Raw genomic sequence first — 54,748 nt, 5'->3', positions numbered from 1 at the left:
TGTCTGGGTACAGGTGAAGCCCGGTCCCACGAATGGGGACCGGGCTTCAACCCTTAAATTGTGTCCGGCGGCGACCTACTCTCCCACACACTCCAGTGTGCAGTACCATCGGCGCAGTGGGCCTTAGCTTCCGGGTTCGGGATGGGACCGGGCGTTTCCCCCACGCTATGACCGCCGTAACTCTAGAACAACACCGCATCCCACACCACCACACACACCACTACTGGTGCTTACTGTGGTGGGGTACCACGATGTCGTAAACCTAAACTCACAACAACACTCTTCACTTATACACACCCCAACAATCACTTGCCGGGGGGTGTGGTCTGACCTGACCCACACCACCCACGGGCTCATCAAAGAGCCCCCAGGTGTTATGGGGTTGTTGGCAGAGAACCGCCTAGTGGACGCGAACACGCAGTGTTCCAATGAAACTTCACCGAGCACCACAAATTGATGTGTGGTGTAAGTGATCGGCTTATTAGTACCAGTCAGCTTCACGCATTGCTGCGCTTCCACATCTGGCCTATCAACCCAGTAGTCTAGCTGGGAGCCTTCACACCCGAAGGTGACGGAGATCTTATCTTGAAGCCGGCTTCCCACTTAGATGCTTTCAGCGGTTATCCATCCCGAACGTAGCTAATCAGCGGTGCACTTGGCAGTACAACTGACACACCAGAGGTTCGTCCGTCCCGGTCCTCTCGTACTAAGGACAGACCTTCTCAAATCTCCTGCGCGCGCAGCGGATAGGGACCGAACTGTCTCACGACGTTCTAAACCCAGCTCGCGTACCGCTTTAATGGGCGAACAGCCCAACCCTTGGGACCAACTCCAGCCCCAGGATGCGACGAGCCGACATCGAGGTGCCAAACCATGCCGTCGATATGGACTCTTGGGCAGGATCAGCCTGTTATCCCCGAGGTACCTTTTATCCGTTGAGCGACGGCCCTTCCACACGGTGCCGCCGGATCACTAGTCCCAACTTTCGTTCCTGCTTGAGCTGCCGCTCTCACAGTCAAGCTCCCTTGTGCACTTACACTCGACACCTGATTGCCAACCAGGCTGAGGGAACCTTTGGGCGCCTCCGTTACTCTTTAGGAGGCAACCGCCCCAGTTAAACTACCCACCAGGCACTGTCCCTGGACCCGATCAGGGCCCGAAGTTAGATGCCTAACAACACCAGAGTGGTATTTCAACGATGACTCCACAACCACTAGCGTGGCCGCTTCACAGTCTCCCACCTATCCTACACAAGTGATGTCAAACACCAATACCAAGCTATAGTAAAGGTCTCGGGGTCTTTCCGTCCTGCTGCGCGTAACGAGCATCTTTACTCGTAGTGCAATTTCGCCGAGTCCACGGTTGAGACAGCGGGGAAGTCGTTACTCCATTCGTGCAGGTCGGAACTTACCCGACAAGGAATTTCGCTACCTTAGGATGGTTATAGTTACCACCGCCGTTTACTGGGGCTTAAATTCAGAGCTTCGCCACAAGTGGCTAACCCTTCCTCTTAACCTTCCAGCACCGGGCAGGAGTCAGTCCGTATACATCGTCTTACGACTTCGCACGGACCTGTGTTTTTAGTAAACAGTCGCTTCCCCCTGGTCTCTGCGACCACCACCAGCTCACCAAAGCAAGCCTGGATCACCAGGGTGGTCCCCCTTCTCCCGAAGTTACGGGGGTATTTTGCCGAGTTCCTTAACCGTGGTTCTCTCGATCGCCTTAGTATTCTCTACCTGACCACCTGTGTCGGTTATGGGTACGGGCGGTACAAGCCCTCGCGCCGATGCTTTTCTTGGCAGCATAGGATCACTGAATCCCCCACCAAAGTGGGGGCCCATCAAGTCTCACCCATATAACAAGTCCCGGATTTACCTAGGACTCGGGCTACATTCTTAGACCCAGACAACCATCGCTGGGCTCAGCTACCTTCCTGCGTCACACCTGTTAATACGCTTGGCTCCCCGGTTCAGGTCCTGCGCTCCTCGTACACGTCAGATCCTCGAAAGGACCTGCTCTAGCACGATTCGGGCAGTTAGTATCACCAGATCACCATGGGCGGTCTTATACCGGTACGGGAATATCAACCCGTTGTCCATCGACTACGCCTGTCGGCCTCGCCTTAGGTCCCGACTAACCCAGGGCAGATTAGCTTGACCCTGGAACCCTTAGTCATTCGGCGGACACGTTTCTCACGTGTCTTTCGCTACTCATGCCTGCATTCTCACTCGAACACACTCCACAGACGAGCTTACGCTGCTGCTTCACCGCAGTGTTCGACGCTCCCCTACCCATCCAGTCCGCAAGGGACTAAATGCCACAGTTTCGGTGGTGTGCTTGAGCCCCGCTACATTGTCGGCGCGGAATCACTTGACCAGTGAGCTATTACGCACTCTTTCAAGGGTGGCTGCTTCTAAGCCAACCTCCTGGTTGTCTAAGCAACTCCACATCCTTTCCCACTTAGCACACGCTTAGGGACCTTAACTGGTGGTCTGGGCTGTTTCCCTCTCGACCATGAAGCTTATCCCCCACAGTCTCACTGCTGCGCTCTGACTTGACCGGCATTCGGAGTTTAGCTGACGTCAGTAACCTTGTAGGGCCCATCGGCCATCCAGTAGCTCTACCTCCGGCAAGAAACACGCAACGCTGCACCTAAATGCATTTCGGGGAGAACCAGCTATCACGGAGTTTGATTGGCCTTTCACCCCTACCCACAGCTCATCCCCCCAGTTTTCAACCTAGGTGGGTTCGGTCCTCCACGCGCTCTTACACGCGCTTCAACCTGGCCATGGGTAGATCACTCCGCTTCGGGTCTAGACCCAGCGACTCAAACGCCCTATTCAGACTCGCTTTCGCTACGGCTTCCCCACACGGGTTAACCTCGCCACTGAGCACTAACTCGCAGGCTCATTCTTCAAAAGGCACGCCATCACACCCCTAAAGGATGCTTTGACGGATTGTAGGCACATGGTTTCAGGTACTATTTCACTCCCCTCCCGGGGTACTTTTCACCATTCCCTCACGGTACTGATTCACTATCGGTTAGTAGGTAGTATTTAGGCTTACCAGGTGGTCCTGGCTGATTCACACAAGATTCCTCGAGCCTCGTGCTACTCGGGATACATCTACAGGCCGGCGGAACGCATTACGACTACGGACTCACACCCTCTACGGCGAAGGACTCAACCTTCTTCGTCTATACGCCCGCACCTCAACCCTGAGGACTGGTAGATCCTCAACGAAATGTCCCACAACCCCGATCACGCAACCCCTACCAGGTATCACACGCAACCGGTTTAGCCCCATCCGCTTTCGCTCGCCACTACTCACAGAATCACTACATTGTTTTCTCTTCCTGTCGGTACTGAGATGTTTCACTTCCCGACGTTCCCTCCAACCGGTCTATACATTCAACCGGTGGTCACACACCATCACAGCATGCGGGGTTTCCCCATTCGGAAATCCTGGTATCAACGCTCGGTTATCAACTCCACCAGGCTTATCGCAGATTCCCACGTCCTTCATCGGCTCCTACTACCAAGGCATTCACCATGCGCCCTAAAACACTTACGACCGCCATCACAGTAGCTGCGATGACACTCAAAATTAAGCGCTCGACTAAAAATTGACACAAAAAACACTGACCACACCAAAGGCGTGACCAGCATGATTCGAGTATTTTGTTCAAAAGAACAAAGATGCTCGCGTCCACTATGCAGTTCCCAAACAACAACCCCCACCACCATCACCAACCCCGAAAACGGGGCCGGCTACCTGAAGCCGAGGGCCAGATCATGAAACAACCATTGTTGTCTCAGGACCCAACAGTGTGCCAAGCACCATACACAAAAGCACCAGCTCTCTTCCCGACCCGTGAAACCACAACACTCAAAAGAGCGCTGAAGACGGGCGTACCGGAGAAACCAGTGCCAAGTACATGATGACGATTCGTTGATATTCCACCCTTGAGCAAACCACCAGTCACACGAACGGCGACATGAAGTGGCGGACCCGACTCGGGTCCAGCTCCTTAGAAAGGAGGTGATCCAGCCGCACCTTCCGGTACGGCTACCTTGTTACGACTTAGTCCCAATCGCGAGTCCCACCTTCGACGGCTCCCCCCACAAGGGTTAGGCCACCGGCTTCGGGTGTTACCCACTTTCGTGACTTGACGGGCGGTGTGTACAAGGCCCGGGAACGTATTCACCGCAGCGTTGCTGATCTGCGATTACTAGCGACTCCAACTTCACGAAGTCGAGTTGCAGACTTCGATCCGAACTGAGACCGGCTTTTAGGGATTAGCTCCACCTCACAGTATCGCAACCCATTGTACCGGCCATTGTAGCATGCGTGAAGCCCAAGACATAAGGGGCATGATGATTTGACGTCGTCCCCACCTTCCTCCGAGTTGACCCCGGCAGTCTCCCATGAGTCCCCACCATAACGTGCTGGCAACATAGGATAGGGGTTGCGCTCGTTGCGGGACTTAACCCAACATCTCACGACACGAGCTGACGACAACCATGCACCACCTGTGAACCGACCCCGAAGGGAAACTGCATCTCTGCAGCGGTCCGGTCCATGTCAAGCCTTGGTAAGGTTCTTCGCGTTGCATCGAATTAATCCGCATGCTCCGCCGCTTGTGCGGGCCCCCGTCAATTCCTTTGAGTTTTAGCCTTGCGGCCGTACTCCCCAGGCGGGGCACTTAATGCGTTAGCTACGGCGCGGAAAACGTGGAATGTTCCCCACACCTAGTGCCCAACGTTTACGGCATGGACTACCAGGGTATCTAATCCTGTTCGCTCCCCATGCTTTCGCTCCTCAGCGTCAGTAACAGCCCAGAGACCTGCCTTCGCCATCGGTGTTCCTCCTGATATCTGCGCATTTCACCGCTACACCAGGAATTCCAGTCTCCCCTACTGCACTCTAGTCTGCCCGTACCCACTGCACACCCGGGGTTGAGCCCCGGGCTTTCACAGCAGACGTGACAAACCGCCTACGAGCTCTTTACGCCCAATAATTCCGGATAACGCTCGCGCCCTACGTATTACCGCGGCTGCTGGCACGTAGTTAGCCGGCGCTTCTTCTGCAGGTACCGTCACTTGCGCTTCTTCCCTGCTGAAAGCGGTTTACAACCCGAAGGCCGTCATCCCGCACGCGGCGTCGCTGCATCAGGCTTTCGCCCATTGTGCAATATTCCCCACTGCTGCCTCCCGTAGGAGTCTGGGCCGTGTCTCAGTCCCAGTGTGGCCGGTCACCCTCTCAGGCCGGCTACCCGTCATCGCCTTGGTGAGCCTTTACCTCACCAACAAGCTGATAGGCCGCGAGTCCATCCAAAACCGATAAATCTTTCCACCAGCACCCCATGCGAGGACTGGTCGTATCCGGTATTAGACCCAGTTTCCCGGGCTTATCCCAGAGTTAAGGGAAGGTTACTCACGTGATACTCACCCGTTCGCCACTAATCCAACCGTGCAAGCACGGTCTTCATCGTTCGACTTGCATGTGTTAAGCACGCCGCCAGCGTTCATCCTGAGCCAGGATCAAACTCTCCATTAAAAAATTAATAAGAGATCAGCATCCACACCCAACAATAAGAAGAACCAGACCTTGCCAGAAAAACAAGGCCCTCACGATTCCACCATCATTGATCACAGACACCGGAATGAATCCTTGGCTAAATTTGCGATCATCACCACGGGGGTGGTAATGTCGCTGTTATAACCAAATAAATAATTTGGTATCAACAAACTTGGCACACTATTGAGTTCTCAAACAACAACCGCTACCGGCACCATCAAGAAGTTTATGTTTTCTTGAATCGCTCCGAAGCAACTTTTCAAGCTTACCAACAAGCTTTCGCTTCGTCAATTCGATGTTTCCATCGAGTTTCTCGATGAACGCATCAGAATCTTTGACGCCAGACCGTTCCTTGATCTTCGTTCCTGCAAGAGCTGCTGGAGCGAAGCCGAACTTGTCGTCTGCGCGGTTCTCAACTCTACGTCCTGGTGTCTGACTGAGTCAACTCGAGGCTGACCCAGGTTCAACACCGGATTCACCGGAGTTTCGAACCCTTCCCCGAACGAATCGGTGAAGGAAAGCTATGTGGTTTTCAATATCTGCTCGGCCGCTGCGGTCCGCTTCACGCTTTTCCGCTGCGCCCTTGAGCACGAGATGAGACTCTACCAGCACTTTTTCGGCTTTGTAAACTCCACCTCAAAATCCGCCTGAGGAGGGGGTTCAGGTCTCGCTCTGCAGGAGCATCGAGGGCCGGAAGACCCAGCGTCCCTCCCAGCGATGGAACAGCTCCAGCGCTTCGGTCAGCATCGCCACATGGAAGAAGACCGAATCGATTCCAGCGCCCTCCGCATCGCTGTTCCGGTAGCCCTGCAGCAGGGACTTCGTCACCTGCTCGTACCAGAGGCCGAAGTCCACGGGATCGAGACTCCCCCCATCAGGGCCCTCGGTGCCCGGGGCGGCGTGAGCCGTCTCCATCACCAGATCGGCCAGGGACATCAGCAGAGTGACGACATCGCGCATCGGCAGCGCATGATCCACCATCCCGCCATCTTCATCGACGATCCATCCTCGCTCAGACCCTCCCTTGCGGAGTCGCTCGGTGCTGAGGTCTCCATGGATCTTCTGCAGGGTCATGACCTGGTCGGCGTCGCGCAGCTGCCGCTTGAGCAGGTCCACCACCTCGGCCAGATCGGTGGCCTCGGATTCATCGAGGTCCGCCCGCACCTGGGCCCACTGGTCCTGCAGCGCCTTCGCGGCGCCATCCACCATGGCGTTGAGCTGGCCAGAAGTCTGCGGATAGGCGCCGAAGGTGGCGGCGAGGTCGGCATGGAAGTCTCCGAGGATCTCGCCGAGTTCAGCGGCCTCTTCGGTGAAATCAGACCCGGTGCTCAAGGCCCTTCGGGTCAGCGCTGCGGCATCGGGGGCGCCGAGGGCGGCTTCGCGGATGATTCCCAGGTCGCCTGAGACCCACCGCAGGTCCCCCGCGGCGCCGGTCGGCTCCGGCCAGCTGCCGGTCACCACTCCCAGGACTCTCGCCACCGTGGTGCTGCCCGTGCGAGCCATCCGCATCACCGTGTCGAGCGTCGCGGCACGCTGATGCGCGGGTCGGCGAATGAAGTCGACCACCGTCTCCCGGGCCACATCCTCATCGGACTCCGCAGCGATGACCGCGGTTCTCGTCGCGCCCGGGCCCTTCGTCTCCACCGGGGTGCGCTGCAGCTTCGCCGTGAAGGCCGGCCAGGTGTCAAAGTCCCCGAAGGCCTCTCCACGGGATCTACCGTTGCGACTGCCCTGCTGACGGCGCGCCATCTCATGCCACGCGGCGAGGAATGCCCGGTCCCGGGCACCGTCATAGACCCACAGCTCACCCGCGGGACTGCCGAGTCGGCCGATCAGCGCCGTCTTGCCTGCCAGTGCCGAAGGTCGGCTGCGCAGCGCCATCGGCACTGCCACCCGTTCCACACCGCCGGTGTGCGCGACGTCGAAGAGGTGCATCTCCAGATGCAGACCCTGGTCGGCGTCGCCGCTGGGAGCCGGAAGGCGCAGGCCTCCCACACGGGTGATGGCACGCCGGGCCGGGGCGACCGGGAACCACTCCTGCTGGGAGAGCCAGGTCCCCACAAGATCCCGGAACCCCGGCTGCTCCTCTCCTCGAAAACGCGTCATCTACTGACGCGCTCCCTGACGGCGCATGGCGATCTCGTAGAGGCTGATGCCCACCGCCATCGAGGCGTTCAACGATTCTGTCGCCGAGGTGATCGGGATCGACACGATCTGGTCGCAGGTCTCGCGCACCAGGCGGGAGAGCCCCTTGCCCTCCGAGCCGACCACGATGATCACCGGCTCCGTCGCGAGCTCGATGTTCTGCAGCGAGATATCTCCCCCACCATCGAGCCCGAGCACGAAGAATCCCAGCTGTTTCGCCTCTTTCAGCGCCTGTGTGAGGTTCTTGGCCCGAGCCACCGGGATGCGCGCGGCAGCTCCGGCGGAGGTCTTCCATGTGGTGGCCGTGACCCCAGCGCTGCGGCGTTCCGGGATCAGGACCCCATGAGCCCCGAAGGCAGAGGCGGCGCGCAGCATCGCGCCGAGATTGCGCGGGTCCGTGATGGAATCGCAGGCGAGAAACAGCGGCTGGTCCGGGATATGACCCTTGGCCGCGCGCTCCAGCTCGTCCTCGGCGAGATCAATGACATCTGCGTAGTCATAGGGTTCCAGCAGCAGCGCCAGTCCCTGATGCACTGCCCCACCGGTGGAGTTGTCCAGCTGCCGGCGATTGACCTCTCTGACGCGAATGCCCTGTTCGGCGGCATACTGCAGCGCTTCACGCACGCGGCCATCGGATTCCACGTCGGTCGCGACGTGCAGCTCACGGGCGGGCACGCGTTCCCGCAGCGCCTCCACCACGGAGTTGCGGCCAGCAACCATGTCCTCGGCCCCGAACCCTGAACCGCGCTGGCGTGTTCGGTTCTCGCTGGTCTTGGATGCCGCACGCTCGGAGAGCATCTTCTGTCGGTGCGCCTTGTGGTACACCCGGTCCTCTGCCTTGGGCGTCGGACCTTTTCCGCGCAGGGCACGGCGGCCCTGTCCACCGGAGCCTGTCTGCGGACCCTTCTTCTCTCTGCGGATCGCAGCCGATTTCGGCCGTGAGTCTTTCGCCATGTTCAGCCTTTCCTCGCCCCTGTGGCGGGGCTGGTGGTTGAACTCGCACGGGCCAAGGCCCAGCGAGTCCCTTCTCTAGAGTCTTCGAGTGCGACGCCGGCTGCAGTGAGTCGGTCACGCACGGCATCGGCGCGGGCGTAGTCCTTGGCAGACTTCGCCTCCACCCGCTCGCGCAGCAGGGCCTCGACGAGTTCGGCCAGGGCCGATTCGGAGGCGGCATCCCCCGACTGGTGACTTTCCGGGACGTCGGTGAGTCCCAGCACAGCCACCATGGTGGTCACGGCTGCGGCGCGCTGCGCCACGGTCTGGGAGTCCCCTGCATCGAGGGCGATGTTGCCGGACCGGACAGTCTCGTGCAGCACCGCCAGCGCCTGCGGCACATTGAGATCGTCGTTCATCGCTGCGGCGAACGCGTCGGGCACCGGCTGGTCGGCTCCGGGTGTTCCCGCGGAGTGATCCTGGGCAGCTCGCTCCAGGAAGGTCTCGATGCGCTCAACGGCGGCGGCGGCCTCGGTCAACGACGTCGGCCGGTAGTCCAGCTGGGAGCGGTAGTGCGCCTGTCCCAGGAAATAGCGGACTGCACGGGGCCTGCCTGCGCGGAGCATCTCCTCGGGCGAGATGGTGTTTCCCACCGACTTGGACATCTTCTCCCCGGCATAGGTGACCATGCCGTTGTGCAGCCAGAACCGGGCGAAGCCGTCACCGGCAGCTGCCGACTGGGCGAGCTCGTTCTCGTGATGCGGGAAGCGGAGGTCCAATCCGCCGCCGTGGATGTCGAAGGTGCTCCCCAGATACTTGGTGGCCATGGCGGAGCACTCCACGTGCCAGCCTGGACGACCGGGACCCCAGGGGGCGTCCCACCGGGCGGTGGCGGGATCCGTGTCCTTCTGGCCCTTCCACAGCGCGAAGTCTCGCGGGTCACGCTTCCCGCGCGGGTCCGCATCACCGGCGTCCTGCATATCCTCGGCGCGCTGGCGAGTGAGTTCGCCGTAGGAGGGCCAGGAGCGGACGTCGAAGTAGACGTCGCCGGACCCATCCTCGGCGGGATAGGCATGTCCGGCGTCGATGAGCCGTTGGATGAGGGTGAACATCTCGGTCATATGACCGGTGGCACGCGGTTCGTAGCGTGGCCGCCGAACACCGAGCGCGTCGTAGGCGGCGTGGAATGCCTGTTCAAAGCGATAGGCCAGCGCGAACCAGGGCTCGTTCGCCGGGTAGTCCGACGTCGCGACGTGGTCCTGCTGGGAGGAGGCCGCTGACTTCTCCAGGATCTTGTCGTCGATGTCGGTGACGTTGCGGACGCTGAGCACGTCGAGGCCGGTGTGCTCCAACCAGCGGATGAGGATGTCGAACGCGACGGCGGAGCGCACGTGACCCACGTGCGGGCGACCCTGGACGGTCGCTCCGCAGTAATAGAGCGACACTCGGCCGGGCTCCAGGGGCTCGAAATCTCGAACTGTCGCCGTCTTGGTGTCGTAAAGTCGCAGTGCCACCTCGCCAGCTTATCTGCTCAGTGGTTCACAACTGGTAGACGACCGCCGTGGCCGTGGCCAGGATGCCCTCGCCGCGTCCGGTGAAGCCCAGCCCGTCCGAGGTGGTGGCGCTGATCGCGACCGGCGCTCCGACGGCGCCGCTGAGCACCTTTTCGGCCTCCGCGCGGCGCGGCCCGAACTTCGGGCGCCGGCCGATGAACTGGACTGCGAGCGACCCGATGCCGAATCCCTCGGCGCGCACGATGCGCGCGGCCTCGGCGAGAAGCTGCGCCCCGGAGGCTCCACGAAGCTCGGGTCGCGCCGTCCCGATGGTGTCGGCGCCGAAGTGGACGCCGAGGTCGCCGACGCCGGCGGCGCTGAAGAGGGCATCGCAGCAGGCGTGCGCCACCGCATCACCGTCGGAATGTCCGGTCAGTCCCTGCAGGTCCGGCCAGAACAGGCCGGCAAGCCAGAGCTCGCGCGGCTCCTCCGCGGGGGCGAAAGCATGCACATCATGGCCGATCCCGACGCGGGGCAGGACGACCTGCGGCATGGACGGCTGCTCCGGGGACGCGTGAGCCAGGTGCGCCTCGGCCGAGATGAGGTCAGACGGTGTGGTGATCTTCACCGCCAGGTCGGAACCCGCGACGATGCTGACCTCCACGCCCATGTCCTCGGCGATCATCGCTTCATCTGTCAGCGCCTCGGCGTCGTCCTCGGCCATCCCTCTGGTGTGTTCGAACGCTCGCTGCAACAGCTCCCAGGTGAACCCCTGCGGAGTCTGCACTGCCCGCAGTGCAGCCCGCGGGACGGTCTCCACCACGCGCTCGGTCTGGGCATGCTGCGGTGCATCGGGATGCACCCGTTTGATCGTGTCCGTGACGGGTCTTGCCGGGACGACGGCGGGGGCTCCTGACTCCACGGCGGAGATGACCTGCGCGTAGACCTCCTGCGGGGTCAGCGCGCGCGCCGCATCGTGGATCAGCACGGTGGTCGCAGCGGGGCTCCAGTCTGCGTGGGCGACGGCGCGCTCCAGCTCATCGAGGCCGGCGCGCACGGAGCCGGACCTGCTGTCTCCACCTGGTGTGGAGTGCACCGGTACTCCGGTATCAGCACTGAAGCCCCGTCCCAGTGCGTCGAGCTCGGCGAAGCTGGCATCGTCTCGAGGAAGCACCAGGATCACCGCGTCGAAGGGAACCGTGAGCTCTCCCAGCCGATCAAAGACATGCGCCAGGATCGGTCGACCTGCCAGGTGCACCCGGGCCTTGGGCATTCCGCGGCCGAGGCGCTCTCCACTGCCAGCGGCCACAACGATGAGCGCCCGGCGCGCTGGGACAGGAGATCCTGTCCCGGCGCCCGGGCGACTCATCGACGATGCTTCTTGGTAAGCCACCGTGACAGTGGGCGCGGCCTGGGGGCCCACCCGTGACGTGCTTATTCTGCGACCTTCTCAGGCTCTGCCGGGGTCGGAGCCTCATCGAGGACCTTGTCCAGCAGCTTGGCCGCCTCTTCTTCATCGAGCTTCTTGGCAAGTGCCAGCTCGGAGACCAGAATCTGCCGGGCCTTGGCGAGCATGCGCTTCTCTCCAGCGGAGAGACCACGATCATTCTCCCGACGCCACAGATCACGGACGACCTCGGCCACCTTGTTCACATCGCCTGAGGCGAGCTTCTCCAGATTGGCCTTGTACCGGCGTGACCAGTTGGTGGGCTCCTCGGTGTATTCGGCGCGGAGCACGTCAAAGACATGCTCCAGGCCTTCCTGCCCGACGACATCGCGCACACCGACCAGGTCGACATTGTCTGCAGGAACCTCAATGGTGAGGTCTCCCTGGGACACCCGGAGCTTGAGGTACATCTTCTCTTCGCCGCGGACAGTGCGGGTCTTGACTTCTTCAATCGTGGCCGCACCGTGGTGCGGGTAAACGACAGTCTCGCCGACCTCAAAATTCATGTAATTATTCCCCTTTCCCGAACCTCAGTTTATCACGCGTCACAATCCTCGCCGCGTGTCGCTCCGGTTTCCTTCTGCGTCACCGCCTAAGCTTCGCCGACATCTGATTTCGACATCCTGTAGAATTGGCGGAAGACCAAAACCATCGCGTGAGCTGAGATTCCTCCGCTGACGTGGACGTCATCTGCGTGGCAGTCGAGGTCCGGGACGACGAACGCTCTCCTGGACCGGCCTGCATCGCACCAAGATCGTGAGGAGACTCGCCACGTGAAGTTCTCAGCTGAGACAGCCCGCCGCACCGCAGCGGCATCCCTGGCGGCCGCCGCCCTCCTGGGACTGACGGGCTGCAGCTTCTCCAACCTGCAGGCCACGACCATCGAGTACTCGGCCTCGGACGGCTCCAGCGCGGAGTTCAACGATGTGAAGTTCCGCCACATGGCCTTCGTCACCCGCGGTGAGGACAACCCGGCACGAGTCATCGGCACACTGAGCAACACCGGCCTCGAGGACGCCGAGGTGGAGATCGCCTCGGACTCGGAGACCATCATGGTCACCGTGCCCGCGCGTGAGATCGTCTCCCTGGAACATGACGAGGAGATCGTCGTCGAGTCCTTCGAAGGTGCCCCCGGGTCCATGCACGACGTCACGGTGAGCGTGGACGGTGAGTCCGCCGAGCTGGAGACCGCAGTCTTCGACGGCGTGCTTCCCGAGTACCGCGACCTGGTTCCCGGCGGCTATGACGAGACCGTGACGGATCACCTCGAGCACGGTCCCGACACCTATGGCAGCGGAACCTCGCACCACGACCCCAACGAATCCGGCCACTGAGCCGGGGACCGCTCCGGCCCGCCGTCGAGCCGAGCAGGTCCACGCAGTTTCAGCAGAGGAGGGGCCCGGTCACCGTGACCGGGCCCCTCTTCTCATGCGCAGAGCAAGGAAGCTCGAATCAGCCGGCGCTGGTGGCCTCGCGGAGCAGCCGGCGCAGGCGCTGCGGATCGATCTTCCAGAAGTCCTTGACCTGCCCATTGACGCGCAGCACCGGAATCTCCTCTGAGTAGGCGTCCAGCAGACTCTGGTCCTCGGTGATGTCGAGCTCATCGGGCTCGAGCCCGAATTCCGCGCAGACCTCGCGTGCGGTGCGCATCGCGTCTTCGCACAGATGGCATCCCTGCCTGGTGAGAACTTCAACCTGAACCGGTGCTGGCACAGCATCTCCCTGCTCCGAGGATCGGCGTCCTTGGTCTGTTTCTTCTAGAACCTGAATCTATCTGGTGTCCCGGCTGCTGGGACTGTCTCCTGGTCAGAGACGAAGGAACCCCGGCCGCCTGATGGCTGCCGGGGTTCCTTCACGCTTCCAAGAAGACTATTTCTTGTTGCGGCGCTGGTGGCGAGTCTTCCGCAGGCGTTTGCGGTGCTTCTTCTTCGCCATGCGCTTGCGGCGCTTCTTGATCACTGAGCCCATGGGGTGCAGTCCTTGTCTGTAGGTAAACAACGAGAAAAAGGTCTCGGAACAGTGTAGCGGCTACGTGGTGCAGGCACAGAATCGTCGACTGGCGCCCCGCGCGGGCGGGGATCAGTCGAACCAGGGGTCCAGTCCGTAGAGCGGGAAGATCTCCTTGCGCGTCTGCATGACCGCACGATCCACGGCGTCGGACGGGTCGTATCCCAGTTCCCAGGAGCGCCACCACAGCTGGGCGTCGTCGCCCATGGACTCCGGCGTCTCGACCTGGTACTTCTCGCGCACATAGTCTCTCCAGCGCTGCGGCACGGGGGTGTTCAAGCCGATGGGCATGCCCAGCGCGACGGCGCTCAGGTGGGTCCAGCTGCGGGGAACCACGGTGTGCACTGCGTATCCGCCTCCCCCGGTGGCGATCCACCGCCCCTCGCAGTGTTCGTCCGCCAGGTGCTCGATGTCCAGCGCCGTCTGGCGGTGGGCGTCCACACTGAGCTGCAGGTCGCTGAGCGGATCCTCGCGGTGTGAATCACAGCCGTGCTGGGAGAGGATGACCTCGGGTTCGAAGGCGGCGACCAGCTGCGGAATCACCGCGTGGAAGGCCCGCAGCCAGCCGGCATCGCCGGTGCCCTCGGGCAGCGCGATGTTCACCGCCGAGCCCTCCGCGCCGGGTCCGCCGGTCTCATTGGGAAATCCGGTGCCGGGATACAGGGCGACCCCGGTCTGGTGGATCGAGATGGTCATCACCCGCGGGTCGTCATAGAAGATCGACTGCGTTCCGTCCCCGTGGTGGGCGTCGACATCGATATAGATGACCCGGCTGATTCCCTGGTCGAGCAGGTGTTGGATGGCGATGGCGGAATCGTTGTACACGCAGAATCCTCCGGCCCGGGAGCGGCCGGCGTGGTGCATTCCGCCGGCGAAGTTCACCGCGCGCACCGCTGTGCCTGCGAGCAGCGCCTGGGCACACTGGTAGGACCCGTCGGCGATCCGTGCCGCACCGAGATGGATCTCGCTGAAGACGGGGGTGTCTTCGGTGCCCAGGCCGTGCTCCGCCGCCGCGCTGCCGTGCTCGGCGGCCGCCTTCACGGCCGCGATGTACTCGGGGGTGTGGACGGTCCCGAGCACCTCATCCGAGGCGACCTGGGTCTTCAGAAGCCGCATATGGGGAGCGCTGAACAGCTCGAACTCTTCGCAGAGCTTGGCCGTGAGCTCCAGGCGGACCGGGTCCATGGGGTGGCTGGAGTTGAAGCGGTAGTCGAGCAGGGCGTCGTCCCAGACGAGGACGGCAGGAAGTTCGGCCACGGGGCCCTCCTCAGGCGTGGTCGGCGAAGTACTCCAGCTGGGAGACGTCTCCCGAAACGATGATGGTGTCGCCAGCTGAGACGAGGGTGTCGGGCTGGGCATAGACGAAGTCCTTGCCGGGGGACTTCACGCCCACGACGTTGACCCTGTGTCGGCTGCGCGGCTGGCACTGGTCGATCGTCTTGCCGTGCAGCTCGCGCGGTGGACGCATCTTCACGATCGCGAAGTCGTCGTCGAACTTGATGAAGTCCAGCATCTGTCCCGAGACCAGGTGGGCGGCGCGCACGCCGGCGTCGTGCTCGGGGTAGATCACGTGGTGGCAGCCGATCCTGGTCAGGATCTTGCCATGGGTGGGGTTGATGGCCTTGGCCCAGACCTGGCTGACTCCGAGGTCCACCAGGTTCGCGGCGATGAGCACCGAGGACTCGATCGAGGTGCCGACCCCGACGACGGCGGCGTCGAACTCCTGGGCGCCGACCTGGCGCAGCGCCTCGATGTCGGTGGCATCGGCTTCGACCACGTGGGTGAGCAGGTCGGCGTACTTCTGCACCAGGCCGCGATCGCGCTCCACGGCCAGGACCTCCTTGTTCTGCGTCACGAGCTGCTCGCTGAGCGCGATGCCGAAACGGCCGAGCCCCACGACGAGGACCGGCTTGTTGCTCTGCGGATTCTGCTTGCCCACTGATGCGTCCTTTTCGCGAAATGCGTACTCAGCCGCTGGGCTGAGCCTGAAAGTGCTGACTCCAGGGTAAACCCCTGCAGGGTGCTCTCCAGCACACTCAGCCGATCATCGGACGTCCCTCCGGGTAGCGGTAGCGAACCCGGCTGCGCTGGCGCACGGTCAGTGAGGCGGCGAAGGTGATGATCCCGACGCGGCCGGCGAACATCAGCGCTGCCAGCACATAGAGCCCCTCCGGGGGCAGGTCTGCGCTCAACCCGGCGGTGAGCCCGACGGTGGCGAAGGCGGAGATGGACTCATAGAGCGGGCGCCCCATGTCGAGTCCGGTGATGTACATGAGCCAGACGGTGGAGATCAGCACCAGCGTCGCACCCATGGCCACCACCGAGACCGCAACCCGGACGGCCGAGGCGGGGATGGTGCGTCCGTGGGCGGTGGACTCGGCGTCGCCGCGGGCCTCCGCCAGGAAGGCGAGCCAGATCACCGCGATGGTGGTGACCTTGATGCCCCCGGCGGTCGAGGCTGAGCCGCCGCCGGCGAACATCAGCGCGTCGGAGATCAGCATGGTCTCCGAGTTCTCCATATTGGACTCCACCACGGAGAAGCCGCCGGAGCGCATGTTCACCGAGGCGAACAGGGAGTTCTGCACCTTCTCCCAGACGCTCATCTCGCCGATGGTGTTGGTGTTGGACCACTCCATGATTCCGTACAGCAGCGCCCCGACGACCAGCAGCAGCAGCGTGACCTGCAGGGTCAGCTTGGTGTGCAGGCTCCAGCGGCGCACGTGCCAGCGGTTGCGCCAGAGCATGAACAGCACCGGGAAGCCCAGGCTGCCCAGGAAGACGCCCGCCATGATGGTCCAGATCACCACCGGATCAGCGCCGAAGCCGTCAAGGCCTCCGGAGTGCACCACGAAGCCGGCGTTGTTGAAGGAGGAGATGGCGTAGAACAGGCCGTGCCACACGCCGCTGGCCAGGTCGTCCTCGAGATGGATGAAGCGTGGGATCAGCACCATGGCCAGGGCCGCCTCCACCACTGCAGAGCAGATCACGACGGTGCGGATGACCTGACCGGTCTCCCCCATCGCACCGGTGGAGATGCCGCCCTCCTGCGCCACGAGCCGGGTGCGCAGCCCGAGGTTGCGCGTCACCGAGATCGCCAGCAGCGCCGCGATGGTGATGATCCCCAGTCCGCCGACCTGGATGCCGATGAGGATGACGAGCTCGCCGGCGAAGGACCAGTGATCGGCGGTGTTCACCGAGGTCAGACCGGTCACGGTCACGGCGGAGGTGGCGACGAAGAGGGCGTCGTGGAATTCCGGGGAGCGCCCCGCGACGGTGGACCAGGGCATCATCAGCAGGGAGGCGAAGACGGCGATGGTGACCGCGAAGATCATCATGGCGGCACGGGCCGGCGATGTGCCGGTGAGACGCCTGAGTCCCTGCCTCAGTCGGGCCCTGAGGACACCCTCGTTTCCGCTGCTGCGCTCTGTGCGCGTGTCCCTCGCCATGGCCACTACTGTATTCCTCTGTTCATGCCGCGCTGCACACCATCAAGACTCGCCCCTCGGAGGCGCTGGACCGGGTGTTCAGCGTGCGTTCCGCAGCTCGTCGGTGATCTCTGCCGAGCGGGTGGCGCTGGCGGTCACGGCGGCGGCCACCGCCGCAGGGAAGCCATGCTCATCGAAGGCGTCGATCGCGCGTTCGGTGGTGCCATTGGGTGAGCAGACGGCCTTGCGCAGCGCTGCTGCGTCTGCTGTGCCGTCGCCGGAGACCAGCATCTTGCCTGCGCCGTAGACCGTCTGCGCGGCGAGATCGGCGGCCAGTGCGGGGTCAAGCCCGAGCCGGACGCCGGCCTCGGCCATCTGCTCGGCGAGGTAGAAGGCATAGGCGGGCCCGGAGCCGGAGATGCCGGTGAGCGCGTCGATCTGGGACTCCTCGATCACGTGCACGGTCCCACAGGCGGCGAGCAGGTCCTGCACCCGCCGCGTGTCGCTCTCACTGGCATGGGTCCCCGGAACCAGACCGACCACTCCGAGTCCCACCGACAGCGGGGTGTTGGGCATGGAACGGATGACCGGCTGTCCCTGCCCGAGGGCGCCCTGCAGCATCTCCACACTGATCGCGGCGGCCACCGAGACGACGACGGCGTCCGGCTTCAGCGAGTCCGCGATGGACCCGGCGAGGTCGACGATCCCATGGGGCTTGACCCCGAGGAAGATGATGTCCGCCTGTCCGGCAGCGATCTGGTTCGCCTGCGGGTCCTCGGCCTCAGCCAGCACGGTCACTCCGTGCTCCTGGGCGCGGGCCTGGGCGGTGGCGGTGCTGCGCGTGGTCGCGACCACGTCCTCGGGCTGCACAGACGAGGCCAGCAGGCCCGCCAGGATGGCGCCGTTCATCGAGCCCAGCCCCAGCATGGCGACGCGCGGAGCGGCGGTGGGTGCGGGGTTCTGCTGCGGTGCTGCGGTGCTGCTCATGCTCACTCCTGTCCGAGGTGTTTGCGGGCGAAGGCGAGGGACTCGGCCAGCCAGCGCTCCCGATCTCCCACATTGCGGGCGGTGCGGGTGGCCACTTCAACAGCGACCACACCGGTGAATCCGGACCCGGCGAAGTCGGGCTTGGCCAGAAGCTGCATCGCTTCCGCCACACGCTGTTCACCCTGCCCAGGGATGAGGTGATCATCCTTGAAGCCGTTGGACCAGCCGTCGGTCAGGTGCACATGGCGCAGCCGCTGACCGAGCGCGGACACCGCCTCGTAGGAGTCCGCCTCGGCGGTGGCCGCATGCGAGAAGTCCCAGGTCACGTGCGGATAAGGCTGATCCACCGGATCCCAGTGCGGCAGGTACATCGTGGCCTCGCGTCCGCCTGCACGCCAGGGGTACATGTTCTCCACGGCGAAGACCACCCCGGTCTCTGCCTCCAGCTCGGCGATCCCCTCGGCGAAGCCCTCCGCATAACCGACCTGCCAGCGGAACGGCGGGTGAGCGACGACGACGCCGCAGCCGACCTCCTGGGCGAGGGCGGCGCTGCGCTTGAGCTTGTCCCAGGCGGAGCCCCAGACCTGCTGGGTGAGCAGCAGCGTGGGTGCATGGATGGCCATCACCTGCAGGCCGAAGCGCCAGGACAACTCGTTGAGCGTGGAAGCCTGCTGGGATTCGCTGCGGTGGGTGACCATGACCTCGACTCCGTCATAGCCGAGGTCATCGGCGATGGAGAAGCCTTCGGCGACCCCCAGCGGGTAGACCGAGGAGGTGGACAGTGCCACCGGAATGCGTGGCAGCTCGTGCGCCGGGTGCGGCTGGACGTCCTCAGTGGGCATGTTCCACCGCCGCGGCCGCCGTCGGGCGGCCACCGGGGACGTCGCCGCGCGAAGGTTTGCGCAGCTCTCGGCCGAGATTCACATGCCCGACTCCGGGTGCGGCGGGGACCTGCACAGCGCCCTCGCGGACCAGAGAGTCCAACCGGCGCAGGATCAGGCCTTCACGCAGCGCCCAGGGGCAGATCTGCAGCTCCTCGATGCCGAAGACCTTCATCGCCTGCTCGGCGACGAGGGAACCCGCGAAGACCTGCCGGGCGCGCAGCGTGGAGACGCCGGGAAGCTCTGCACGCTCCTCGGCCGTCATGGAGCCCAGCCGCTTGGCCAACGGCTTCAGCTCTGAATGGGTGAGGGACCGAGGCACGTAGGGCCCGGCCGCCGAGGGGGCGGCGCCGGTCATCCGGGCCAGCGAGCGGAACGTCTTGGAGGTGGCGAGCACCTCGGTGTGTTCGCTGAGCACCGGGAACTCCCGGCGGGCCGCCTCGAGCTCCTCACGGATGTAGCTCTTCAGCGCCTTCGCCTGATCCTTGCTCGGCGGGTCCTCGCTGAGCCAGTCACGGGTGAGCCGGCCAGCGCCCAGGGGCACCGAGACCGCGGTGGAGGGCAGCTCATCGCGCCCGTAGGCGATCTCGAAGGATCCGCCGCCGATGTCGAAGTTGAGGATATCTCCGGCGCTCCAGCCGCGCCAGCGTCGGGCCGCGAAGAAGGTCATGGCAGATTCCTGGGCGCCGCTGAGCTCGGTCAGCTCCACTCCGGTCTCGCTCACCACGCGCTCCAGGACTGCCTCTCCGTTGGCCGCCTCGCGCAGGGCCGAGGTGCAGAAGGAGAGCAGATCCTCGGCTCGGTGTCGCGCGGCGAACCGAGCAGCCTCGGCGATGAAGCCGATCAGCTCCGCCTGACCCTCATCGGTGATCGCGCCCTGTTCGTCCAGGTGCTTGACCAGGGAGAGCGGTCGCTTGTGGGAGGCGAAAGCCTCAGGCTTCGCTCCCAGGTGGGCATCCACCAGGAGCAGGTGCACGGTATTGGAACCGATATCCAGCACGCCCAGACGCATCAGGTGACTCCTCGGTTAGGATCCGGTCTTCGCCGTCGTCTTCTTGGCTGGAGACTTCTTCGCAGCGCTGCTCTTCTTCGCCGGGGACTTGGCGGTGGACCGCTTCGCGGCAGGCTTCGACGCTCCGGGCTTCTTCGGGCCCGCGGCACGCTTCTCCGCCAGCAGCGAATAGGCATGTTCCTTGGTCAACGTCTCCAGAGAGACGCTGCGCGGCACCGTCACGTTGGTCTCGCCGTCGGTGACGTAGGGGCCGAACCGTCCGTCCTTGACCACCACCTGCTTCTCCGAGGTCGGATCAGCGCCGAACTCGGCCAGCGGCGGCACAGCTGCACGCCGGCCGCGCTGCTTGGGCTGGGCGTAGATCGCCTTCGCCTCCTCCAGCGTGATGGTGAACATCTGCTCCTCGGTCTCGAGCGAGCGCGAGTCCGAACCCTTCTTCAGATACGGCCCGAACCGACCGTTCTGCGCGGTGATCTCCTCGCCGTCCTCGTCGGTGCCCACCACGCGGGGCAGCGAGAGCAGCCGCAGGGCCTGCTCGAGATCGACCGTCTCGAGGGTCATGTCGCTGAGCAGCGACCCGGTTCTGGGCTTCTCCTTGGCCGGCTTCTTCTTCGGCTTGGGCTTGCCGTTCTTGTAGTACTCGGTGGGCAGCGACTCCATATAGGCCTCGAGCTGCGCCTCGGTCATCTCCTCGATGACCTCCGTGACGTAGGGCCCGTAGCGACCGTCCTTGGCCACGACCTCGCGTCCGGTCTGTGGATCAAGGCCGAGCACCCGCCCGGAGTATTGTGCCTGTTCGAAGAGCTCCTCAGCCTTCTCCACGGTGAGCTCATCGGGGGCGAGGTCCTGGGGAAGGTTGGCCCGCTGGGGCTCCAGCTCGCCCTCCGCGGTGACGACACCGTCAGGGTTGGGACGCTCCAGGTAGGGTCCGTAGCGACCCACCCGCAGGTTCACGCCTGGGGCGATCTCGATGGAGTTGATGGCTCGGGCGTCGATCTCGCCGAGGTTCTCCACCACGTGCTTGAGCCCGTCCACGCCGTCCTGGGCACCGAAGTAGAAGCCCTGCAGCCATGCTTCGCGCTCGATCTCGCCGCGCGCGATCTGGTCGAGGTCCTCCTCCATCCGGGCTGTGAAGTCATAGTTCACGTACTTCCCGAAGTGCTCCTCGAGAAGCCGGATCACGCTGAACGCGGTCCAGGAGGGGATCAGCGCCGAGCCGCGCTTGGTGACATAGCCGCGGTCCATGATCGTGGAGATCGTCGGAGCGTAGGTGGAGGGGCGCCCGATCTCGCGCTTCTCCAGCTCGGCCACGATCGTGGCTTCGGTGTAGCGGGCGGGCGGCGTGGTCTCATGTCCTTTGGCGTTGACCTCGCGGCCGGTCAGCCGCTCCCCGGTCTCGAGCTTGGGGAGCCGCTTATCGGCCTTCGCCGACTTGGCGTCCTCGTCCTCACCGGTGCTCTCGCGGACCTCTTCATAAGCGGCGAGGAACCCGGGGAAGGTGATGACGGTGCCGGAGGCGCCGAAGGTGGCGGTGGTCCCGGCCATGGAGCCGCCGGAGACCTGGGCGCTGAGCCGGACCGAGGCGGTGAAGCCCTTGGCGTCGGACATCTGCGAGGCGACTGTGCGCTTCCAGATCAGCTCGTAGAGCTTGAATTCGTCCTTGGACAGCTCGCTGGCCACCTGGCCGGGAGTGCGGAAGTGGTCTCCGGAAGGGCGGATGGCCTCGTGAGCCTCCTGCGCGGTCTCGTTCTTCTTCGAGTAGTAGCGCGGGCTCGAGGGCGCGTGATCGGCCCCGTAGAGCTCGGTGATCTGCCGACGAGCAGCCGTGATGGCTTCATTCGAGAGCGTCACCGAGTCGGTACGCATATAGGTGATGTAGCCGTTCTCATACAGCCGCTGGGCGACCTGCATCGTCGCCCGGGAGGAGAACCGCAGACGGCGGGAGGCCTCCTGCTGCAGAGTCGAGGTGATGAAGGGAGGCTGCGGCTTTCGGGAGTACGGCTTGTCCTCCACCGAGTCCACGGTGAACTGGGCATCGGTCAGACCGGCGGCGAGGGTCTCTGCCGCCTGCTGGTCCAGCACGCTGACCTCAGTCTTGGAGCGCGAGGACTTGAGCTCGCCGCGATCGTTGAAGTCAGAGCCGGTGGCCACACGGGCGCCGTCGACCGCATTGAGCTTGGCGGTGAACTCTTCTGAAGCTGAAGTGGTGAAGCTGCCGGAGAGGTCCCAGTAGCCAGCAGGCACGAAGGCCATCCGCTCGCGCTCGCGCTCCACCACGAGGCGCGTGGCCACCGACTGCACACGACCGGCGGAGAGACCCTTGCCGACCTTGCGCCAGAGCACCGGGGAGATCTCGTAGCCGTAGAGACGATCCAGGATGCGCCGCGTCTCCTGCGCGTCGACGAGGTCCTCGTCGATCTGCCGCACGTTGTCCAGGGCGCGGGTGATGCCTTCCTTGGTGATCTCCGTGAAGGTCATGCGGTAGACGGGGACCTTGGGCTTGAGCACCTGCAGCAGGTGCCAGGCGATGGCTTCACCCTCGCGGTCGGCGTCCGTCGCGAGGTAGAGCTCGGAGGCTTCCTTCAGCGCGCGCTTGAGCTCGGTGACCTTCTTCTTCTTGGAGTCCGAGATGACGTAATACGGTTCGAAGCCGCCGTCGGGGTTCACGGCGAAGCGCCCGAAGGGGCCCTTCTTCATATCGGTGGGCAGCTCCGAGGGCTGTGGCAGGTCACGGATATGCCCGGCGGATGCGTCCACGATGAACTCATCGCCAAGATACTTGGCGATGGATTTGGACTTCGCCGGGGACTCGACGATGACGAGTTTCTTGCCTTCGGGCACTGATCTCCTTGAGGAATTCTTGCGGTGCAGTCTCGGGGCATGAGCAGCGGGCTGGCCGTCGAGTGCTCAATATATCAGCGAGCACAACACGCCGACGCCGCAGGAATCAAGACCGCGTGAGGTATCCCTCCACATAGAGCTCCAGCGTCTCGGTGCGCAGAGCCTGCTCGAGATCCGCGCCGTCTGCAGGCTGATCATCCATGAGCGAGGCCACCGCCGTGGCCAGCTGAGCTGCGGCGAACTCGCCGTCGGCGGCGCCCAGCAGACCTGCCGCTGCGCTGGAGACCGGGCGGCTCCGCCGCAGGCCGGCGCCCTGACGTGCGACGATCACCTCCGGGTGAACGGCGCCGAAGCGCTGATGGCGCTCCTCGGTGACATCACCGGCCACGACGAGCGCCGAGTCGAGCACGGCTTCAGCGTCTCGCGCCACCGCCTCGGCCCGGGCGACCGTGCCGCCGATCACCGGTCCCAGCGGCTGGTCCACGGGACCGCTGATCTCCTCGAAGCGACGCCAGGGATTCATCATTGCGGCGTCGGCAGCGGATCGCCGACGCATCCAGATCATGCCGAATCCCACGGCCTCGACACCTCGCGAGTCGAAGTCCTGCAGATACGCGGCATAGCGGAGACGGTACTGCGCGATGTCACGCTCGGTGGAGGCGTCCCGGAGCCAGGTCTCGGCATATTCGTCGGCGTCCTGCTGATCACGCTGGATGAACCAGGCATCCACGGGGGCCTCGCCCTCAAGCTGCTCACACCACAGCCGGGGACGCGTGTCCCAGTCGGCGCCCTCCGGGATCTCCCAGTTCCCCAGCAGCTGGGCTGTGCCGCCGTCGCTGAGGAACCGCGGCAGCTGGCTGATCAGCTCCTCCATGAGCAGGTCCCCGCGACGGCCGCCGTCCCGGTAGGTGTACCGGGCCGCGGGATCTTCATCCGCGGGGCGTGGGGTGATCACAAAAGGAGGATTCGAGACGATCAGGTCAAAGGTGCGCTCGGCCACCGGGTCGAAGAGGCTGCCCACGAGCAGCTGCACCCGGGCGCCGAGGTTCTCGGGATCGAGCCGCAGCTCGGGCGCGTTGAGCAGCAGGTTGAATGCGGTGAAGTCGAGCGCGCGGGCGCTCAGGTCGGTGGCGACCACGTGTTCAGCGTGGTTCAGCAGGTGCATCAGCTGGATGCCGCAGCCCGTGCCGATCTCCAGCGCCGTGCTCACCGGGCGTCGGTGGATCGAGGCGGCCAGGGTCAGGCTCGCCCGGCCGATGCCCAGCACATGCTCTGCCGGGAGCGCCCCCTGCAGCTGGTGGGACGAGAGGTCGCTGGCGACCCAGAGGTCGGCCACCCCGTCCTGCTGCTCCGCCTGGTAGGGCCGCAGATCCACGCTGGGGCGGCACAGCTCGCCGTCGTCGTGCGCCTGAGCCTGCACCAGCTCGAGCCGGAGCAGTCCCTGGATGCCGGTCCGCGGCAGCGCCTGCTCAACCTGGGCGACGGTGATCTCCATGCCGAAGAGCCACAGTCCAGAGAGCACCGCGGCGGGCTCGGCTGGCAGCGAGTCTGCGGCGGCGGCGTCAAGCAGCTCCTGCACGCGCAGCTGACCCGGCACGAACTGATCACGGTCCAGCGCGGAGAGGACCTCCTCGCCGAGAAGCCCGGCGAGGTGATCATGGCTGAAGCCTGCGGCGCTCAGGTCCGCGCGCAGGGCGGCCACGAGCGTCGTGTCGGCGCGCGGGGCTGGCGGTGCCGACGTCGCTGCAGGTCCCGGCATCGCCGCGGGTTCCTGCGCTGGTGCGGGTCCCGGCGCTGGGGCGCTCATGGGCGGCGCACCTTCTCCAGCAGCCCGGTGTTCGGATGGGCCGGGTCTTGCTGCAGCCGCACTTCGCAGGTGCGGCAGCGAGTGGTCTCCGGGATGTGGCGGCACTGATCGCAGTAGAGCTGCAGGGTGGAGCAGCCTCGGTCCATACAGTTATAAAAGGTGCTGGTGGGGCTGCCGCAGTGGGTGCACTCACCGATGGTCTTGGACTCTGCGGAGAAGCGGGTGTTCATCCGGGAGTCGAAGACGTAGAGCTCGCCCTCCCAGAGGCCCTCGTCGCCGAAGGTCTCTCCGTAGCGGACGATCCCGCCGTCGATCTGATAGACCTCTTCGAAGCCGCGGCGTCGCATCAGCGAGGAGAGCACCTCGCAGCGGATGCCTCCCGTGCAATAGGTGACCACTGGCTGATCCTTGAGGTGGTCATACTTGCCGGAGTCGAGCTCGGCGATGAAGTCCCGGGTGGTCTCGGTCTCCGGCACGACGGCGTTCTTGAACCTGCCGATCTGCGCCTCCATGGCGTTGCGTCCGTCGAAGAAGGAGACCTCCACGCCCTCGGCGCGCTTCTGCTCCACCAGTTCATGGACCTGCTCCGGCTTGAGATGCACCCCGCCGCCGACGACGCCGTCGGAGTCGACCTCGATCTCATCAGGGACTCCGAAGGCCACCACCTCGGGACGGACCTTCACCGAGAGCCGGGGGAAGTCCTCCGCCCCGCCGTCGGACCACTTGAAGGTCATGTCTTGGAAGGGCGCATAGGCCCGGGTCTGCTTCACGTACTGCTTGACGGCCTTGATCTCGCCGCCGACAGTCCCGTTGATGCCCTGCGGGGAGATGAGGATGCGACCCTTCAGGCCAAGCTCACGGCAGAGGGTGTGCTGCCACAGTTTCACCGCTTCCGGATCGGCCAGCGGAGTGAAGGTGTAATACAGGACTATTCGGGACATGCTCACCCCTCAAGGATAGTTCTGCACAACATCTTTATGAACTCGTTGTCCCTGCCCCTCACGGTGGAGCGCATTTTGTTTGTATGGTCGGACCATGACTTCTGAGCTGAGCGACGCACTTGTCCGCGATTGGGTGACCGGATGGGCAAGGACGCACGACTACGACGTGCAGCACGAGGGCAACGTCCATTCCGCCCTGCGTTCCGGGGATTCCGACGAATGGGAGTACGTGTTGTACGCCCCCGAGGACACCGATCTGCGCAAGATCGCCTCCGCAGTCGCCAAGGACTCAGCCCGTCTGCTGACCGTCATCGCCGAGCCAGGGGCGCCCTCGCTGAGCCAGAACCCCGTGGATGGCCTGCAGCTGATCAGCGATGAAGAGAAGCTGATGGTCGTGGACATGGAGACCCAGGACGTCGAGGACCCGATCACTCCGGAAGGCTTCACCACCAGCCGCGACGATCACGACGGATGGACGCTGTTCACCGTGCGGGACGGGGAGAAGGTCGCCGCACGCGGACGGGTCGCGACTGTGGACCACTACGCGATCCTCGACCGGATCTACACCAACGACGACTACCGCCGTCGGGGCCTGGGCACCTTCGTGACCCGGGCGCTGATCGCGATCGCCCACGAGCATGACGTGGAGGAGGGCCTGCTGGTGGCCACCGCCGACGGCCAGGAGCTCTACGAGTACCTCGGCTGGACGCTGCTCGGTGACGTGCATGTCTACGGCGCCACCTCAGGCGGACGGATCCGGCCGAGCCACTCGCAGTTCGACGACCTGAACAGCTGAGCAGCGGGGATCCGTGACGGGGCCGGGCCAGCGGTGCTGGGTCTCGCTCCGGAGTGCTCCGTTTCCCGGGCGGAGGCGGGTGCGCGGCTGACGTAGCCTGAGGGGTGATGCCCGATCAGGAACCCTATGAGCTGCTGCGCCGTGCCGGACTGCCCTCGGAGGTCGAGGATGCCGGTCCGCTCCGGCATGTGCGCACGCTCCCCGCCAGACAGGCGCAGACAGCGCCCTGGCCGGAGTGGGTGCCGAGCAGCCTGCGAGCGGGCTACCGGCAGCTCGGTGTCACCGGGCTCTACACCCACCAGGTGCAGGCCGCCGACGCGCTGCACGCGGGTCGGCACACCATTCTCGCCACCGGCACCGCCTCCGGGAAGTCCCTGGGCACGCAGCTGCCCGGGCTCTCCGAGATCTGCGGCGGACCCGTCGGGGCGGCCCGTGGAGCAGCCGCCTCTGCGGGCCTCGGAGCGACCATGCTCTACCTCTCCCCCACCAAGGCTCTGGCTGCTGATCAGCTCGATGCGCTGAGCCAGCTCGCCGAGGCGACCGGGGCCGAGGGACCCGAATCGGGCATCCGCCCCGCGGCCTACGACGGCGACACCGATCCCGAACAGCGCCGCTGGGTGCGTCAGCACGCCAATGTGGTGCTGACCAATCCGGACATGCTCAATGTGGGCATCCTGCCGAATCATCGGGCCTGGGCCAGGTTCTTCGCCCGGCTGCGCTACGTGATCATCGACGAGGCGCACACCTGTCGGGGGATCTTCGGTTCGCACATCGCCCTGCTGCTTCGGCGGCTCCGGCGCATCTGCGCCCACTACGGGGCCGAACCGATCTTCACCGGAGCCTCGGCGACCAGCGGTGACCCCGCGGCGTCGTTCTCCCGGCTCATCGGACACGCGGAGGAGACCGTGGAGGCGTTCACCGAGGACGCCTCCCCGCACGGAGCGGTCGACGTCTACCTCTGGGAGGCCACGACCTCTGAGCTCAAGGGAGACAATGCGGCGCCGCTCAAGCGCAGCCTCACGGTGGAGGCCGCCGACATCCTCACCGACCTCGTCGTCGCGGGTCACCGCACGCTCGCGTTCATCAAGTCCCGCCGGGGAGCCGAGACGATCGCTCAGATCGCGGCTGATTCACTGGCAGAGGTCGACGTCGACCTGCGCGGACGGGTGGCGGCCTACCGCTCCGGCTATCTGAAGGAGGAGCGGCGGGAGCTCGAGGACGCCCTGCGTGAGGGACGGCTGCTCGGCGTCGCCTCCACTCCCGCGCTCGAGCTGGGGATCGACATCTCCGGGCTGGACGCCGTGATCATCGCGGGCTGGCCTGGGACCCGGGCGTCCTTCTTCCAGCAGCTCGGCCGTGCCGGGCGCTCGGGTCAGCGCGGCGCCGCATTCTTCATCGCCGGGGACGATCCGCTGGACTCCTATCTGCTGGACCATCCCGAGGCCATCTTCGACACGGCGGTGGAGGATGCGGTCACCGATCCCTCGAATCCGCATGTGGCGGCGCCGCACATCCTCGCGGCCGCCCAGGAGCTGCCGCTCACCCGGGACGATCTCGAGCTCTTCGACCCTGGCCGATGGCTCATCGACTCGCTCACCGAGCAGGGGCACCTGCGTCGACGTCCCCGCGGCTGGTTCTTCGCCCACGACGACGTCTCGGCCGCCTCCTGGGTCAAGCTGCGCTCCGACGGGGGCGGCCCCTTCACGATCGTCAACACCGAGGACGGCACCGTGATCGGCGACATGGGCTCGGCGCAGGCACAGCCGCAGGCCCACCCCGGAGCGGTCTACGTCCATCAGGGGCGCAGTTACGTGGTCGAGGAGCTGGACCAGCAGAACAACGCGGTGCTGGTCTTCCCCGCGACCCCGCCGTACTACACGCAGGCACGGGAGACCACCTCGATAGAGGTGCTGGAGGTCCAGGAGGCGGTCGACTGGGGGCGTTTCCGGCTGCACAGCGGCATGGTCGAGGTCACCAGCACCGTGGTCGGCTTCCAGCGCAAGGCGCTGGGCTCCTCCGAGGTGCTCTCCGACGAGCCGCTGGACCTGCCGCCGTCTTCGCTGCGCACGCAGGCGATGTGGATGACCGCGCCCGAGACGGCGCTCTCGGCCGCCGGGGTCATTCCGGAACAGATTCCCGGCGCGCTGCACGCCGCCGAACACGCCATGATCGGCCTGCTGCCGCTGCTGACCTCAGGGGACCGCTGGGACATCGGCGGCGTGTCCACGGCCCTGCACCGCGACACCGAGCTGCCCACCATCTTCGTCTACGACGGACACCCCGGCGGCGCAGGATTTGCTCAGCGCGGCTTCGAGCTGGCGGCGGAATGGATCGGCGCCACCGCGGAGACCATCTCCGGCTGCGAATGCGCCACCGGATGCCCCTCCTGTGTGCAGTCGCCGAAGTGCGGGAACCGGAACAACCCGCTGGAGAAGCACCCCGCACTGAACCTGCTGCGCGCCATCCTCGCCGCCCAGCCTGCGGCGGAGGACACGGACTCCCTCGACTCGCGCCGGTGAACATAGATCCTGCGTGACGAATGATGAATCGATGTGCGCAGGACGCTGACCTGGGTTAGGATCGGTACAGCTTCACGAGAAGTGACCTGGAGATCCGCATGAATGCGGCAATCCGACGATCCGTTTATGGTCACTCACCAACCCCATGTTCAAGGGTGGTCCCGGATCACGAAGCGGCCTGTCCTCGCCACTGATTGAACTTTGAAGTTCGACGGCGGCGCTGACTGGGACAGGCAAGAGCAGTGTCGAAAGGAACCCCTCTTCAGCGGTGCGCCTCTATGCGCACCTCACGTTCGCGGACTCACCGCGAGCGCCCCCGCCATGCACTGCGGGTGACCCCTGTCATCTCCCGGGCACCTCTTGCCCTCCTGACGTCTAAGGACCACATCCATGAACACCCATCAGCACAACCCTGCCCTGCCCGCCGTCCGCCGCTCTCGCGGGCGCAGCGTCCTTGCCCTCGGCGCCACACTGGCCCTGGCGCTGAGCAGCTGCAGCGTCTTCGATCGGGGCGGCGACGCAGCCGAGGCCGCACCTGCGGATCAGCAGGAGTTCAGCATCGGCGTCGTCGGCGCCAATGAGAGCCATCGCGAAGTCGAACGCATCGCGGAGGAGGAGCTGGGCTACGAGATCGAGCTGGTCGAGTTCACCGAGTACACCCAGCCGAACCCGGCGCTGACCAACGGGGACATCGACGCGAACTGGTTCCAGCACATCGCCTATCTGGCGGACTACAACGTCAGCTCCGGAGAAGACCTCCAGCCCATCGGCTCCACCGCCGCCGTGCCGCTGACCCTCTACTCCAATGAGTACGACGATGTCAGCGAGTTCTCCGAAGGGGACACCATCGCCATCCCCAACGACGCGGTCAACCAGGGACGAGCGATCAACGTGCTGGTGGCGGCCGGACTGGTCGAGCTGTCCGAGGACAATCGCCAGCCCGAGCCGCGACACATCGATGAAGAAGCCTCCACCGTGCAGGTGCAGCCCGTCGCCGCGCAGCAGACCGTCAACGCGCTGGAATCCGTCGAGGGTTCGGTCATCAACAACAACTTCGCCCAGGACGCGGAGCTGGACCCGGACGGCGACGGCATCTTCGCCGATGATCCGACCGAAGCCGCGGCGTTCCCCTACATCAACGCCTTCGTCACCCGCGCCGAGGACAGCGACAACGAGGCGCTCCGTGAGATCGCGGCGGTCTATCACGATGAGCGAGTTCTCGAGATCGAGGCAGACCTCTCCGCCGGCACCTCGGTTCCGGCTTCAGAGGTCACCCCGGAACAGCTCCAGGAGTCGCTGGTCGACTACGAGGACTCGCTGCGAAGCACCGACGGCGGCGCCGGTGAGGAATCAGGGGCCGACGAGTCCGAAGAAGAGGACGACGCGTGAGCTCAGCGTCGCTCATCGAGTTCCGCAACGTGTCTCGGACGTTCGGCACAGGGAACAAGACCATCACCGCGGTCGACGACGTGAGCCTCACCGTCGACCGCGGTGAGGTCTACGGCGTCATCGGCTTCTCCGGGGCCGGCAAGTCGACGCTGATCCGGCTCATCAACGGGCTCGAACGCCCGACGGCCGGCTCGGTCCACGTGCTGGATCAGGAGATATCGGCAATGCGTGAGGGCCAGCTGGCCAAGGTGCGTTCCCGCATCGGCATGGTCTTCCAGCAGTTCAACCTCTTCCATTCCAGAGACGTCGCCGGCAACGTGGCGTATCCGCTGAAGGTGGCGGGGTGGAAGAAGAGCGATCGTGATGCCCGGGTGGCGGAGCTCCTGGAGTTCGTCGGCCTGAGCGAGAAGGCCGAGCAGCACCCCGAGCAGCTCTCCGGTGGTCAGAAGCAGCGGGTGGGCATCGCTCGGGCCCTGGCCGCCAAGCCGGACATCCTTCTCGCGGACGAGTCCACCTCCGCTTTGGACCCCAAGACCACCGCCGAGGTGCTGCAGCTCCTGCGCCGGGCCAATGAGGAGCTGGGCATCACGATCGTGGCCATCACCCATGAGATGGAGGTCATCAGATCCATCGCCGACCGGGTGGCGGTGATGGATCAGGGACGCATCGTGGAGACCGGTCTCGTCTACGACGTCTTCTCCAGTCCGCGGGAGACGAAGGATGCCAGCTTCGTCGGTGCCGCGCTGAAGAACCGTCCCTCGGTCGAGGATGTCGAGTGGATCCGACGTCACAGCTCGGGGCGGCTGATCATCGTCTCGCTGCAGAATGCCGGGGCGGTCAGCGCCGTTCTGGGCGAGGCGGCGACCCATGGGGTCTCCTTCGAGATCGTCCATGGCGGAATGAGCACCACCAAGAACGCCTCCTACGGGCTGCTGACATTGGCGGTGGACGGGGAGTCTGACGCGGTGACGGCCTTCGTCGCGGCGCTCAACGCCGCCGGAGAGGTGCAGGAGGTGCACGCATGATCGACACCTATCGAGCCCTGGACTGGGGCTACTACGGACCTGAGCTGATTGAAGCGATCTTCGACACCATCTACATGGTGGCCTGGGCGTTCCTGCTCGGCGGCTTCGTCGGACTCGTCATCGGTCTCACGCTCTACACCACTCGGGAGGGCGGGCTGCTCTCGAACCGGCCTGCCTGGATGGCGATGAACTTCGTGGTGAACCTGATCCGTCCGGTCCCCTTCGTCATCCTCATCGCGGCGCTGCAACCGGTCACCATCTTCGTGATCGGCTCCGGGATCGGCAACGATGCGGTGATCTTCGTGATGATCTGGGCCTCTACCTTCGCGATCGCGCGCATCGTGGAGCAGAACCTGGTCTCCATCGACCCGGGGGTGATCGAGGCTGCCCGCGCCATGGGGGCCTCCCGGCTGCGTATCATCCTCACCGTGCTGCTCCCAGAAGCACTGGGACCGCTGATCCTTGGGTATACGTTTGTCATCATTGCACTGACGGATATGTCGGCCTTGGCCGGGATCATCGGCGGCGGCGGCATCGGCAACTTCGCCATCGTCGAGGGTTACAACAGGTTCCGGCCTGAGGTGACCTGGCTGGCGGTGATCGTCGTGATCCTCTTCGTCCAGTCGCTGCAGCTTGTGGGCAACTGGGCGGCCCGGAAGGTCATGCGCCGCTGAGCGAGGCAGACAGTCCACGCCCCTGACCACAGCTCCGAATGAACGCAGCTCCGAACAACTGAAGGACTCTCGATGACTCTTCGTTCCATCACTCTGGGAAGCGGCCCCCACGGACTTGAGGTCTCAGCGCTGGGATACGGCGCCATGTCGCTGGCCGGCGCCTATGGCTCCATCAGCGAGGCAGAGGCTTCTGACATCCTCACCCACGTGAAGGATCGCAGCATCAACTTCCTCGACACCGCCAACATCTACGGTGACGGGGAGAGTGAACGCCTGGTCGGCAGATTTCTGAGGAACCGCCGCGAGGAGTTCGTCCTCGCCACGAAGGTGGGCATCGAGAAGGGCGCCGGCGCCGGAAAGAGGCGAGCGCGCGGGGACGCCGCGTACATCAAGGAACAGATCGATGAGAGCCTCACGCGCCTGGGCACGGATCACGTGGACCTGTACTACCTGCATCGGGTGGATCCCGAGACGCCGATCGAGGAGAGCGTGGGGGCCATGAGCGACCTCGTGGCGGCGGGCAAGGTGCGGCGGATCGGACTCTCCGAGGCCACCGCCCAGGAGATCCGCAGGGCCCACGCCGTGCATCCGATCACCGCGGTGCAGAGCGAATGGAGCATCTTCGCGCGGGACGTCGAAGAGCATGTTCTGCCGGTCTGCGCCACGCTGGGGATCGGATTCGTTCCCTACTCCCCGGTGGGCCGCGGGCTGCTCACCGATCGGTTCGACCCGCTGGCCCTCGCGGAGACCGATGTGCGCCGCTCCTTCCCCTGGTTCGCGCCCGCGAACCTGGCGCACAACCATTCCCTCGCCGCGCAGGTGCGAGAAGCCGCTCAGCAGCAGCAGCTTCCCACGGCAGGGCTCGCCCTCGCCTGGCTCTACCGCCAGGCGGCCACCCTCGGGGTCAGCATCTCCCCGATCCCCGGCACCCGCTTCGGATCCCATTGGGATGAGCTGCAGCGCGGCGTCGAGGAGCTGGAGCTCACCGCTGAGGTCGCAGCGCTGCTCGACGGCCTGGCCGCACAGGTCCACGGGGATCGCAGCTTCGATCCGGCATGGGTCTCCGGCGGCCGCGAAGGCCTCATCCCCCGCTCCGCCGGATTATCGTAGAGCTCTAGCGAATCGTAGAGCTATAGCGCTACGACAATGCCTTAGCTCTACGACAAACGCGGAGGAACACGGCGGAGCGTGGGGAGGAAGAGCGCGGGGCCGAGGGGCGTGTGCTTTGCCCCAGCCGACGCGAAACTCCCGCGAGCGTCTGACTCTCCACAGCTGGCTCGCCGTCAGCCCCCACTCCTCGTCCGTGGCCGAAACTGGTGCGACCTGCACACAGCAGGCGTCGACAGCCGCCCAAGACCTCATAGTCCGGGCAGCCCCAGCGGAAGGAACGGTCATGGAGAGACCACAGACGCGAAACCAGTCGCTCACGCTCGAGGCGCAGCAGTCAGCCCTGCCACACACGGGGAACCTGCGCACGTGGGGACAGCAGATTCATCGCGAGGAGGATGGCCTGGCCACCGCGGAGTATGGAATCGTCATGCTGGCGGCAGTCGGGTTCGCGGGGCTGCTCGTGGCCGTGGTGAGCTCGGACACTGCGCGCGGCCTGCTGACCGGCATCGTCGAACGTGCGCTCTCCTTCTGATCTGCGCACCCGAGTCGACAGGGGTTCGATCAGCGCGGAGTTCGCCCTGGCTCTCCCGGCAGTCATCATGGTGCTGCTCTTCGTGATCTCGATGGCGCTGCAGGGCGCGGCGCAGGTCAGCCTGGAGGAGGGAGCGCGGGCTGCGGCTCGGGAGCTTGCTCGCGGGGAGCCCGCCGCAACCGCTGAAACTGCCGCGCGGCGGGTTGCCGGGGAAGGGACTGCCGTCGGCATCTCCCGGGAAGGTCGCTACGTCACCGTGACCCTCACCCAGCCTGTCCGCCTGCTCGGGTGGCTGGAGATCGAGGCAACCTTGAAGTCCGACGCCACGGCACTGGTGGAGGACTCGCGATGACAGAGTCGCTGCAGGACCAGCGCGGCTCCGGCACGGTCCTCGCGCTGGGGCTGATCATGGTGCTGCTCATCCTGCTGGGGGCGATCCAGGCGTTGAGCCTGGTGGCGGCTTCCTCGGCTCAGGCCGCGCGCGGAGCGGACCTTTCAGCCCTCGCAGGAGCGGATGCCGCCCGTGGACTGACCATGGGAGACCCGTGCGCGGTGGCGCGAGCACTGGCCGCGCGCAATCAGGTGGAGCTCACCAGCTGCACTGTGACCGGCGCGGATGGCACCGAGGTGCTCGTGCAGAGTGCAGTGCCGATCCTGCCGGAGCGGTTTCTGAACATCGAAACCTCTGGTCTCGGGGACCTCGGTCTGATCAGCCGAAGCACCGCGCGTGCCGGACCGCCCCCGTCATGAGCGCACCCATTCTCAGCGGGAGAGGCCGCTCAGAGCCTGCCCAGCAGTGCCGCCAAGAGTGCGATGCGCTCGGGGATCGACTCGATCCGCACCTGTTCATGATCGGCATGGGCGCCTGCGCCGTCAGGTCCGAATCCGTCAAGAGTGGGAAGTCCCAGTGACCCCAGGTAGTTCGTGTCACCGGCGCCGGCGGCAGGTCGACCTCCCACCTCATCGAGCCCGACCTCCTGGGCGGCGTCCTCGACAAGAGCCAGCAGCTCCTGATCGGCGTCATCTGCCTGCCATGCCGGCCGCTGGGACAACGTCCGGACCCTGAGCTCGCCGCCGGAGCGGATCGGTTCCAGGTCCTGGATCGCCCCGAGGACCTGAGCCTCGACGTCCGGGGCGCGAAACCGCAGGCCGATATCGGCCGACGCGGAGGCGGGCACCACGTTGGTCTTGCCTCCGCCGGTCACCGTCCCGATATTGCACAGGACGTCTCCCGGAGAGGCTGCCTCCGCCGAGGCGATGAGGCCGCGCAGACCAGCAAGCTGATCCACCAGCTCATCGATCGCGTTGACCCCGCCCTCGGGGTCCAGCGCCGCATGGGACGCGCGCCCAGTGACCTCGAGTCGCAGTCGGGTGCTCCCCAGCCGACCGACCTTCAGGGCACCTCCCGGGTGGGGGGACTCGAATCCGAGGACCGCTCGCACACCCTCGGCGCAGGAGAGCAGAAGCTCCCGTGAAGTCGGGGAACCGATCTCCTCATCCCCCACCACGATCACCCGGACAGGGGGCCGAGATTGCCCGAGCGCCGTGCTGAGCCTCAGGCCCTGGTGCATGATCAACAATCCCGACTTCATGTCGAAAGACCCGGGCCCATAGGCGATGCCCTCTTCGATGCGGAAGGGCATCGACTCGAGAGTTCCACGGGACCACACAGTGTCGGCGTGACCGACGAAGAGCACAGGAGCGTCAGCATGCTTCGACCCGGTGCCTGCGATGTCCATCACCAGATGGGTGCCCCACTCCCCCTCGTGTTCGGTGATCTCGGGGTCGTGTTCCGCAAAGAGCTCCCGCACCTGCGCGCAGACCTCGCTCACCCCGGCGGCGTCCCCGGTCGGAGACTCTGTCTCCACCATCCGTTTCAGAAGTTCGAGCGTCTCTTCGAGGTGATCTCTCGCAAAATCAAGGTGAGCCGTGGGTGATGAGGTATCCATAGGGCTATGATACGCAACGTAAGAACATATTCAGGTTGCGAGAGGATCCCATGACTGACCAGGACACTGCTGCACCCGAAGGTCCCACCCTTGCGGAGTCACTCACCCTCGAAGACGGCACCACCGTCCGCAGCCTCACCGATGACGCCGAGCTCGAGGCGGCCTGCCGGCTGTACCGCGACGTGTTCTCCTACAGCGGCGAGGATCAGGGAATCAACGCCCGTCTGCTCAAGAACCTGCTGACCTACGGCGGAACGGTGGTCGGCGCCGTCGACCCCGCGGGCGTCGTGCGGGGCATGGCATTCGGCTGGACAGCGGTGGACACCAGCACGGAGGACCCGCACATCTACCACTTCTCGCAGGCAGCCGTGGTGTCCCAGGACCTGCAGGGACAGGGGGTCGGCAGAGCGCTGAAGAACGTTCAGGCAGCCGTGGCGCACCGGCAGGGCGCCAGCCGCATGCGCTGGACCTATAACCCGATGATCAGCCGCAACGCACACTTCAACCTCGACGTGCTCGGAGCACAGGGTCGCTGGTTCACGAAGGACGCCCTCGCGGGGCCCGGCACGGACCGGATCACCGTGGAGTGGCGGCTGGACGGCTCTGTCGCTGAACCCGCCTCCTCTGCGGCGGCGGAGAACTTGGAAGCCGCGCTCGGCACCGATGAACTCACTGAGCCGGGCCAGATCCAGATGCGCCCCGACGCGGCCCTGCTCGTCGTCCCCGCGCAGCAGCCCACCGATGAAGAGGTGATCGACCTGCTCCGCACCCGCTTCAGCGATCTCTTCGAACATGGCTTCATGGCGACCTCCTGCCATCGGATCACCGAGGACCTCGCGGTCTACAGCTTTCTGCGCCCCGCATGAGCCCCGAAAGCACCCGCACAGAGCGGGACCTCAGCACCTCCCCGGAGGAAAGCTGGTCCAGCCGCCGCGGCCCGGACAACCCCGCCGCCCGATTCGGCGCCACCCTGTCCCCCCGTGCCTCCGCAAAATCACTGCAGGCCCGACTGATCCGCAAGGAGCGGGAGAACCTGGAACGGGTCTTCGCCGGGATCGAGGACGACGACGCGCTGGCCCGCACGGCCGGTGTCATCGCCGGAGCCCGACGCCGGTTCATCGTGGGCCACGGACGCTCGGCTGCGTTCGCCCACCTGTTGGATCTCGACCTCTCCCACGGGGTCTCCCAGGTGTCCCTGATCGATGGGCTGGGCACCCGTGGGATCGACGTGCTCACCGATGTGCGCAGCACCGATGTGCTCGTCGCCTTCTCCATGCGCCGCTACCGCCGAGAGACGGCACAGCTCGCGGAGGCCTTCGCCCATCGAGGCGGGGCCGTGGTGGCAGTCACCGATTCGGCGGATTCCCCGCTGGTGGCCCACTGCAGCGAAGCCGTGATCGTGCCGACGAACTCTGACTCCGTGACCGACTCCGCCACCGGCGTCGTCGCCGTGATCCACCTGCTGACCGCTCTGACCACGGCAAGCGCCAAGGGCAGCCGCCGTCGGCTGACCGAAAGAGAATCATTGATCCACGAGATGGGACTGTATATCTGATGCGCGCCGTCGAGATTGTGCTCCACGATGTTGAACTTCCCCTGCGACATGCCTTCGAGACCAGCTCTCACCGCAAGTCCTCGCTGCGACACCTGCTGGTCGAGATGATCGACGCGGACGGGACCGTCGGCTGGGGCGAGATCGCCTCCCCCGCCGGCCCGTTCTACGCCCCCGAGACGACGACGACGGCGTGGCAGACCGCCACGGAGCATCTGATCCCCGCCGTGCTCGGCGCAGATTGGAAGCATCCTGACGAGATCGCGGGTCTCTACGGCAAGGTGCGCGGCAACTTCTTCGCCAAGGCCGGCGTCGAGATGGCGGCGTGGGCGATGTGGAGCGCCGCGGAATCGATCCCGTTGGCCCGTGCACTCGGGGGTGAGCGCGAATCCGTCGTCGCCGGGGTCTCGCTCGGCATCGAGCCCAGCATCGAGGCGCTCCTCGCCGAGGTCACGCGCCATGTGGAGTCGGGCTACCCCCGGGTCAAGCTCAAGATCGCGCCAGGTTGGGATGTGGAGCCCGTGCGCGCAGTCCGCGAGGCATTTCCGGACCTGGACGTGCATGTGGATGCCAACGGCGCCTACCCGGGAAGCCAGGAGCCGGGCGGCGAGCAGGCCTTTGAGGTGCTCAGCTCTCTGGACCCGTTCAAGCTGACCATGATCGAGCAGCCCTTCGCGCCGAAGAACTTCCTCGACCACGCGCTGCTCACCGCGGAGATCGAGACCCCCGTCTGCCTGGACGAATCCGTGGAGACCCTCGATGACCTGCGCACCGCCTTGGCGCTGAAGGCCGGCAACGTGCTGAACATCAAGGTCTCACGGATGGGCGGGCTCAGCGCCGCCCGGGACGCGCACGCCATGGCCTCAGAAGCCGGCTGGCCTGTCTGGTGCGGAGGGATGCATGAGTTCGGAGTCGGGCGCGCGGCGAACGTGGCGATCTCCTCACTGCCCGGATTCACCCTGCCTTCGGACGTCTCGGCTTCGGAGAAGTACTACGCCGAGGACATCATCGATCCACCGGTCACCGCCGAGCAGGGCATCGTCCAGGTGCCCACCGTCGCCGGGCTCGGGCACAGCGTGCGCACCGAGGTCATCGCCGCCCATGAGACTCGACAGCAGCGCTTCCAGGTCTGACTCGGCAGCACCTCCGCGAATCAGCACCCGAGCCAAGCGGCGCAGTATCCTGACACCTAGAACGAGCTCGAGGAACATCATCGGCGTCGCATCCCGCGCCTAGAGAGGCAGTTCAGAGACATGGTCACCGCATTCGTCATGATGAAGACCGATCCGCACCGGATCCCCGAATCGGCGCAGGACATCGCCAATATCGAAGAGGTCCAGGCGGTGTACTCCGTGACCGGAAAATGGGATCTCGTCGCGATGGTCAAGACGCCGAATCTCGAGGATCTCAGCGATCTGGTGCCGGCGAAGATCGCCAAGGTCGCCACCGTGCACGACACCGAGACGATGGTCGCGTTCCGCACCTACTCCGATCAGGAGCTGGAGGCCAGCTTCAGCCTCGGCGGCGAATAACGCACGGAGACCGCCGCCGCGAGCAAAGACTGAGGGCCCGACCGGTATCCGGTCGGGCCCTCAGTCTTTGCTGCCATACGAATGCTGCGCTGCGGCAGCCGAGCCGATCAGGCCCCGCGAGGCGCGGCGTCCGCGCTCACGGTGGTGGTTCTAGCCTCGGTGGGCGCGTCGTCGTCGGAGTCCTTGTCCGCAGGCTCGGGATCTCCTCGACCACGGCGGGCAAACTGCAGAACCACGCCGATGGCGAGGGCGACCATGCCGACCACCGAGATCAGCAGATCCGGGTAGATCAGCAGCAGGCCACCCGCGATCAGCAGCACGCGCTCGATGATCGTGGCCCGGAGGAACAGATAACCCGCCAGCCCGGAGGCGAGCGCGATCATTCCTACGATCACGGTCAGCAGCGACACGGTCAGCTCATCCCAGCTGCCCTGCAGCAGAAGTGCCGGCTGCAGGATGAACACATACGGGATCAGGAAGCCGGCCAGCGCGATCTTCACCGCGGCCACACCTGCCCGCATCGGGTTCGCGTTCGCGATGCCGGCGCCGGCGTAGGCCGCGAGGCAGACCGGCGGAGTGATGTCCGCCAGGATGCCGAAGAAGAACACGAACATGTGGGCCGCGATCAGCGGGACATCGAAGTTGTTGTACAAGATCGGTGCCGCCACCGAGGCGGTGACCACGTAGTTCGCGGTGGTCGGCAGGCCCATGCCCAGGATGATGCAGGCGATCATCACGAAGAAGAGCACCAGCAGGAAGTTGCCTCCTGCGATCGCGACGAGGCCGCGGCCGAGCTGGCCGCCCAGGCCGGTGGCCGTGACCGTGCCCGCGACGATTCCGGCGGTGGCGCAGGCTGCGATCACCGGCAGCGCGGTGCGCGCCGCGGCGACGAAGAGCTCCATGAAGCCACGGAGGTTGAGCCTGGTGGATGAACGGAAGAAGCTCAGCACGATGGCTGTGCCGATGCCCAGCAGCGCCGCACGGGTGGGGGTCAGCCCCGAGAGCAGCGTGCCCACGATGACCACCAGGGGCAGCAGCAGGTCGATCCGCGTGATCAGCCCGCGGATGCTGGGCAGCTCCTCCACGGGCATGCCGCGGATGTGCTGGCGCTTCGCTTCGAAGTGCACCGAGAGGAAGGCACCCAGGAAGTAGAGCAGCGAGGGAATGATCGCGATGACGATCAGCTCGTTGTACTCCACGTTGGGCACGTTCTGCGCCATGATGAACGCCGCAGCGCCCATGATCGGCGGCATCAGCTGCCCGCCGGTGGAGGCCGTGGCCTCGGTGGCGGCGGCGAAATGCGGCTTGAAGCCGGCCTTCTTCATGATCGGAATCGTGAAGGAGCCCGAGGCCACGGTGTTCGCCACGGAGGACCCTGACACCATGCCCTGGAGACCCGAGGCGGCGACGGCGGCCTTGGCCGGTCCACCGGTGTACTTGCCGGCCGCACGGAAGGCCAGGTCGTTGAAGAACTGGCCGATGTTCGTGCGCAGCAGCACCACGGCGAAGAGCAGGAACAAGAAGATGAAGTCTGCGGAGACCTGCAGCGGAGTGCCGAAGATCGAGCGCGTGGAGAGGAAGGTCTCGGTGGCAAAGGCATCCCAGGACCGGCCGCGGTGCGGGAAGATCGGGCTCAGATTGCCGAAGATCCCGTAGACGATGGCCACGCTGGCGATGATGACGATGGGCAGACCCACGCAGCGGCGGGTCGCCTCCAGCACCAGCAGCGTGCCGGCGACCGCGACGGTGTAGTCGAGGTTGCTGAAGCCGAGGATCTGCACCGCATTGCCCACGAGGTACTCGTAGCGGAAGACGATGTAGAGGTTGACCGCGATGCCGGCGGCCGCGAGCAGCGCGTCGTACCACGGGACGCCGCGTCCGCGACCCAGGAGCAGGTCCTTCCAGAGGACTCCGCTGGACTCTGCGTTGAGCAGCCGCTTGCTCGCCGGGTAGAGCATGAACACCAGCGAGGTGGCGCCGCCCAAGTGGATGGCGCCGTGGATCCAGCCCGTGAAGGGCCGCTCCAGCGCGTAGTAGAGGTGGTAGAGCGTGAAGGCCACGGAGATGCCGCCCACGATCCATGTCCAGAAGCCCAGATCCGTGCGGAACCGGCTGGAGGTGTCGTGCTGCCGAAGGACCTCGGCCGCCCTCTCCTCGGCGCCGACCCCCGGCTCCTGCTCATCAGCAGGAGCCGGGGAACGCTTTTCAGCAGTGCTGCGTGTCACGGCAGGTCAATGCCCTGCTCTTCGAAGTAACGCTCCGCACCAGGGTGCAGCGGCACATCGCCGATGCCGGTGAGTGCGTTCTCCTCCGTGATGTTCTCGCCGACCTCGAGTGTGATGTCGCCGGCGTTCTCGAAGGTCGCTGCGGTGATCTCGTAGGCGAGGTCTTCGCTGACCTGGGTGGTGGAAGCGACAAGAGCCGCGAACACCGAGACGGTGGTGACGTCCTCGTCGAGGAAGTCGTAGGCATCTGCGGAGATGTCATAGGACTCGGCGCCGGAGTTCTCGGAGATCGCGTCGGTCATGTCATCTTCGATGCCCAGAAGCCGCACATCGGTGGAGGCTGCCAGCTGAGTCAGACCGGCCACCGGGGTGCCCACCACGAAGATGGAGGCGTCGATCTGGCTGTCGGCGAGCATGTCCGTGGAGGATCCGAAGTCCGCCACCTCAGCGGTGTAGTCGCCCTCTTCGATCCCGTGGGCTGCAAGGATCGCGTCGGAGATGGCGCGAGTTCCCGAGCCGGCGTCACCGACGGCGATGGTCTGACCCTCGAGGTCCTCGATGGACTCGATGCCGGAGTCTTCGCGGACGATGATGTGCGCGGCCTCAGGGTAGAGGTTCGAGATCCAGCCGAAGTTGTCCAGCTGCACATCTTCGAGGTCCGGGATCTCACCGGCGACTCCGCTGGCAGCGGTGTCATTCTGAGTCAGGCCCAGCTGCATCTCTTCCTGGTAGATGCCACCCAGGTTGTCTGCGGAGCCGCCGGTCTCGATGGCGGAGACGCTGACGTCCTCGATGTTGTCCTGGTAGATCGCCGCAAGCTCATCGCCGAGCGGGAAGTAGGTGCCGGCGGTGCTGCCGGTGCCGAAGGTCAGTTCGTTCGTGTAGCTGTCTTCATCTCCGGTGGCGGCCTCTCCCTCGGCGGGTTCGTCCTCTCCTCCGCCACAGGCGGACAGAGTCAGGGCGGCGGCAGCTGTGACCGCAATGGCGGTGCGACGCATCTTCATGAGTCTTCTCCTCAGTCGAGTGATTTCTTGGTGCAGTGATCTTTGGTGCGTTGAGCAATCTGAAAGTTTCGCAAAAGCTGTCATACATACACGGTGCGGGGTGTATTCAGACACTTTACAGTGGCATGTGCCACTTAGGGGCTCTGCGGATCTCGTCCTTAGACTGACTCATACTGATGATCAGGGTGTTTCGTGACTTCCGCGCAGTGAAATCCGCGAGCCATAAAGGCGAGGAACTAGGGAGCAGATGACTGTCTATATCGACCCGCCCAGCTGGCCCGCGCATGGCACGGTCTTCTCACATCTGATCTCGGACACGTCCTTGCATGAGCTGCACGACCACGCGGCGACGGCAGGCATCAGCATCCGTGCCTTCGACCAGGATCACTACGACGTGCCGGCACACCGATACGAGGATCTGGTCTCCCGCGGCGCCGTCCCCGTCTCAGGCCGGGAGCTGACCAGGATCCTGCTGCGCTGCGGGCTGCGCATCCCCGCCGCGCACCGACCGGAGAAGCTGCGTCCGAACCTCGCCCGGGCCTGGTCCCGTCTGGGCCAGACTCTGAAGACCGCCGAGGAGAAGGCCGACGACGACGCCGCACCCTCCCCGGCCAGGGACTTCGACCGGCATTGGGAGCTGCTCGGGGAGGAACTGCTGGACCGGTGGGCTGAACCACACCGCAGCTATCACGCGATGACGCATCTCGCGGCCGTGCTGCGCGGCGTGGGCACGCTCGACCGCGCCGGGGAACTGGCGCACGCCCAGCGCCCCACGGTGGCTCTGGCCGCATGGTTCCACGACGCCGTCTACTCCGGTGCCCCGGGGTCGGACGAAGAGGCCTCAGCGCGGCTCGCCGAGACGCGGCTGGAGCCCGTGCTGGGTTCAGCAGCGGTGAGCGAGGCGGCGCGACTAGTCCGGGTCACCGAGACGCATGACCCTCTCCCGAATGATCGCAACGGTGCGGTGTTGGTGGACGCCGACCTGCAGATCCTGGCGCAGGACCCGGCTCGGTACACCCAGTACACCGAAGCGGTGCGCCAGGACTACCAGCACGTGGCAGAGGCGGACTTCCGCCAAGGCCGCGCCCAGGTGCTGCAGCGACTGCTGGAGCGGCCGGCGCTGTTCCGCACCGCTACGGGCAGAGCGCGGTGGGAGCAGCAGGCGCGGGTCAATCTGCGTGCGGAGCTGGAGCTGCTTACTCGCGGTTGAGCTGCTGCTCGAGTCGGGTGACCTTCTCGGTCAGCTGGTGGGTGAATCCGGGCCGGATGTCTGCCTTGATCACCAGGCTCACGCGCGAACTGACCGCTGTCACGGCGTCGGTCGCGCGGCGGATGACCTCGAAGACCTCATCCCACTCACCCTCGAGGGTGGTGAACATGGAGGTGGTCTCGTGCGGAAGCCCCGAGGCCCGCACGATGCGGACCGCCTCGGCGACGGCGGCACTGACGGACCCCTCGGGGGTGTCAGCGGTGGCAGGGGCGACGGAGAAGGCGACCAGCATGAGGCTCAGGCTACGCCAGTTCCTGCATCAGGCCTAGGACCACCGGAATGACTCCGAGCAGGATGAAGGCAGGCAGGAAGCAGAGTCCCAATGGCAGGACCATCTGGACTCCGAGCCTGGCCGCCTGCTCGTCGATGCGCTGTCGGCGTCGTGCCCTCTCCTGGACCGCGGTGAGTTCGAGAAGCTCCGCCGTGGGGGCACCGGTGGAGTAGGCGAAGGCCAGATTCTCACCGAAGCGCTTCAGCTCGGGAGCATGGGCCACGCCGCGCCACGCATCCTCCCACTCCTGGCCCAGCGCCAATGCTCGGTGGACGCGATCCAGCGACTCCGCTCCGGGCACGTCGACTGCGAGCCGGCGCAGTGCCCCTTCGATACCCACCCCGGCTCGCAGCATGGCCGCGGTGAGATCCAGCAGCGTCGCCGCGTCCGGTGACTGGGCGGGTTCGTGGCGACGCCGGGAGAGAACGGCGCGTGCGCGGGTCAGGACCGAGAGTTCTGCCCCCGGGTGGCCGCCAGCTGGTGTCCGCCGCGGGTCGCGCAGCTGCGCCCACGGCAGTGTTCGCGTCGGCGTGCGTGACGGAACGGCGATGAGCACCCCGAGGCTCAGCAGCAGCGCGCACACCGCGGGAGCCAGCAGTGCTGGGTCAGACATGCTGACTCACAGAACGAATCAGCCGTGAACTCCACCACCGGCCCAGCGCCAGCATGCCCGACCCCAAGAAGAGCGCTCCGGCTCCCCACGGTGTTCCGAGCAGCACCGCCAGCGGCGAGGCGCCCATCATCATTCCCATGCCCAGCCCGCCTGCCGGCAGAAGGGTGAGCAAGAGCTGGGTCAGCCCCGGTCCGGCCGCCGCCGTGCGAATCGCCGCGTGCAGGGCAGTCGCCTCATCGAGTGCGCCTGCAGCTCTGCGGCACAGCTCAGAGAGCGGCGCGCCTGTCGTCTGTGAGAGCGCGTGGAGGCTGATCAGTGCGACCAGCACCTCGCGCAGAACCTCGGTCTCGCGAAGGTCGGCGGGAGCACTGGAGTTCTGCAGAGCGCGGCGCAGCCCGACGACTGCACCCAGACCTGCCTGTTCCGCCGCAGACGCCTGCGCGCAGACTTCGGCGAGTGGATGCCCCGGCGTCCGCGAGCGCAAATGGGCGCTCAGGTCTGCCCAGGCCTGCGGCTGTGACCGCCCGGACTGCAGCAGTGCGGCGTACTGTCGCAGCAACTGCCCCGCCTCGCTGCGGAGGCGCTCGGCGCTTTGTGCCCGCTCAGCCCTGGTGGTCATGCTGCGGGGCGCCGCTGCCCGGAACCTCCCAGTCCATCGCCCCGAGCCTCCCCGCCGGACGGGCCGAATGCCGAGCAGGACTGCGACGGCGAGCGCCAGGCCGGTTGCCGCGGAGACGGTCATGTCAGTCCGATCAGGCCGGTGAGCTCGGTCCATCCGGGGCCCGTCTCAGTGCGCCACTGATCTCCCGCTCCCGGCACAGTGACCAGCGCCGACGTCATCGACAGTGCCCGGTCGCCGAACGCCACCAGCGAGACCGCGGTCGGCAGGCGGCGTCCCTGACGCCGCTCTACGTGGATGACAGCATCCAGGGCAGCACTGGCCTGGAGCGACACCGCCAGAGGTGAGAGGTCCGCCAACGCCCCCATGGCGATCAGCCGAGCGGGGACCGAATCCGGTGAGTTCGCGTGCACGGTGCCGACGGCCCCGCGGTGACCGGTGTTCATCGCGGTGAGGAAGTCGCGAAGCTCGCTGCCTCGGCACTCCCCGACGATGAGTCGGTCTGGTCGCATGCGCAGGGTCTCCCGGACCAGCTGACCCATGCCGAGCTTTCCTGCCCCTTCCACGTTTCCCTGTCTCTGCTGCAGGTGGAGCACATGCGGGTGGTCTGGCTGCAGCTCAGTGGTGTCCTCCACGATGATGATCCGTTCTCGGTGGGGACACTCGGCCAGCATCGAGGCCAGCAGGCTCGTCTTCCCCGAGCCGGTAGCGCCGGAGATCAGTACATTGAGCCGCGCCTCCACCATGCCTCGGATGACCGGAAGCCAGACGTCTGCGCCGGACCATTGCCGCGCAAGCTGCTCCAGGGTTCCGGCCGTGCCGCGGGCGACTCGCACCGAGATCATGGTGCCTTCCACCGCCACCGGTGGGATCACGGCGTGGATGCGGCAGTTGCCGATCCGCCCGTCGGCGCAGGGCTGTCCCTCATCAAGCCGACCTCCGGCGAGCGCGATGAGCCGTCTCGCAAGTCCTCGCACCTGCTGCTCGGACTCGAACTGGAATTCTGCTCGCTGCAAGCCGCGGGCTCCGTCGGTCCACACCTGCCCGCGCCCATCGACGAGCACGTCGGTGATGTCCGGTTCGTCCACCAGCGGCTGCAGCGGCCCGAGTCCCACCAGTTCGTCGCGCAGCATCCGGATGAGCTCCCCGGTGGTCGCCGAGCCGAGCGCCCAGCCCGAAGCCCTGACCGCCTCGGCGATGCGTGCCGCCGTCACCGGTTCAGCGGACGATGTCAGCTTCTCGCGCAGGGCGTCCAGCTTCGTGTCACTCATGCAGCACCTGCGTGCCAGCAACTCCGTCAGCTCCCGCGACTCCCGAAGCCCCGCTGTCCAGGGACTCCAGGAGCGTGCCGATATAGGCCGCACCACGGCGGGAACGCAGGAGCTCATAGGCGCTGCCAAGCTCCGACTCTCGGCGCATCCACCGCTGCTCGGGCACATCACCTGCCAGCGGGACGCCCGCGGCGCTGGAGACCTCGTCGGGGCTCCAGCCAGCATGGCTCAACCCGTTGACCAGCAGTGCGAGCGGCAGTTCGGGGTAACAGCTGCTCACCTGGCGCGCTGCCCGGGCACCGGAGGCGCTGCAGGATGTCACCAGGAGGAGGTGATCGAGATGCTCCACCGCTGTCAGGCACACTTCATAGTCTCGGGAGACGTCGAGGATCACCCAGTCGAAGGCACGCCGAGCCGCGTGCACCACAGGTGCGAGCATTCGCCGTCGAACCTCAGCCCCGGGGTTGCCGCTGACCACGTGTATCCCCTCCGTCACGGGAAGCGCCGCGCCCAGCTGCGCCGCGGAGATCCCTCCGTCCAGCGCTCCGAGCGCCTCCCAACCGATCCTCTCGCTGCCAGTGAGCGCCTCGTTCCGCCTGGTCCTTGTGCTGGACGTCTCCACCAGCGAGGCGATCCCGGCCCCGGGCGACGGGTCGGCGTCGACGAGCACCGCCGAGGCGCCGCGGACCACCAGCTCCGCAGCCAGGAGATACGCGATCGTGCTGGCACCGGCTCCGCCGAGCGCCCCGGCCACGGCGACCACACGGCCGGGGCTGCGATCGAGCACAGCCTCACTGAGATGCTGCGCCAACCACGACTCCCCCGCGGGCAGCGGCACCGGCCTCAGGCCTGGATGCTCGGCCGCAGTCCTCCAGAGCTGGTGTTCCGTGCTTGGATCACCCGCGGTGCGAGTCAGCATCAGCGACTGCCGGGCGAGCCGCTGGTGAGGTGGCGGGTGGTCCGGTCCGCACATCAGCACCGCCCATCGCTGCGGCTCCACCCCGTGCCAGCTCCCACGCGACTCAAGGCCCGCCCCCACCGTCGCCGCGATCAGCGCCACCTCATCACGCAGCTGCGGGTCCTCGGTGATCAGCAGCAGGCGAGCTTCTGTTTCCATAGCTTCAGCCTGCGGTCCCACCGGTGTCTCAGGTGGTCTGCCGGACCGGCAGTGGAGAACCAGAAAGTGCCCACATCCCTGGGATGCGCTGGGGAAAACTGCCTAGACTGGGCCGATGAGCACCGAATCGCCGGACCTTCCGTTCTACGAGGATTCACAGCTGCGCCGCGTGCTGTGCGTCGTCGCCCATCCTGACGACATGGAATACGGCGGGTCCGCCGCCGTCGCGCGCTGGACCGCGCAGGGAGTCGAGGTATCCTATCTGCTGCTCACCGCCGGTGAGGCGGGAATGCGCAGCCAGGACCCCGAGGATGCCGCGGAGATCCGGGCCGCTGAGCAGCGAAGAGCCTGCGAACTGGTCGGGGTCGAGGATCTGGTGATCCTGGACCTGCCTGACGGGATGCTCGAACCCTCGTTGGATGCGCGTCGACAGATCGCCCGCCGCATCCGGCAGGTCCGGCCCGACGTGGTGATGACGCAGACCTGGGATCTCCAGGTCGGGTGGGGGCTGAATCACGCGGACCATCGCGCCGCCGGGCTGGCCACCCTCGATGCGGTCCGCGACGCGGACAACCCGTGGGTCTTCCGTGAACTGCTGGAGCAGGAGCGGCTGGAGCCCTGGGGAGCACGCGAGCTGCTCGTCTTCGGCGCAGCGGCTACACACCTGATCGATATCAGCGGAGAGCCGCTGCAGCGGGGAATGGCCTCGCTCGAGGCTCATGAGCAGTACTTCGCCGAACTCGGTGGCGCCGCAGGCACGCGGGAGATGCTGGAATCGATGGCGGCACGTCAGGCGGAGCCGCTTGCAGGGGTCGATCACGCCCTCGGCGTGGCCGTGCACGCGATGTAGCGCCCGGGTTCTCTCGCAGAAACCGGGCCGCAGGTGGCCAGAATCGGACCGCCTGAAAGACCCGGCAGCTCAGAGTCCGGGCAGGTGGTCCCGTGGGTCCACGCTCACGCTGGCGTCCCAGGGCTCTTCCCAGCCGAGCCGGTTGAGCATCCGATCCACCAGGATGGCGGTGAAGCCCCAGATCAGGGTGCCTTCCACCAGGAATGCGGGTGCCCGGAAGACCGCACCTGGACGGCTCAGCACCGTGGTGCGGCGGTTCTCCGGCAGGATCAGCTGATCCACCCGCACCTCGAGCACTCGTTCCACCTCCCCGGTCTGCGGTGTGAGCGTCCCGGTGGTCCTCGCGATGCCGATCACCGGGGTCACCATAAAGCCGCTGATCGGCACCGGCGCGGGGGGAAGCGCGCCGAGCACGCGGACCCTCGCCGGATCCAGTCCGACCTCTTCCTGCGCCTCGCGCAGCGCGGCCGCTGTGGGGTCGAGGTCGAACTCCTCCTGCGCTCCGCCGGGGAAGGCGATCTGACCGGGGTGTTTCTTCAGTCCCGGGGACCGCTCGGTGAGCAAGAGATGCGCGGCGTCGTCGTCGTGATCGCGGGCGTGGAAGAGCATCAGCACGGCCGCCTGGCGAGCCTGTTCCATGCCTTCTGGGGGCTTTTCCGGCGCGCGGGTGCTCGGCCACTGGTTCCACCAACCGCCGTGGCCTGAAGCCTGGGGGTGCTCGACGGCGTAGCTTCGGCCCTGCTGCACCAGGGATTCGAGATGGGCGGTGATGGCGGACCCGGCGAGCGAGAGGTCCCCGACCATCGAGGGGTCCTCGGCGGGGAGAGGGCGCGAGCCAGGGCGCGGAGACGAAGGGGACGAGGCGGGCGAGAAATGATCGTCACGCACTGAGCGGATACCCCTCTGCGCGCAGCTCTCGGCGGGTGTGCCCGGCGCGCATCTTGGCCAGCAGCTCCTCGCGGCCCGGCGCCATCTCGTAGCGCAGCAGGCCGGCCGCCGCCTCGGGGTCGACCTCGCCGATCCCGAAGGAGGGGCACAGTGCCGCGATCGGGCACGCTCCGCATGCGGGCTTCTTGGCATGGCAGATGCGCCTGCCGTGGAAGATCAGTCGCTGGGAGAGCTGCGTCCAGTCTCGGCGCTCGAACAGCGCCGCCACAGCGTGCTCGACCTTGACCGGATCCTGTTCCTGCGTCATGTCCAGGCGCCGGGCCAGCCGCCCGAAATGGGTGTCCACGGTGAGCCCGGGCTGGCCGAAGGCGTCGCCGAGCACCACGAACGCCGTCTTCCGACCCACTCCCGGCAGCTTGACCAGCTCGTTCAGTGAGCTGGGCACCTCGCCGTCATGGTCGCTCACCAGGGCTGCTGACAGTCCCAGCAGCGAGCGGGTCTTGGCCCGGTAGAAGCCGGTGGGCCGGATGACCTCGGCGAGCTCATCTTCATCCGCTGCAGCCATCGCCGCGGCGTCGGGCCACCGGTGGAAGAGCTCGGGGGTGATCGAGTTGACCCGGACATCGGTGGTCTGTGCCGAGAGCACCGTGGCGACGAGCAGCTCGAAGGGAGTCTCGAAGTCCAGCTCTGCCACCGCATAGGGGTAGACCTCCCCGAGCACACGGTTGATCCGTCGCACGCGGCGCTTCTTCCCCAACGCTGTCTGATCAGGCATCCGGACCATTCTACGGAGGCCCGTGGATGCCTTGTGCGGTGTGACCTGCGCCTCAGAACTGAGGGGTGAAAACATGTATTGTGATCGGCAACACAGGAGCATCTAAGGAGGAACCGCATGACGCCCCAATCCGAGCCAGAGAACAAGCTGGACACGATGCAGAAATCGGGTCAGATCTTCCCTCCGAGCGAGGCATTCGCCAAGGACGCCGTCGCCACTTTCGAACGCTACGACAAGGCCGCCGAGGATCGCCTCGGGTACTGGGCCGACCAGGCTCGCTCCGTGCTGAGCTGGGATAAAGACTTCACCGAGGTGCTCGACTGGTCCGAGGCTCCGGTGGCCAAATGGTTCGTCGGCGGCGAGGTGAACGCGGCCTACAACGCAGTGGACCGCCACGTCGAAGCCGGCCATGGCAGCCGCGTCGCCCTGCACTTCGAGGGCGAGCCCGGCGACTCCCGCAGCATCACGTATCAGGAGCTGGCCGACGACGTCGCGCGGGCCTCCAACGCCTTCGAGTCCCTCGGCCTCACCAAGGGTGACCGAGTGGCCATCTACATGCCCATGATCCCGGAGACGGTCGTGACCATGCTGGCCTGTGCCCGCATCGGCGCGATCCACTCGGTGGTCTTCGGCGGATTCTCCTCCGACGCCCTGCGCTCCCGCATCGATGACGCCGAGGCCAAGCTCGTGGTCACCGCGGACGGCTCCTACCGCCGCGGCAAGCCCTCCACCCTGAAGCCAGCGGTCGACGACGCGCTCGCCAAGCCCGGTCACACCGTGGAGCATGTGGTCGTGGTCAAGCGCAACGGCGAAGAGGTGGCCTTCAACGAGGACCTCGACGTCTGGTGGCATGACCTCGTGCCGGAGCAGTCCACCGAGCACACCTATGTGGCCCCTGACTCCGAGCACCCGCTGTTCATCCTCTACACCTCCGGCACCACCGGCAAGCCCAAGGGCATCCTGCACACCACCGGCGGGTACCTGACGCAGACGGCGGTGACCCACCGCGACACCTTCGACCTGAAGCCGGAGACCGACGTCTACTGGTGCACCGCCGACGTCGGCTGGGTCACCGGGCACTCGTACATCGTCTACGGACCCATGGTCAACGGCGCCACCCAGGTCATCTATGAGGGGACCCCGGATTCTCCGCATAAGGGACGGCTCTGGGAGATCGTGCAGAAGTACGGGGTCACGCAGTTCTACACCGCCCCGACCCTGATCCGCACCTGCATGAAGTGGGGTCGCGAGATCCCCGACGAGTACGACCTCTCCAGCCTGCGCGTGCTGGGCACCGTGGGTGAGGCGATCAACCCCGAGGCATGGCTGTGGTTCCGTGAGGTCATCGGCGCCAACAACGGCGTCGGCAAGCCTCCCAAGGAACACCCAGCTCCGATCGTGGACACCTGGTGGCAGACCGAGACCGGCGCGCATATGATCGCGCCGCTTCCCGGCGTCACCGCCACCAAGCCAGGCTCGGCGCAGACCGCCGTGCCCGGCATCTCCATCGGCATCGTCGACGAGATGGGCAATCCGCTGGAGAAGGGCGAGGCGGGCCTGCTCGTCATCAAGGAGCCCTGGCCCGCGATGCTGCGCGGCATCTGGAAGAACCCGGAGCGCTACCAGGAGACCTACTGGTCACGCTTCGGCGATGTCTACTTCGCCGGCGACGGCGCACGCACCGATGAGGACGGTGATGTCTGGCTCATGGGCCGCGTGGACGATGTCATGAACGTCTCCGGACACCGCCTCTCCACCACGGAGATCGAGTCCGCGCTGGTCTCCCACGAGTCGGTGGCCGAGGCCGCCGTCGTCGGTGCGAAGGACGCCACCACCGGCGAGGCCGTCGTGGCCTTCGTGATCCTCCGCGGATCCGCTGAGGGTGGGGACAAGGAGCAGATGGAGCAGGATCTCCGGACCCATGTGGGCAAGGAGATCGGACCGATCGCCAAGCCGCGCAACGTGCTGGTGGTCCCCGAGCTGCCGAAGACCCGGTCCGGGAAGATCATGCGTCGCCTGCTCAAGGATGTGGCCGAAGGGCGCGAGGCCGGAGACGCCTCCACGCTGGCGGACCCGTCGGTGATGCAGCAGATCGCCGAGGACATGCGCGCCAAGCACGGCGCCGCCTGACCCGGGAGCTCACCCCACCCCACCACCCCTTGAGGGGCGGATTTTCCGGCTGGTTTGCCCCTTGGGAGGGGTGAAATACCCGGAGAATCCGCCCCTCGACGTGTGTGGGGGGAGGTTTGGGGGCCGGTAAGGTGTGAGCATGTCGAACAAGACCGGACGCCTGCTGATTCTCAACGGACCCAACCTGAACATGCTGGGGACGCGCGAGCCCGGAATCTACGGCGCGACGACGCTGCAGGACGTCGAAGAGCTCTGCCGCAGGGCCGCGGCGGAGGCTGGCTTAGAGGCCGAGCTCCTCCAGTCCAACCACGAGGGCGTCCTCATCGACGCCATCCATGCCGCGCGGACCACTGCCGATGGCATCGTGATCAACCCCGCGGCCTATACCCACACCTCGGTCGCGATAGCGGACGCTCTGCGCGCCGCGGAACTCCCGGTGGTGGAGGTCCACATCTCCAATGTGCATACTCGGGAAGAGTTCCGGCATCACTCCTACGTCTCCCCCGCGGCGGTCGCAGTGATCGCCGGGGCAGGTCTCAACGGCTACCGCTACGCCGTGGACCATCTGGCCTCGCTGCTGGGCGAGGACTGAACAGACCAGCCGCCGTCGTCGTCCTTGCCGTCGCAGGGACGGGCCACCGGGAACTGAACTCGGGGCTGCTCAGGCGCCCATAGAGGTCTGCCATGCGGCGTGGAGCTTGGCGTAGTACCCGCCGGCCTCGGCGAGCTCCGCCGGGGCACCATCCTCCACCACGCGTCCGTCGTCGATGACCAGCACCCGGTCAGCGATGGCCACGGTGGAGAGCCGGTGGGCGATGATCAGCGCGGTGCGGTTGCCCAGCAGCCGCTCGAGGCCCTGCTGGACCAGCGCTTCGCTCGGGAGATCCAGCGAGGAGGTCGCCTCGTCCAGGATCAGCACCGCGGGATCCGCGAGGAAGGCCCGGGCGAAGGAGATCAGCTGTCGCTGCCCCGCGGAGAGCCGTCCGCCGCGCTTGGTCACATCGGTGGCGTAGCCCTCCGGCAGCTCCATGATCAGCTCGTGGCAGCCCACCGCCTGCGCCGCCGCGATGATCTCCGTCTCGGCCGCATCCGGGCGGCCCAGCGCGATGTTCGCGCGGATCGTCCCGGAGAACAGGAACGCCTCCTGGGTCACCATGGCCACATGACGGTGATGATCCGCCACGGCAAGCTCACGCAGGTCGACGCCGTCGAGCTTCACCGCACCGGTGCTCACGTCGTAGAAGCGGGCGAGCAGCTTCGCGAGCGTGGATTTTCCGGCGCCGGTCCGGCCCACCACGGCCACGGTCTGGCCGGCAGGGATGTGCAGGTCCAGCTCATGGAGGACCACGGGGCCATCCTCGGAGTAGCGGAAGGAGGCGCGGTCGAACTCGAGGTCACCGGCGGCCTGCTGCAGGTGCACCGGGCTGCTGGCCTCGGTGACCGAGGGGCTCTCCTCGAGCAGGCCGGAGACCTTCTCCAGCGCGGCGGTGGCTGATTGCAGCGAGTTGTAGAACATCGCGATCATGTCCAGCGGCTGGAACACGCGCTTGGTGGCGAGCACCAGGGCGACCAGCACACCGATGCCCAGGTCCCCCTCGAGCACGCGGTACCCGCCCCAGAGCAGCACGGCGGTGACGGTGAGGTTGCCGATGAGCATCAGCGAGGGCTGCAACACCCCGAACAGGGAGATGGAGCGGATCATGTCATCGCGATAGATCGCCGCGAGCCTGCGGTACTGGCGTGAGCGGGAATCTTCGCGGCGGAACGCCTGCACAGCGCGGATGCCGGTCATGGACTCCACGAAGTGCACGATCATCCTCGCCGAGGAGACCCGGGTCCGGCGGTAGGCGACCTCCGAGTTCTTCTGATACCAGCGCCCCATCACGGCGATCGGGATGAGGGCGGCGATGAGCACCAGCCCGGAGTGCCAGTCCATGATCCAGATCGTCACGCCGGTGAAGAACATGAACATCACGCCCTGGACGAGGGAGTTCACTCCGCCGTCGAGCAGCTCGCGCAGCGACTCCAGGTCCGAGGTCTGCCGGGAGATGACCTTCCCGGAGGTGTAGTCCTCGTGGAAGTCCAGACTCAGCGCCTGGGTCTTGCGGAAGACCTCCCCGCGCAGGGTGAACAACATCTCCTGGGAAGCCTCGGCGGTCATCCTGGTGTAGTGGAAGATCAGAATGCCGGCGGTCACGGCGCAGGCGATGTAGGCGCTGCCGGGCAGCCACATCCCCGAGCTGCGGCCCTCCATCATGCGCGGCAGGCCCCAGTCGATGGCCCAGGCCACGATCAGCGGGATCGAGGCCTGTGCGGCCTGCGCGATCACGACGAAGATCGCGGTGAGCAGCAGCTTGCGGCGCACCCCGACCGAGAGCTGTACCAGCAGCCGCCAGGAGCGATGCCGGATGAAGCCGCGCTCCTCGCGGTCCAGCTCGATCTGTTCCTCGCCGGCCGTGCCGCGCAGGTGGGCGAAGCGATCGCCTGGCTCGCCGCGGCTCCCGGTGGCGTCTTCTGTGTAGGTCTCACTCATGGCTGAGCACCTCCTCGGCGCTGACGGGCCGCACGCTCGCGCTCATGACCTCGCGGTACTCCGGGCTGCGTTCCAGCAGCTCGGAGTGGGTGCCGACCTCGGTGACGCGTCCATGCTCGAGCAGCGCCACTCGGTCGGCCAGCGCCACGGTGGAGGGCCGGTGGGCCACGATGAGCGTGGTGGTGCCCTGCAGCGCCTCGCGCAGCCGCAGGGTCACCGCCTCCTCGGTGCGCACGTCCAGCGCGGAGAGCGGATCATCGAGCAGCAGCACCGAGGGGGAGGCGGCGATGGCGCGGGCCAGCGCGAGGCGCTGCCGCTGACCACCGGAGAGGCTCAGCCCCTCCTCCCCGACGGGGGTGTCCACGCCCTGGGGAAGGCCTTCGACGAACTCGGCATCGGCGATCGTCAGCGCCCGGTGCATCGCATCCTCGAGGTCTTCCTCCGCCGGGGCCGCCGTCCGATGAGGATTCTGCGGGTCATCGGCGTCGCGCAGGTGGGAGGTTCCGAGCAGCACGTTGGACTTCACGGAGGTGGAGAACAGGATCGGATCTTCGAAGGCGATGCCGATGCGGGAGCGCAGATCCGCCAGCGCGAAGTCCCGGACG

The 54,748-nt window shown here is 65.8% G+C and carries 46 protein-coding genes and 3 rRNA genes (1 of these 49 only partly in view); 18 read left to right on the top strand and 31 right to left on the bottom strand.

The window, feature by feature from the left end:
• Positions 1–62: 62 nt before the first annotated feature.
• The 8 genes from rrf to H4W26_RS10085 all read right to left on the bottom strand — a co-directional run bounded on the left by rrf (position 63) and on the right by H4W26_RS10085 (position 12,104).
• Positions 63–179 (bottom strand): 5S ribosomal RNA (gene rrf / locus H4W26_RS10120).
• Between the two features lie 282 nt (positions 180–461).
• Positions 462–3,573, bottom strand: a 23S ribosomal RNA gene (locus H4W26_RS10115).
• A 461-nt stretch (positions 3,574–4,034) separates the two neighbouring features.
• Positions 4,035–5,559: ribosomal RNA gene (locus H4W26_RS10110) — 16S ribosomal RNA — on the bottom strand.
• Together the 16S, 23S and 5S rRNA genes form the textbook arrangement of a ribosomal RNA operon.
• 681 nt (positions 5,560–6,240) lie before the next feature.
• On the bottom strand, positions 6,241–7,686 hold the full coding sequence (locus H4W26_RS10105) for a maltokinase N-terminal cap-like domain-containing protein (RefSeq protein ID WP_192591913.1): 1,446 nt from the start codon (positions 7,684–7,686) through the stop codon (positions 6,241–6,243).
• Positions 7,687–8,679: a 23S rRNA (guanosine(2251)-2'-O)-methyltransferase RlmB gene (gene rlmB, locus H4W26_RS10100; protein ID WP_192591912.1), complete on the bottom strand. Its 993-nt coding sequence runs from the start codon at positions 8,677–8,679 to the stop codon at positions 7,687–7,689.
• A gap of 2 nt (positions 8,680–8,681) precedes the next feature.
• Entirely contained in the window at positions 8,682–10,172 is a 1,491-nt protein-coding gene (cysS, locus tag H4W26_RS10095) for a cysteine--tRNA ligase (RefSeq protein ID WP_192591911.1), read from the bottom strand.
• Positions 10,173–10,197: 25 nt separating this feature from the next.
• Positions 10,198–11,520: a 2-C-methyl-D-erythritol 2,4-cyclodiphosphate synthase gene (gene ispF, locus H4W26_RS10090; protein WP_192591910.1), complete on the bottom strand. Its 1,323-nt coding sequence runs from the start codon at positions 11,518–11,520 to the stop codon at positions 10,198–10,200.
• Positions 11,521–11,585: 65 nt separating this feature from the next.
• Entirely contained in the window at positions 11,586–12,104 is a 519-nt protein-coding gene (locus H4W26_RS10085) for a CarD family transcriptional regulator (protein WP_192591909.1), read from the bottom strand.
• Between the two features lie 267 nt (positions 12,105–12,371).
• On the opposite strand from H4W26_RS10085, the gene H4W26_RS10080 reads away from it, so the two are divergent.
• Entirely contained in the window at positions 12,372–12,932 is a 561-nt protein-coding gene (locus tag H4W26_RS10080; protein WP_192591908.1) for a hypothetical protein, read from the top strand.
• Positions 12,933–13,050: 118 nt separating this feature from the next.
• Here the strand turns inward: H4W26_RS10080 and H4W26_RS10075 are convergent, their stop codons facing one another.
• From H4W26_RS10075 to trhO, 11 genes are all read right to left on the bottom strand, one after another.
• Positions 13,051–13,311: a glutaredoxin family protein gene (locus tag H4W26_RS10075; RefSeq protein WP_192591907.1), complete on the bottom strand. Its 261-nt coding sequence runs from the start codon at positions 13,309–13,311 to the stop codon at positions 13,051–13,053.
• A gap of 156 nt (positions 13,312–13,467) precedes the next feature.
• Positions 13,468–13,566 (bottom strand): 30S ribosomal protein bS22, encoded by a 99-nt coding sequence (locus tag H4W26_RS10070; protein WP_081652675.1) that lies wholly within the window; start codon positions 13,564–13,566, stop codon positions 13,468–13,470.
• A 111-nt stretch (positions 13,567–13,677) separates the two neighbouring features.
• Positions 13,678–14,862, bottom strand: coding sequence for an acetoin utilization protein AcuC (locus H4W26_RS10065; RefSeq protein WP_318779831.1), 1,185 nt, complete (start codon positions 14,860–14,862; stop codon positions 13,678–13,680).
• A gap of 10 nt (positions 14,863–14,872) precedes the next feature.
• Positions 14,873–15,544 (bottom strand): potassium channel family protein, encoded by a 672-nt coding sequence (locus H4W26_RS10060; RefSeq protein WP_192591905.1) that lies wholly within the window; start codon positions 15,542–15,544, stop codon positions 14,873–14,875.
• A 97-nt stretch (positions 15,545–15,641) separates the two neighbouring features.
• Complete coding sequence (locus H4W26_RS10055; protein ID WP_192591904.1) at positions 15,642–17,051, bottom strand: TrkH family potassium uptake protein; 1,410 nt, start codon at positions 17,049–17,051, stop codon at positions 15,642–15,644.
• Between the two features lie 78 nt (positions 17,052–17,129).
• On the bottom strand, positions 17,130–18,017 hold the full coding sequence (proC, locus tag H4W26_RS10050; RefSeq protein ID WP_192591903.1) for a pyrroline-5-carboxylate reductase: 888 nt from the start codon (positions 18,015–18,017) through the stop codon (positions 17,130–17,132).
• Positions 18,018–18,019: 2 nt separating this feature from the next.
• Positions 18,020–18,859, bottom strand: coding sequence for a sugar phosphate isomerase/epimerase family protein (locus H4W26_RS10045; protein ID WP_192591902.1), 840 nt, complete (start codon positions 18,857–18,859; stop codon positions 18,020–18,022).
• Positions 18,849–19,910 carry a Ppx/GppA phosphatase family protein gene (locus H4W26_RS10040; protein ID WP_192591901.1) on the bottom strand — a complete coding sequence of 354 codons (1,062 nt, stop codon included), beginning with the start codon at positions 19,908–19,910 and terminating at the stop codon, positions 18,849–18,851. The genes H4W26_RS10045 and H4W26_RS10040 overlap by 11 nt, the downstream gene beginning before the upstream one ends.
• Positions 19,911–19,925: 15 nt before the next feature.
• Positions 19,926–22,751 (bottom strand): type I DNA topoisomerase, encoded by a 2,826-nt coding sequence (gene topA / locus H4W26_RS10035; RefSeq protein WP_318779830.1) that lies wholly within the window; start codon positions 22,749–22,751, stop codon positions 19,926–19,928.
• Positions 22,752–22,857: 106 nt separating this feature from the next.
• Positions 22,858–24,558 carry a DUF7059 domain-containing protein gene (locus H4W26_RS10030; protein ID WP_192591900.1) on the bottom strand — a complete coding sequence of 567 codons (1,701 nt, stop codon included), beginning with the start codon at positions 24,556–24,558 and terminating at the stop codon, positions 22,858–22,860.
• Positions 24,555–25,505: an oxygen-dependent tRNA uridine(34) hydroxylase TrhO gene (gene trhO / locus H4W26_RS10025; protein WP_192591899.1), complete on the bottom strand. Its 951-nt coding sequence runs from the start codon at positions 25,503–25,505 to the stop codon at positions 24,555–24,557. Before trhO ends, H4W26_RS10030 begins: the two co-directional genes overlap by 4 nt.
• An 88-nt stretch (positions 25,506–25,593) precedes the next feature.
• Here trhO and H4W26_RS10020 point away from each other — a divergent pair, with 88 nt between their 5' ends.
• The 9 genes from H4W26_RS10020 to H4W26_RS09980 all read left to right on the top strand — a co-directional run bounded on the left by H4W26_RS10020 (position 25,594) and on the right by H4W26_RS09980 (position 34,294).
• Positions 25,594–26,295 carry a GNAT family N-acetyltransferase gene (locus tag H4W26_RS10020; RefSeq protein WP_192591898.1) on the top strand — a complete coding sequence of 234 codons (702 nt, stop codon included), beginning with the start codon at positions 25,594–25,596 and terminating at the stop codon, positions 26,293–26,295.
• Positions 26,296–26,402: 107 nt separating this feature from the next.
• Positions 26,403–28,814, top strand: a complete 2,412-nt coding sequence (locus H4W26_RS10015) for a DEAD/DEAH box helicase (RefSeq protein ID WP_192591897.1) — start codon at positions 26,403–26,405, stop codon at positions 28,812–28,814.
• Positions 28,815–29,204: 390 nt separating this feature from the next.
• Positions 29,205–30,203, top strand: a complete 999-nt coding sequence (locus H4W26_RS10010; protein ID WP_192591896.1) for a MetQ/NlpA family ABC transporter substrate-binding protein — start codon at positions 29,205–29,207, stop codon at positions 30,201–30,203.
• Positions 30,200–31,228: a methionine ABC transporter ATP-binding protein gene (locus tag H4W26_RS10005; RefSeq protein ID WP_192591895.1), complete on the top strand. Its 1,029-nt coding sequence runs from the start codon at positions 30,200–30,202 to the stop codon at positions 31,226–31,228. Before H4W26_RS10010 ends, H4W26_RS10005 begins: the two co-directional genes overlap by 4 nt.
• Entirely contained in the window at positions 31,225–31,902 is a 678-nt protein-coding gene (locus H4W26_RS10000) for a methionine ABC transporter permease (RefSeq protein WP_192591894.1), read from the top strand. Before H4W26_RS10005 ends, H4W26_RS10000 begins: the two co-directional genes overlap by 4 nt.
• Before the next feature lie 72 nt (positions 31,903–31,974).
• Positions 31,975–33,012, top strand: coding sequence for an aldo/keto reductase (locus tag H4W26_RS09995; protein WP_192591893.1), 1,038 nt, complete (start codon positions 31,975–31,977; stop codon positions 33,010–33,012).
• A gap of 283 nt (positions 33,013–33,295) precedes the next feature.
• A complete protein-coding gene (locus tag H4W26_RS09990) occupies positions 33,296–33,544 on the top strand; it encodes a DUF4244 domain-containing protein (protein WP_192591892.1) in 249 nt (82 codons plus the stop codon).
• The gene (locus tag H4W26_RS09985; protein ID WP_192591891.1) at positions 33,528–33,896 is read left to right on the top strand and encodes a TadE family type IV pilus minor pilin; all 369 of its coding nucleotides are present in this window, start codon (positions 33,528–33,530) and stop codon (positions 33,894–33,896) included. Before H4W26_RS09990 ends, H4W26_RS09985 begins: the two co-directional genes overlap by 17 nt.
• On the top strand, positions 33,893–34,294 hold the full coding sequence (locus H4W26_RS09980; RefSeq protein WP_192591890.1) for an Rv3654c family TadE-like protein: 402 nt from the start codon (positions 33,893–33,895) through the stop codon (positions 34,292–34,294). The genes H4W26_RS09985 and H4W26_RS09980 overlap by 4 nt, the downstream gene beginning before the upstream one ends.
• Positions 34,295–34,323: 29 nt before the next feature.
• On the opposite strand, the gene H4W26_RS09975 is transcribed toward H4W26_RS09980, so the two are convergent.
• Positions 34,324–35,493, bottom strand: coding sequence for a M20/M25/M40 family metallo-hydrolase (locus tag H4W26_RS09975; protein ID WP_192591889.1), 1,170 nt, complete (start codon positions 35,491–35,493; stop codon positions 34,324–34,326).
• Between the two features lie 50 nt (positions 35,494–35,543).
• Here H4W26_RS09975 and H4W26_RS09970 point away from each other — a divergent pair, with 50 nt between their 5' ends.
• The 4 genes from H4W26_RS09970 (at position 35,544) to H4W26_RS09955 (ending at position 38,577) form a co-directional block, all read left to right on the top strand.
• Positions 35,544–36,359, top strand: a complete 816-nt coding sequence (locus H4W26_RS09970) for a hypothetical protein (RefSeq protein WP_192591888.1) — start codon at positions 35,544–35,546, stop codon at positions 36,357–36,359.
• A complete protein-coding gene (locus H4W26_RS09965; protein WP_192591887.1) occupies positions 36,356–37,048 on the top strand; it encodes a MurR/RpiR family transcriptional regulator in 693 nt (230 codons plus the stop codon). The genes H4W26_RS09970 and H4W26_RS09965 overlap by 4 nt, the downstream gene beginning before the upstream one ends.
• Positions 37,048–38,178 carry an o-succinylbenzoate synthase gene (menC, locus tag H4W26_RS09960; RefSeq protein ID WP_192591886.1) on the top strand — a complete coding sequence of 377 codons (1,131 nt, stop codon included), beginning with the start codon at positions 37,048–37,050 and terminating at the stop codon, positions 38,176–38,178. The genes H4W26_RS09965 and menC overlap by 1 nt, the downstream gene beginning before the upstream one ends.
• 120 nt (positions 38,179–38,298) lie before the next feature.
• Complete coding sequence (locus H4W26_RS09955; RefSeq protein ID WP_192591885.1) at positions 38,299–38,577, top strand: Lrp/AsnC family transcriptional regulator; 279 nt, start codon at positions 38,299–38,301, stop codon at positions 38,575–38,577.
• Between the two features lie 107 nt (positions 38,578–38,684).
• Here the strand turns inward: H4W26_RS09955 and H4W26_RS09950 are convergent, their stop codons facing one another.
• Both H4W26_RS09950 and H4W26_RS09945 read right to left on the bottom strand, forming a co-directional pair.
• A complete protein-coding gene (locus H4W26_RS09950; protein ID WP_192591884.1) occupies positions 38,685–40,802 on the bottom strand; it encodes a TRAP transporter permease in 2,118 nt (705 codons plus the stop codon).
• Positions 40,799–41,806, bottom strand: coding sequence for a TAXI family TRAP transporter solute-binding subunit (locus H4W26_RS09945; RefSeq protein WP_192591883.1), 1,008 nt, complete (start codon positions 41,804–41,806; stop codon positions 40,799–40,801). The genes H4W26_RS09950 and H4W26_RS09945 overlap by 4 nt, the downstream gene beginning before the upstream one ends.
• Before the next feature lie 247 nt (positions 41,807–42,053).
• On the opposite strand from H4W26_RS09945, the gene H4W26_RS09940 reads away from it, so the two are divergent.
• Positions 42,054–43,016 carry a DUF4031 domain-containing protein gene (locus H4W26_RS09940; RefSeq protein WP_192591882.1) on the top strand — a complete coding sequence of 321 codons (963 nt, stop codon included), beginning with the start codon at positions 42,054–42,056 and terminating at the stop codon, positions 43,014–43,016.
• Here H4W26_RS09940 and H4W26_RS09935 read toward each other — a convergent pair.
• The 5 genes from H4W26_RS09935 to H4W26_RS09915 all read right to left on the bottom strand — a co-directional run bounded on the left by H4W26_RS09935 (position 43,003) and on the right by H4W26_RS09915 (position 46,967).
• Positions 43,003–43,308, bottom strand: coding sequence for a thiamine-binding protein (locus H4W26_RS09935; protein ID WP_192591881.1), 306 nt, complete (start codon positions 43,306–43,308; stop codon positions 43,003–43,005). The genes H4W26_RS09940 and H4W26_RS09935 overlap by 14 nt on opposite strands.
• Positions 43,309–43,318: 10 nt before the next feature.
• Positions 43,319–43,960 (bottom strand): type II secretion system F family protein, encoded by a 642-nt coding sequence (locus tag H4W26_RS09930; RefSeq protein ID WP_192591880.1) that lies wholly within the window; start codon positions 43,958–43,960, stop codon positions 43,319–43,321.
• Entirely contained in the window at positions 43,953–44,579 is a 627-nt protein-coding gene (locus H4W26_RS09925) for a type II secretion system F family protein (RefSeq protein ID WP_192591879.1), read from the bottom strand. Before H4W26_RS09925 ends, H4W26_RS09930 begins: the two co-directional genes overlap by 8 nt.
• 119 nt (positions 44,580–44,698) lie before the next feature.
• Positions 44,699–45,850 carry a TadA family conjugal transfer-associated ATPase gene (locus tag H4W26_RS09920; protein ID WP_192591878.1) on the bottom strand — a complete coding sequence of 384 codons (1,152 nt, stop codon included), beginning with the start codon at positions 45,848–45,850 and terminating at the stop codon, positions 44,699–44,701.
• The gene (locus H4W26_RS09915; protein ID WP_192591877.1) at positions 45,843–46,967 is read right to left on the bottom strand and encodes a hypothetical protein; all 1,125 of its coding nucleotides are present in this window, start codon (positions 46,965–46,967) and stop codon (positions 45,843–45,845) included. The genes H4W26_RS09920 and H4W26_RS09915 overlap by 8 nt, the downstream gene beginning before the upstream one ends.
• A gap of 115 nt (positions 46,968–47,082) precedes the next feature.
• Here H4W26_RS09915 and H4W26_RS09910 point away from each other — a divergent pair, with 115 nt between their 5' ends.
• The gene (locus H4W26_RS09910; RefSeq protein ID WP_192591876.1) at positions 47,083–47,817 is read left to right on the top strand and encodes a PIG-L deacetylase family protein; all 735 of its coding nucleotides are present in this window, start codon (positions 47,083–47,085) and stop codon (positions 47,815–47,817) included.
• 69 nt (positions 47,818–47,886) lie between these two features.
• On the opposite strand, the gene H4W26_RS09905 is transcribed toward H4W26_RS09910, so the two are convergent.
• Positions 47,887–48,621 (bottom strand): NUDIX hydrolase, encoded by a 735-nt coding sequence (locus tag H4W26_RS09905; RefSeq protein ID WP_192591875.1) that lies wholly within the window; start codon positions 48,619–48,621, stop codon positions 47,887–47,889.
• A 76-nt stretch (positions 48,622–48,697) separates the two neighbouring features.
• Positions 48,698–49,480, bottom strand: a complete 783-nt coding sequence (nth, locus tag H4W26_RS09900) for an endonuclease III (protein ID WP_225939671.1) — start codon at positions 49,478–49,480, stop codon at positions 48,698–48,700.
• 117 nt (positions 49,481–49,597) lie between these two features.
• Between nth and acs the strand changes: the two genes are divergently transcribed.
• Together acs and aroQ are read left to right on the top strand one after the other, a co-directional pair.
• Positions 49,598–51,610, top strand: a complete 2,013-nt coding sequence (gene acs / locus H4W26_RS09895) for an acetate--CoA ligase (protein WP_192591873.1) — start codon at positions 49,598–49,600, stop codon at positions 51,608–51,610.
• 139 nt (positions 51,611–51,749) lie between these two features.
• On the top strand, positions 51,750–52,202 hold the full coding sequence (aroQ, locus tag H4W26_RS09890) for a type II 3-dehydroquinate dehydratase (protein ID WP_192591872.1): 453 nt from the start codon (positions 51,750–51,752) through the stop codon (positions 52,200–52,202).
• A 69-nt stretch (positions 52,203–52,271) separates the two neighbouring features.
• Here the strand turns inward: aroQ and H4W26_RS09885 are convergent, their stop codons facing one another.
• Together H4W26_RS09885 and H4W26_RS09880 are read right to left on the bottom strand one after the other, a co-directional pair.
• Positions 52,272–54,143 carry an ABC transporter ATP-binding protein gene (locus H4W26_RS09885; protein ID WP_192591871.1) on the bottom strand — a complete coding sequence of 624 codons (1,872 nt, stop codon included), beginning with the start codon at positions 54,141–54,143 and terminating at the stop codon, positions 52,272–52,274.
• Positions 54,136–54,748, bottom strand: the 3' portion of a protein-coding gene (locus tag H4W26_RS09880; RefSeq protein WP_192591870.1) for an ABC transporter ATP-binding protein. 1,271 nt of this gene lie beyond the right edge of the window; the window shows 613 of its 1,884 coding nt (coding positions 1,272–1,884); its start codon lies off the right edge, out of view — the gene reads right to left on this strand; it ends in the stop codon at positions 54,136–54,138. Before H4W26_RS09880 ends, H4W26_RS09885 begins: the two co-directional genes overlap by 8 nt.

The sequence above is a fragment of the Nesterenkonia halotolerans genome (assembly GCF_014874065.1).
GTDB lineage: Bacteria > Actinomycetota > Actinomycetes > Actinomycetales > Micrococcaceae > Nesterenkonia > Nesterenkonia halotolerans.
Note: the sequence above shows the minus strand (reverse complement) of the source record. Positions and strands in the feature narration are given on the sequence as shown.

Coding starts and splice junctions, on each gene's coding strand:
- H4W26_RS09965 (WP_192591887.1), top strand. CDS start 36,356: ATGAGCCCCGAAAGCACCCGCACAGAGCGGGACCTCAGCACCTCCCCG.
- H4W26_RS09920 (WP_192591878.1), bottom strand. CDS start 45,850: ATGAGTGACACGAAGCTGGACGCCCTGCGCGAGAAGCTGACATCGTCC.
- H4W26_RS09975 (WP_192591889.1), bottom strand. CDS start 35,493: ATGGATACCTCATCACCCACGGCTCACCTTGATTTTGCGAGAGATCAC.
- H4W26_RS10070 (WP_081652675.1), bottom strand. CDS start 13,566: ATGGGCTCAGTGATCAAGAAGCGCCGCAAGCGCATGGCGAAGAAGAAG.
- H4W26_RS10000 (WP_192591894.1), top strand. CDS start 31,225: ATGATCGACACCTATCGAGCCCTGGACTGGGGCTACTACGGACCTGAG.
- H4W26_RS09905 (WP_192591875.1), bottom strand. CDS start 48,621: ATGGTCGGGGACCTCTCGCTCGCCGGGTCCGCCATCACCGCCCATCTC.
- H4W26_RS09995 (WP_192591893.1), top strand. CDS start 31,975: ATGACTCTTCGTTCCATCACTCTGGGAAGCGGCCCCCACGGACTTGAG.
- H4W26_RS09925 (WP_192591879.1), bottom strand. CDS start 44,579: ATGACCACCAGGGCTGAGCGGGCACAAAGCGCCGAGCGCCTCCGCAGC.
- acs (WP_192591873.1), top strand. CDS start 49,598: ATGACGCCCCAATCCGAGCCAGAGAACAAGCTGGACACGATGCAGAAA.
- H4W26_RS09910 (WP_192591876.1), top strand. CDS start 47,083: ATGAGCACCGAATCGCCGGACCTTCCGTTCTACGAGGATTCACAGCTG.
- H4W26_RS10015 (WP_192591897.1), top strand. CDS start 26,403: ATGCCCGATCAGGAACCCTATGAGCTGCTGCGCCGTGCCGGACTGCCC.
- H4W26_RS10055 (WP_192591904.1), bottom strand. CDS start 17,051: ATGGCGAGGGACACGCGCACAGAGCGCAGCAGCGGAAACGAGGGTGTC.
- H4W26_RS10045 (WP_192591902.1), bottom strand. CDS start 18,859: ATGCCCACTGAGGACGTCCAGCCGCACCCGGCGCACGAGCTGCCACGC.
- ispF (WP_192591910.1), bottom strand. CDS start 11,520: ATGAGTCGCCCGGGCGCCGGGACAGGATCTCCTGTCCCAGCGCGCCGG.
- H4W26_RS09915 (WP_192591877.1), bottom strand. CDS start 46,967: ATGGAAACAGAAGCTCGCCTGCTGCTGATCACCGAGGACCCGCAGCTG.
- H4W26_RS09945 (WP_192591883.1), bottom strand. CDS start 41,806: ATGAAGATGCGTCGCACCGCCATTGCGGTCACAGCTGCCGCCGCCCTG.
- H4W26_RS10105 (WP_192591913.1), bottom strand. CDS start 7,686: ATGACGCGTTTTCGAGGAGAGGAGCAGCCGGGGTTCCGGGATCTTGTG.
- H4W26_RS10040 (WP_192591901.1), bottom strand. CDS start 19,910: ATGCGTCTGGGCGTGCTGGATATCGGTTCCAATACCGTGCACCTGCTC.
- H4W26_RS10085 (WP_192591909.1), bottom strand. CDS start 12,104: ATGAATTTTGAGGTCGGCGAGACTGTCGTTTACCCGCACCACGGTGCG.
- proC (WP_192591903.1), bottom strand. CDS start 18,017: ATGAGCAGCACCGCAGCACCGCAGCAGAACCCCGCACCCACCGCCGCT.
- H4W26_RS09970 (WP_192591888.1), top strand. CDS start 35,544: ATGACTGACCAGGACACTGCTGCACCCGAAGGTCCCACCCTTGCGGAG.
- rlmB (WP_192591912.1), bottom strand. CDS start 8,679: ATGGCGAAAGACTCACGGCCGAAATCGGCTGCGATCCGCAGAGAGAAG.
- H4W26_RS09990 (WP_192591892.1), top strand. CDS start 33,296: ATGGAGAGACCACAGACGCGAAACCAGTCGCTCACGCTCGAGGCGCAG.
- menC (WP_192591886.1), top strand. CDS start 37,048: ATGCGCGCCGTCGAGATTGTGCTCCACGATGTTGAACTTCCCCTGCGA.
- H4W26_RS09980 (WP_192591890.1), top strand. CDS start 33,893: ATGACAGAGTCGCTGCAGGACCAGCGCGGCTCCGGCACGGTCCTCGCG.
- H4W26_RS09935 (WP_192591881.1), bottom strand. CDS start 43,308: ATGCTGGTCGCCTTCTCCGTCGCCCCTGCCACCGCTGACACCCCCGAG.
- H4W26_RS10010 (WP_192591896.1), top strand. CDS start 29,205: ATGAACACCCATCAGCACAACCCTGCCCTGCCCGCCGTCCGCCGCTCT.
- aroQ (WP_192591872.1), top strand. CDS start 51,750: ATGTCGAACAAGACCGGACGCCTGCTGATTCTCAACGGACCCAACCTG.
- nth (WP_225939671.1), bottom strand. CDS start 49,480: ATGCCTGATCAGACAGCGTTGGGGAAGAAGCGCCGCGTGCGACGGATC.
- H4W26_RS10020 (WP_192591898.1), top strand. CDS start 25,594: ATGACTTCTGAGCTGAGCGACGCACTTGTCCGCGATTGGGTGACCGGA.
- H4W26_RS09955 (WP_192591885.1), top strand. CDS start 38,299: ATGGTCACCGCATTCGTCATGATGAAGACCGATCCGCACCGGATCCCC.
- H4W26_RS09885 (WP_192591871.1), bottom strand. CDS start 54,143: ATGAGTGAGACCTACACAGAAGACGCCACCGGGAGCCGCGGCGAGCCA.
- H4W26_RS09930 (WP_192591880.1), bottom strand. CDS start 43,960: ATGTCTGACCCAGCACTGCTGGCTCCCGCGGTGTGCGCGCTGCTGCTG.
- H4W26_RS10030 (WP_192591900.1), bottom strand. CDS start 24,558: ATGAGCGCCCCAGCGCCGGGACCCGCACCAGCGCAGGAACCCGCGGCG.
- H4W26_RS09940 (WP_192591882.1), top strand. CDS start 42,054: ATGACTGTCTATATCGACCCGCCCAGCTGGCCCGCGCATGGCACGGTC.